The 57,671-nt window shown below is 54.3% G+C and carries 46 protein-coding genes, 8 tRNA genes and 3 rRNA genes; 41 read left to right on the top strand and 16 right to left on the bottom strand.

The genetic code is table 11. The features are described from left to right. Positions 1–415 precede the first annotated feature (415 nt). Positions 416–491 (bottom strand) — tRNA-Pro (locus BQ5353_RS06300). Between the two features lie 259 nt (positions 492–750). On the opposite strand from BQ5353_RS06300, the gene BQ5353_RS06295 reads away from it, so the two are divergent. Continuing rightward, positions 751–2,127, top strand: coding sequence for a glycine--tRNA ligase (locus tag BQ5353_RS06295; protein WP_054331909.1), 1,377 nt, complete (start codon positions 751–753; stop codon positions 2,125–2,127). A gap of 72 nt (positions 2,128–2,199) precedes the next feature. Here BQ5353_RS06295 and BQ5353_RS06290 read toward each other — a convergent pair whose 3' ends face one another. After that, positions 2,200–2,520 carry a hypothetical protein gene (locus BQ5353_RS06290; RefSeq protein WP_054331910.1) on the bottom strand — a complete coding sequence of 107 codons (321 nt, stop codon included), beginning with the start codon at positions 2,518–2,520 and terminating at the stop codon, positions 2,200–2,202. Between the two features lie 180 nt (positions 2,521–2,700). Here BQ5353_RS06290 and BQ5353_RS06285 point away from each other — a divergent pair, with 180 nt between their 5' ends. Then, positions 2,701–2,898 carry an Arc family DNA-binding protein gene (locus tag BQ5353_RS06285; protein ID WP_054331911.1) on the top strand — a complete coding sequence of 66 codons (198 nt, stop codon included), beginning with the start codon at positions 2,701–2,703 and terminating at the stop codon, positions 2,896–2,898. A gap of 599 nt (positions 2,899–3,497) precedes the next feature. Here the strand turns inward: BQ5353_RS06285 and BQ5353_RS06280 are convergent. The 9 genes from BQ5353_RS06280 to dnaA all read right to left on the bottom strand — a co-directional run bounded on the left by BQ5353_RS06280 (position 3,498) and on the right by dnaA (position 15,283). Further along, the gene (locus BQ5353_RS06280) at positions 3,498–5,213 is read right to left on the bottom strand and encodes a M14 family metallopeptidase (protein ID WP_071427503.1); all 1,716 of its coding nucleotides are present in this window, start codon (positions 5,211–5,213) and stop codon (positions 3,498–3,500) included. A gap of 185 nt (positions 5,214–5,398) precedes the next feature. Continuing rightward, positions 5,399–7,897 carry a DNA gyrase subunit A gene (gyrA, locus tag BQ5353_RS06275; protein WP_054331914.1) on the bottom strand — a complete coding sequence of 833 codons (2,499 nt, stop codon included), beginning with the start codon at positions 7,895–7,897 and terminating at the stop codon, positions 5,399–5,401. A gap of 61 nt (positions 7,898–7,958) precedes the next feature. Continuing rightward, on the bottom strand, positions 7,959–8,531 hold the full coding sequence (locus BQ5353_RS06270; RefSeq protein WP_054331915.1) for a YcxB family protein: 573 nt from the start codon (positions 8,529–8,531) through the stop codon (positions 7,959–7,961). A 15-nt stretch (positions 8,532–8,546) separates the two neighbouring features. Continuing rightward, positions 8,547–10,526: a DNA topoisomerase (ATP-hydrolyzing) subunit B gene (gene gyrB, locus BQ5353_RS06265; protein ID WP_071427502.1), complete on the bottom strand. Its 1,980-nt coding sequence runs from the start codon at positions 10,524–10,526 to the stop codon at positions 8,547–8,549. Further along, positions 10,519–10,788: an extracellular matrix regulator RemB gene (gene remB / locus BQ5353_RS06260; protein ID WP_071427501.1), complete on the bottom strand. Its 270-nt coding sequence runs from the start codon at positions 10,786–10,788 to the stop codon at positions 10,519–10,521. The genes gyrB and remB overlap by 8 nt, the downstream gene beginning before the upstream one ends. Beyond that, entirely contained in the window at positions 10,773–11,924 is a 1,152-nt protein-coding gene (gene recF, locus BQ5353_RS06255) for a DNA replication/repair protein RecF (RefSeq protein WP_071427500.1), read from the bottom strand. The genes remB and recF overlap by 16 nt, the downstream gene beginning before the upstream one ends. Then, the gene (locus BQ5353_RS06250; protein ID WP_054331918.1) at positions 11,914–12,156 is read right to left on the bottom strand and encodes an RNA-binding S4 domain-containing protein; all 243 of its coding nucleotides are present in this window, start codon (positions 12,154–12,156) and stop codon (positions 11,914–11,916) included. Before BQ5353_RS06250 ends, recF begins: the two co-directional genes overlap by 11 nt. A 22-nt stretch (positions 12,157–12,178) precedes the next feature. Further along, complete coding sequence (gene dnaN, locus BQ5353_RS06245) at positions 12,179–13,282, bottom strand: DNA polymerase III subunit beta (RefSeq protein ID WP_071427499.1); 1,104 nt, start codon at positions 13,280–13,282, stop codon at positions 12,179–12,181. 654 nt (positions 13,283–13,936) lie between these two features. Next, the gene (gene dnaA / locus BQ5353_RS06240; protein ID WP_054331921.1) at positions 13,937–15,283 is read right to left on the bottom strand and encodes a chromosomal replication initiator protein DnaA; all 1,347 of its coding nucleotides are present in this window, start codon (positions 15,281–15,283) and stop codon (positions 13,937–13,939) included. A 286-nt stretch (positions 15,284–15,569) separates the two neighbouring features. On the opposite strand from dnaA, the gene BQ5353_RS06235 reads away from it, so the two are divergent. The 14 genes from BQ5353_RS06235 to guaB all read left to right on the top strand — a co-directional run bounded on the left by BQ5353_RS06235 (position 15,570) and on the right by guaB (position 28,593). Then, the gene (locus BQ5353_RS06235; RefSeq protein WP_054331922.1) at positions 15,570–15,797 is read left to right on the top strand and encodes a hypothetical protein; all 228 of its coding nucleotides are present in this window, start codon (positions 15,570–15,572) and stop codon (positions 15,795–15,797) included. Continuing rightward, entirely contained in the window at positions 15,790–15,924 is a 135-nt protein-coding gene (rpmH, locus tag BQ5353_RS06230; protein WP_054331923.1) for a 50S ribosomal protein L34, read from the top strand. The genes BQ5353_RS06235 and rpmH overlap by 8 nt, the downstream gene beginning before the upstream one ends. A gap of 121 nt (positions 15,925–16,045) precedes the next feature. Next, positions 16,046–16,423: a ribonuclease P protein component gene (gene rnpA, locus BQ5353_RS06225; RefSeq protein WP_054331924.1), complete on the top strand. Its 378-nt coding sequence runs from the start codon at positions 16,046–16,048 to the stop codon at positions 16,421–16,423. A gap of 46 nt (positions 16,424–16,469) precedes the next feature. Then, positions 16,470–16,691 carry a membrane protein insertion efficiency factor YidD gene (gene yidD / locus BQ5353_RS12405; protein WP_074026315.1) on the top strand — a complete coding sequence of 74 codons (222 nt, stop codon included), beginning with the start codon at positions 16,470–16,472 and terminating at the stop codon, positions 16,689–16,691. Between the two features lie 62 nt (positions 16,692–16,753). After that, positions 16,754–17,821 carry a YidC/Oxa1 family membrane protein insertase gene (gene yidC, locus BQ5353_RS06220; protein ID WP_054331925.1) on the top strand — a complete coding sequence of 356 codons (1,068 nt, stop codon included), beginning with the start codon at positions 16,754–16,756 and terminating at the stop codon, positions 17,819–17,821. Positions 17,822–17,850: 29 nt separating this feature from the next. Further along, the gene (gene jag, locus BQ5353_RS06215) at positions 17,851–18,726 is read left to right on the top strand and encodes an RNA-binding cell elongation regulator Jag/EloR (protein ID WP_071427498.1); all 876 of its coding nucleotides are present in this window, start codon (positions 17,851–17,853) and stop codon (positions 18,724–18,726) included. Positions 18,727–18,801: 75 nt separating this feature from the next. Beyond that, positions 18,802–20,163 carry a tRNA uridine-5-carboxymethylaminomethyl(34) synthesis GTPase MnmE gene (mnmE, locus tag BQ5353_RS06210; protein ID WP_054331926.1) on the top strand — a complete coding sequence of 454 codons (1,362 nt, stop codon included), beginning with the start codon at positions 18,802–18,804 and terminating at the stop codon, positions 20,161–20,163. Between the two features lie 412 nt (positions 20,164–20,575). Then, positions 20,576–22,477, top strand: coding sequence for a tRNA uridine-5-carboxymethylaminomethyl(34) synthesis enzyme MnmG (gene mnmG / locus BQ5353_RS06205; RefSeq protein ID WP_071427497.1), 1,902 nt, complete (start codon positions 20,576–20,578; stop codon positions 22,475–22,477). Continuing rightward, positions 22,461–23,174, top strand: a complete 714-nt coding sequence (gene rsmG / locus BQ5353_RS06200; protein WP_071427496.1) for a 16S rRNA (guanine(527)-N(7))-methyltransferase RsmG — start codon at positions 22,461–22,463, stop codon at positions 23,172–23,174. Before mnmG ends, rsmG begins: the two co-directional genes overlap by 17 nt. 155 nt (positions 23,175–23,329) lie before the next feature. After that, entirely contained in the window at positions 23,330–24,163 is an 834-nt protein-coding gene (locus tag BQ5353_RS06195) for a ParB/RepB/Spo0J family partition protein (protein ID WP_071427495.1), read from the top strand. 259 nt (positions 24,164–24,422) lie between these two features. Next, positions 24,423–25,187, top strand: coding sequence for a ParA family protein (locus tag BQ5353_RS06190; protein WP_054331928.1), 765 nt, complete (start codon positions 24,423–24,425; stop codon positions 25,185–25,187). Between the two features lie 13 nt (positions 25,188–25,200). Further along, positions 25,201–26,097, top strand: coding sequence for a ParB/RepB/Spo0J family partition protein (locus BQ5353_RS06185; RefSeq protein ID WP_054331929.1), 897 nt, complete (start codon positions 25,201–25,203; stop codon positions 26,095–26,097). Between the two features lie 68 nt (positions 26,098–26,165). Continuing rightward, on the top strand, positions 26,166–26,939 hold the full coding sequence (locus BQ5353_RS06180) for an acyl-[acyl-carrier-protein] thioesterase (RefSeq protein ID WP_071427494.1): 774 nt from the start codon (positions 26,166–26,168) through the stop codon (positions 26,937–26,939). 178 nt (positions 26,940–27,117) lie between these two features. Next, positions 27,118–28,593: an IMP dehydrogenase gene (gene guaB / locus BQ5353_RS06175; protein WP_143117174.1), complete on the top strand. Its 1,476-nt coding sequence runs from the start codon at positions 27,118–27,120 to the stop codon at positions 28,591–28,593. Between the two features lie 164 nt (positions 28,594–28,757). On the opposite strand, the gene BQ5353_RS06170 is transcribed toward guaB, so the two are convergent. After that, entirely contained in the window at positions 28,758–29,690 is a 933-nt protein-coding gene (locus tag BQ5353_RS06170) for a M28 family peptidase (protein ID WP_071427493.1), read from the bottom strand. Positions 29,691–30,003: 313 nt separating this feature from the next. Here BQ5353_RS06170 and BQ5353_RS06160 point away from each other — a divergent pair. The 7 genes from BQ5353_RS06160 to BQ5353_RS06130 all read left to right on the top strand — a co-directional run bounded on the left by BQ5353_RS06160 (position 30,004) and on the right by BQ5353_RS06130 (position 34,636). Then, positions 30,004–30,080 (top strand) — tRNA-Met (locus BQ5353_RS06160). Positions 30,081–30,120: 40 nt separating this feature from the next. Next, positions 30,121–30,195, top strand: a tRNA-Glu gene (locus BQ5353_RS06155). A gap of 453 nt (positions 30,196–30,648) precedes the next feature. Next, complete coding sequence (locus tag BQ5353_RS06150) at positions 30,649–32,064, top strand: potassium/proton antiporter (protein ID WP_054331932.1); 1,416 nt, start codon at positions 30,649–30,651, stop codon at positions 32,062–32,064. A 392-nt stretch (positions 32,065–32,456) separates the two neighbouring features. Further along, positions 32,457–32,768 (top strand): PadR family transcriptional regulator, encoded by a 312-nt coding sequence (locus tag BQ5353_RS06145; protein WP_054331933.1) that lies wholly within the window; start codon positions 32,457–32,459, stop codon positions 32,766–32,768. A 4-nt stretch (positions 32,769–32,772) separates the two neighbouring features. Continuing rightward, positions 32,773–33,414, top strand: coding sequence for a DUF1700 domain-containing protein (locus tag BQ5353_RS06140; protein WP_143117173.1), 642 nt, complete (start codon positions 32,773–32,775; stop codon positions 33,412–33,414). Between the two features lie 3 nt (positions 33,415–33,417). Then, positions 33,418–33,630: a hypothetical protein gene (locus BQ5353_RS06135; protein ID WP_054331935.1), complete on the top strand. Its 213-nt coding sequence runs from the start codon at positions 33,418–33,420 to the stop codon at positions 33,628–33,630. A 19-nt stretch (positions 33,631–33,649) separates the two neighbouring features. Next, entirely contained in the window at positions 33,650–34,636 is a 987-nt protein-coding gene (locus tag BQ5353_RS06130) for a hypothetical protein (protein WP_054331936.1), read from the top strand. A gap of 50 nt (positions 34,637–34,686) precedes the next feature. Here BQ5353_RS06130 and BQ5353_RS06125 read toward each other — a convergent pair whose 3' ends face one another. Continuing rightward, positions 34,687–36,126 carry a PH domain-containing protein gene (locus BQ5353_RS06125; RefSeq protein WP_071427490.1) on the bottom strand — a complete coding sequence of 480 codons (1,440 nt, stop codon included), beginning with the start codon at positions 36,124–36,126 and terminating at the stop codon, positions 34,687–34,689. Positions 36,127–36,163: 37 nt separating this feature from the next. After that, positions 36,164–36,607 carry a PH domain-containing protein gene (locus BQ5353_RS06120; RefSeq protein ID WP_054331938.1) on the bottom strand — a complete coding sequence of 148 codons (444 nt, stop codon included), beginning with the start codon at positions 36,605–36,607 and terminating at the stop codon, positions 36,164–36,166. Positions 36,608–37,165: 558 nt separating this feature from the next. Between BQ5353_RS06120 and BQ5353_RS06115 the strand changes: the two genes are divergently transcribed. Further along, complete coding sequence (locus BQ5353_RS06115; RefSeq protein WP_054331939.1) at positions 37,166–38,329, top strand: iron-containing alcohol dehydrogenase; 1,164 nt, start codon at positions 37,166–37,168, stop codon at positions 38,327–38,329. Between the two features lie 69 nt (positions 38,330–38,398). On the opposite strand, the gene BQ5353_RS06110 is transcribed toward BQ5353_RS06115, so the two are convergent. After that, positions 38,399–40,555, bottom strand: coding sequence for a Tex family protein (locus BQ5353_RS06110; protein WP_071427489.1), 2,157 nt, complete (start codon positions 40,553–40,555; stop codon positions 38,399–38,401). Positions 40,556–40,931: 376 nt separating this feature from the next. Here BQ5353_RS06110 and BQ5353_RS06105 point away from each other — a divergent pair, with 376 nt between their 5' ends. The 5 genes from BQ5353_RS06105 to BQ5353_RS06085 all read left to right on the top strand — a co-directional run bounded on the left by BQ5353_RS06105 (position 40,932) and on the right by BQ5353_RS06085 (position 47,526). Beyond that, the gene (locus BQ5353_RS06105) at positions 40,932–41,786 is read left to right on the top strand and encodes a Cof-type HAD-IIB family hydrolase (protein ID WP_054331940.1); all 855 of its coding nucleotides are present in this window, start codon (positions 40,932–40,934) and stop codon (positions 41,784–41,786) included. Between the two features lie 188 nt (positions 41,787–41,974). Then, positions 41,975–43,162 carry an MFS transporter gene (locus BQ5353_RS06100; RefSeq protein WP_162273114.1) on the top strand — a complete coding sequence of 396 codons (1,188 nt, stop codon included), beginning with the start codon at positions 41,975–41,977 and terminating at the stop codon, positions 43,160–43,162. A gap of 300 nt (positions 43,163–43,462) precedes the next feature. Next, positions 43,463–44,710, top strand: a complete 1,248-nt coding sequence (locus tag BQ5353_RS06095) for an MFS transporter (RefSeq protein ID WP_054331943.1) — start codon at positions 43,463–43,465, stop codon at positions 44,708–44,710. Between the two features lie 163 nt (positions 44,711–44,873). Beyond that, positions 44,874–46,118, top strand: a complete 1,245-nt coding sequence (locus BQ5353_RS06090; protein ID WP_071427487.1) for an MFS transporter — start codon at positions 44,874–44,876, stop codon at positions 46,116–46,118. Between the two features lie 148 nt (positions 46,119–46,266). Then, positions 46,267–47,526: an MFS transporter gene (locus BQ5353_RS06085; protein ID WP_054331946.1), complete on the top strand. Its 1,260-nt coding sequence runs from the start codon at positions 46,267–46,269 to the stop codon at positions 47,524–47,526. 65 nt (positions 47,527–47,591) lie between these two features. Here the strand turns inward: BQ5353_RS06085 and sleB are convergent, their stop codons facing one another. Next, a complete protein-coding gene (gene sleB, locus BQ5353_RS06080) occupies positions 47,592–48,290 on the bottom strand; it encodes a spore cortex-lytic enzyme (protein WP_054331947.1) in 699 nt (232 codons plus the stop codon). A 284-nt stretch (positions 48,291–48,574) separates the two neighbouring features. Between sleB and BQ5353_RS12715 the strand changes: the two genes are divergently transcribed. The 12 genes from BQ5353_RS12715 (at position 48,575) to BQ5353_RS06025 (ending at position 57,606) form a co-directional block, all read left to right on the top strand. Continuing rightward, on the top strand, positions 48,575–48,838 hold the full coding sequence (locus tag BQ5353_RS12715; RefSeq protein WP_204211288.1) for a hypothetical protein: 264 nt from the start codon (positions 48,575–48,577) through the stop codon (positions 48,836–48,838). 116 nt (positions 48,839–48,954) lie between these two features. Continuing rightward, positions 48,955–50,467 (top strand): 16S ribosomal RNA (locus BQ5353_RS06075). A 135-nt stretch (positions 50,468–50,602) separates the two neighbouring features. After that, positions 50,603–50,678, top strand: a tRNA-Ala gene (locus BQ5353_RS06070). Between the two features lie 55 nt (positions 50,679–50,733). Further along, positions 50,734–50,810, top strand: a tRNA-Ile gene (locus BQ5353_RS06065). A 156-nt stretch (positions 50,811–50,966) separates the two neighbouring features. Beyond that, positions 50,967–53,801, top strand: a 23S ribosomal RNA gene (locus BQ5353_RS06060). Between the two features lie 67 nt (positions 53,802–53,868). Beyond that, positions 53,869–53,944: transfer RNA gene (locus BQ5353_RS06055), tRNA-Lys, on the top strand. A gap of 3 nt (positions 53,945–53,947) precedes the next feature. Continuing rightward, positions 53,948–54,022 (top strand) — tRNA-Glu (locus BQ5353_RS06050). A 40-nt stretch (positions 54,023–54,062) separates the two neighbouring features. Next, a 5S ribosomal RNA gene (gene rrf, locus BQ5353_RS06045) occupies positions 54,063–54,179 on the top strand. The 16S, 23S and 5S rRNA genes sit together here with 5 tRNA genes alongside, the layout of an rRNA operon. A 123-nt stretch (positions 54,180–54,302) precedes the next feature. Beyond that, positions 54,303–54,379: transfer RNA gene (locus tag BQ5353_RS06040), tRNA-Arg, on the top strand. A 287-nt stretch (positions 54,380–54,666) separates the two neighbouring features. Then, positions 54,667–55,089, top strand: a complete 423-nt coding sequence (locus BQ5353_RS06035; protein ID WP_054332572.1) for a GNAT family N-acetyltransferase — start codon at positions 54,667–54,669, stop codon at positions 55,087–55,089. 26 nt (positions 55,090–55,115) lie between these two features. Next, a complete protein-coding gene (locus BQ5353_RS06030) occupies positions 55,116–55,691 on the top strand; it encodes a TetR-like C-terminal domain-containing protein (protein WP_071427486.1) in 576 nt (191 codons plus the stop codon). A 145-nt stretch (positions 55,692–55,836) separates the two neighbouring features. Beyond that, positions 55,837–57,606: an oleate hydratase gene (locus BQ5353_RS06025; protein WP_071427485.1), complete on the top strand. Its 1,770-nt coding sequence runs from the start codon at positions 55,837–55,839 to the stop codon at positions 57,604–57,606. Positions 57,607–57,671 lie beyond the last annotated feature (65 nt).

Genomic DNA, 57,671 nt, shown 5'->3' with positions numbered 1-57,671 from the left:
TGATCGGATTTTCCTTTCCATACCCCAGTTATGGGATAATCTCTTAGATATTCTATTTCCGAATACCAGAAGAATTGCAACCCAGCTGTGAGAAACCCACCGAGTTGAAAAAAGAGCGAAGGTTTAAGCCTTCGCTCTTTGGGGTTTGCAGTACAAAAAGATACCCGCCATAAACGCGGGCGCAAAGCCCAAATAAACCAAAAACCCCGAACGCGACTTGCGCGTCGAGGTTCCCGACTGTAAAGGACGGTTAAAATCGATATTTCTGTCAGAAACGAAAAACAGCCGCCCTATGGGCGGCACCAAATCGGAGCTCAACGAAGTGGGTCCGGTTTGGAACTATCCCGGACGCGGGCAGTTGTTCTGGTTATAGGAAAAGACCTGGAGCGCGAAACGGCTCCAGGCCCTTGCCTGGTGGTCGGAGTGACAGGATTCGAACCTGCGGCATCGACGTCCCAAACGTCGCGCGCTACCAACTGCGCCACACCCCGCTATTATTTCACTTTCTGAATAGGAAAGCCACCCGGCGAAACCGTCCCCCTCTTGCTGTGAGGGGCGCCTCCCAACGTACAGTTTATTATATCTCATCCCGGTTTTGTTGTCAACCAAATTGTGCCTGAAAATCCCCTTGAAAAGCCCGTTTTATCCCCGTTTCCCTTGACTTCTTTCCCCTGCTAGACTAAAATAGAACAATAGCGTGTGTCCTGATGAAAATGAATCAAACGGCACCCGAGGGAGGATGGAACGTTTATGAATAACAGCGAAAAAACCATGGACAAAATTGTCGGCCTGTGTAAAAACCGGGGCTTTGTCTACGCCGGTTCGGAGATTTACGGCGGCTTGGCCAACACCTGGGATTATGGCCCCTTGGGGGTTGAATTCAAAAACAATGTGAAAAAAGCCTGGTGGAAACGGTTTGTCCAGGAATGCCCCTACAACGTGGGGCTGGATAGCGCCATTTTGATGAACCCGGAAATCTGGGTGGCTTCCGGCCATGTGGGCGGCTTCACCGACCCTTTGATGGACTGCAAAGACTGCAAAACCCGCCACCGCGCTGACAAGCTGATCGAAGACGCCACTGGGGAGGTCGCCGACGGCTGGACCAACGAGCAGATGCTGGATTTCATCCGGGAGAAGGGGATCAAATGCCCCAACTGCGGCTCCTCCAACTTCACCGACATCCGCAAATTCAACCTGATGTTCAAAACCTTCCAAGGGGTGACCGAGGACGCCAAGAGCGAGATCTTCCTGCGGCCGGAAACCGCACAGGGCATCTTTGTCAACTTTGCCAATGTCCAGCGCACCACCCGCAAAAAGGTCCCCTTTGGCGTGGCGCAGATCGGCAAAAGCTTCCGCAACGAGATCACCCCCGGCAACTTCACCTTCCGCACCCGGGAATTTGAGCAGATGGAAGTGGAATTCTTCTGCAAGCCCGGCACCGATCTGGATTGGTTCCAGTACTGGAAGGAATACACCCACAAATTTGTCCAGGACCTGGGCATGAAGGAGGAAAACCTCCGGCTGCGGGACCACAAACCCGAGGAGCTCTCCCACTACTCCAAAGCCACCACTGACTTTGAATACCTCTTCCCCTTTGGCTGGGGCGAGCTTTGGGGCGTCGCCGACCGCACCGATTTCGACCTCTCCCGCCATTCGGAGCACTCCGGCAAGACCTTGGATTATTTTGACCCCGAGACAAACGAGCGGTATATCCCTTACTGCGTAGAGCCCTCTATGGGCGCTGACCGCATCGCCCTGGCCTTCCTGTGTGACGCCTACGATGAGGAGACTGTCGGGGAAGGGGATGTGCGCACTGTGCTGCGGCTCCATCCCGCCCTGGCGCCCTTCAAAGCCTGTGTGCTGCCCCTCTCCAAGAAGCTGAACGACAAGGCCGGAGAGGTCTACACAGCCCTCTCCAAGGCGTTTATGGTGGATTACGACGACGCAGGCTCCATCGGCAAGCGGTACCGCCGCCAGGATGAGATCGGCACCCCCTTCTGCATCACCTACGACTTCGATTCGGTGGAAGATGGCTGTGTCACTGTCCGCGACCGGGATACCATGGCCCAGGAGCGGATTAAAATTGAGGACTTGATCCCCTACATTCAGGCGAAAATGAACTTCTAAATACAAACTGTACTATTTTTTAGCAGCATCCCCCATACAAAACAGCCCTGTCCCAAGGACAGGGCTGTTTTTTCATGTTCGATTTTGCAGCTGCTTTTTAAAGGGATAGAAGACGCCCTCTAAGCCATCCCGCTCCACCTCCTTTTTCAGCAGCTGGATGAAATACCGATCCCTGGTTTCCTCGATGGCCCTGGCTTCCCGCACATTCATAAAATAGGCGAAAAAAAGTTCCACCAAGCCATTTTCATAAGCTTTGTTTAAAATGTGGATGGTGTCGGCATCGCTGAGTTCGCAAGTATCGATGGAACAGCTCACCGAAACCCAATCTTCATAGTGGGTGTCCATCCAGTCCAAAAAATCCAGCGCTTTTTGTTTGGTGCTGTCCTTTTGCATATCCTTGCCCTCCTATTTATGCTCAAGCCATCAGAGATGCACGGCTCTACACTTTTCTTTAGTGTTGTCACTTTGTTGTCTATATTATAATTTAGTTGCCACCTTGTTGTCAATAGCTTTTCAAAATTTATTATTGATGCTAATATGATGTCACATAGACAACTAAGGAAGGGAATTGCTATGCCATCAAAGTTACCACACTATGCTCTGCGTATTCCATCCGAAACCATGGATAAGTTAAAATACATAGCCGACCGCTCTGGCCGTTCCGCCAACAAAGAAATTGAGCAGTTGATTCTCCGTCACATTGAATCTTGGGAAGCAGAACACGGCCCTATTCTGTTTGGTGACGGTTTTGTTCCTCGTTCCAGAAAATAAGAAAATATACGGCATACAATTTTGAAGAGGAATAATGCGCGATATGAAATAACAGGCCGCCGATGGCATCGGCGGCCTGCTATTTTTAACAAACCTTTATGTATTTCTGGGGTTCCTTGCACCCCAGGCCCTATATCCTTCAGGGGAACCTCCCCTTAAAACCTTGATTTCTGGGGCTTCCAGCCCCCGCACCCCCGGTGAGGGGCGCTTTTATGCGAAAAGCCCCCTCAACCCCAAAGCGCATTTAAGGGGGGCCGAACTACTCGCGGCACAGTCGAAGTCCGGCCCCCCTTAAAAAGCCCCCTCTGCCGGGGGTGGCTACCGAGAAAAATAGACTCTTTACAGCCCCGCGAGGGCATCCGCGTCAGCGGAAAGATTTCCTGCTTGAGGCGTGGAGAGCCTCTAAGGGAAATCTTCCGAGCGTACCCATTGTGGCGCACAGATAGGGGGACCGGGGTCTCCCCGGCGAACTTTTCCCCCATTTTCTTTCGCCAGAAAATGGGGCCGGGTGCAGGGCGGAGCGCCTGCAAAGCCACTGCAAGATGGAATCTTGATAAAGCCCTCCTGGCCGGGGGTTCAAAGGGCCGGCACGAGGGCCCTTACAACAAGGTGATGGACGCTGTTTTGCTTCCGCATTTTTTGCCGGACACAGTGAGGGAGACCTCTGTTCCGGCTGGAGCTTTAACCACCCAGGTGAGTTCCTTGACAAACTCCTCCTGGTGGAATGCCTTGGCGTTGCCGTATTTGTAGGAGCTGCTGTCCAGTTCCAGGGCTTTCACCCCGCTGAATCCTTCCAGATGACCGATTTTCCCTTCGGCCTCGCCGGAGAGGAGAACCCCGGCGGTCTCCAGTTTAGCGGTCAACGGATCGTCCACCCCGAGGGTTTTGGCCTCGTTGCAGACAAAGGTGGGCAGGTATCCGGCGTTGCGCACCAGGGCAGTGACCTTGTAGATCCCCTGGGCCTGCTGTTCTGCGGCCATCTTGTCAATCTGCACCCGGGGAAGGGCAGCGGCCATCCGCAAGCAGAAGTTGGTGTTTTTCTCCACCTCCTGCTCCAGGAAGCCGATGGGGCAGTTCTGCCAGGTAAATTTAAAATCCGGGCCGCCGATCTCCACCTTGCCCAGCTGGGGGTGGTCGTAGGGGGTCCAACCCAAGATGGGGACCGCCTTGTTTTGCTTGGCGTTCTCATCGATCCACTGGTAGCAGAGGGAAAGGGCCTCCGCTTTCTCGGCGTCGGTCTTGGGGGTGGTGCGGGGGTAGACATTGGGCACCCCGGCGCGGATGGCCAGATCCCACAGCTCTGCGGTATAGGTGGGGATGCCCTGGGTGCTGTACATCCAGTCGTCAAAGGCGCCGGAGGAGTAGTTTACCGTGTCGGTGAGGAAGGCGTCAAAGATGTTGAAGCAGCCGTAGCCGGTCTCCTCGGTGGCCATGGCGCCAATCTCCTTGAACATCCGCATATCCCGGGAGTCGGCCTGTTTCTCCGGTTTGGTCCCCGGAGGATAGATGTAGCAGCCGCCAGAGGTGTGGTAGGTCACGCCGCCGCAGATGTTGGGGTGGGAGAGGACAAAATCCACCACTGCTTTGTTTTCCGGGTTGCTCAAAGGGTATTTGCCTGCGCCGGGCTGGCGGTTCTCCGGGAACCAGCCCAATGGGTAGTTCCGGTTGAAATCCAAGTTCCATTTTCCCTCTGCCGGCTGGACATGGACGCCGTCGTACCCTTCGATGATCCCTTCGGGGTAGAGGTGGTAATAGGTTCCGCCGAAGTCGGAGGGAGAGCGCTTCACCAGGATGCGGGGATCTTTGTCCATGGCTTTCCAGACACCGGTGGGGTCGGGGACCCGCATCATGCGGATGACGCCGTCGCCGTCCAAATCCTCGGGGTGGAGGCCGGGCATCCACTCCTCAAAGGGATAGGGGCGGTTGACCGAGCGGAGCTGTTCCGGGGTGGTCAACACCTTCTCCGCGCCGTCGGGGCTGATGCGGGGGATGACATAGACAGTGAAATTGTCCAGCAGATTTGTGATATTGTCTTTTTTGCCGTAGCCCTGCACCAAGGTGACGATCAGATGGATCGCCGCCATGGAACCGGTCACCTCGCCGGCGTGGTGGCTGCCGTCCACATAGTAAGCCGGTTTTTCCAGGGCGCCGCCGGTGGCGTAGTTGGTGATCTCGGTGGCCCAGACTTCATGCCCATCGACTGTGGTGCAGATGGAGTGCATTTTTATAAGTCCAGGATATTCCGCTGCCAACTCCTGTAACACCGTGGTCATTTCGCTGTAAATATAGTAATGATCAAAGGAATATTGTTTCATATTCTCCCTCCTTTATGGGAATTATTATACATCTTTTTGAATGAATATGCAATGACTGTTTGCAAATCTTCCCGTCTCATGCTGTACAAAAATAGAAGGGGAGAGCTGCCCCCAACCCCGCAGTTTTCACAAATGCAGCAGTCAAAAACAGCGCCATCCTCTTGGACGGCGCTGTTTTGCTTTGGTTATTCCTCTGTAGAAGGTTCTTGGGCAGCGGGGGATTCCCCTTCGGCCTCCTGGGGTTCAGCCTCCTCGGCGGAGTCCACCTCTTTGGGGGCACGGGCCAAGGCGACAACCTTGTTGTCCTCCTGGATGCGCATCACCCGCACGCCGCCGCCATACCGGGACTGCTGGGCGATCTCCGCCACATTGGTCCGGATGATGACGCCGTCTTCGCTGATGACAAAGATGTCATCCTCATCGTTGACCATGAGCACCCCGGCCACAGGGCCGTTTTTGTCGGTGTAGTAATTGCGGATTCCCTTGCCTCCACGGCTTTGGATGCGGTATTCATCGGGGAAGGTCTTTCTTCCCTGGCCGTTTTCGCTGACAGTGAGCAGGTATTCCCCTTCGTTGACCACTGCCATGCCTACCACTTCATCCCCTTCTTCCAAGGTGATGGCCTTCACACCGCGGGCAGTGCGGCCCAAGGCGCGGGCATCCTGCTCCTCAAAGCGGATGGCCATGCCGTTCTTGGTGGCCACGATCAGCTGGCTCTGGCCGTCGGTCTGGCGGACCCAGGCCAGTTCATCCCCTTCGTCCAGGTTGATGGCGATGAGGCCGCCTTTGCGGACGTTGCGGTAACTGCTTGTCTCGGTCCGCTTGATGACGCCTTGCTTGGTGACCATCACCAGGAAGCTGTCCTCCTCAAATTCGGACATGCGGATCATGGAGGTGATCTTCTCATCCTTCTCCAAGGGGAGGAGGTTGATCATATTGATGCCTTTGGAGGCGCGGGAGCTTTCTGCAATTTCATACCCCTTGAGGCGGTAGACCCGTCCCCGGTTGCTGAAGAACATGATGTAGTCGTGGGTGGAGCAGATGAACAGCTCCTCCACAAAGTCCTCCTCCCGGCGGGCCATGCCGGAGATGCCCCGGCCGCCGCGGCGCTGGGTCTTGTAGGTGTCCACTGGCTGGCGCTTGATGTAGCCGAAGTGGGTCAGGGTGACCACGCAGTCTTCCACTGGGATCAGGTCCTCAATATCCACCTCGCCGCTTACCATCTGGATCTCGGTGCGGCGGGGGTCGGCGTATTTCTGCCGGATCACCTGGATCTCCTCTTTGACAATGGCAAGCAGCTTGCCTTCGTCGGCCAAAATGGCCTGCAGTTCCGCGATCTTGGCATAAAGGCCGTCCAATTCGGTCTCAATCTTGATCCGCTCCATACCGGACAGCTGCCCAAGGCGCATGGAGACGATGGCGGTGGCCTGGACATCGGTGATGCCGAACCGCTCCATCAAATTGACCTTGGCATCGGGCTGATCCTTGGAGTGGCGGATGATTTCGATGACCTCATCGGTGTGGTCGCAGACCAGCTTCATGCCCTCCAGGATGTGGGAACGCTCCTCTGCTTTGCGCAGGTCAAACTGGGTGCGGCGGGCGATGACCTGCTCCTGGAATTGGATATAGTGGGAGAGGATCTCCTTGAGGCCCATGACCTTGGGCTGGCCGTCCACCAACGCCAGCATGATGACACCAACCGTATCCTGGAGCTGGGTGTAGCTGAACAATTGGTTCAGCACCACCTGGGCGTTGGCGTCCTTCTTCAGCTCAATGACGATCCGCATGCCGTCCCGGTCGGATTCATCCCGCAGGTCGCTGATCTGATCCACCCGTTTATCCTTGACCAGGTCGGCGATGTTTTCGATGAGGCGGGCTTTGTTGACCATGTAAGGGATCTCGTGAACCACAATCCGCTCCCGGCCGTTTTTGTGCTCCTCAATCTCGGTTTTTGCCCGCAGGGTGATCTTGCCCCGACCGGTGGCATAAGCCGCCCGGATGCCGCTGCGGCCCATGATGACGCCGCCGGTGGGGAAATCCGGGCCTTTGATGTGCTCCATCAGCTCTTCCAGGGTGGCGTCCGGGTTGTCGATGAGGCAGCAGACCCCGTCAATGACCTCCCCCAGGTTGTGTGGGGGGATGTTGGTGGCCATGCCCACAGCGATGCCGGTGGAGCCGTTGACCAGAAGGTTGGGGTAGCGGGAAGGGAGGACCACCGGCTCCTTCAGGCGGTCATCGTAGTTGGAGGTAAAATCGACAGTGTCTTTGTCAATATCGGTGAGCATGGAGGTGGAGATCCGGCTCATCCGGGATTCGGTATACCGGTAGGCAGCTGCCGGGTCGCCGTCCACCGAACCGAAGTTTCCATGGCCGTCCACCAGGGGGTAGCGCATGGAAAAATCCTGGGCCAGGCGGACCATAGCGTCATAGACCGATGCATCGCCGTGGGGATGGTACCGGCCCAGCACCGAACCGACGGTGTCGGCGCATTTGCGGTAGGCCTTATCCGGCCCCAGGCCATTTTCATACAGCGTGTAGAGGATGCGGCGGTGGACCGGCTTCAAGCCATCCCGGACATCGGGCAGCGCACGGCTGACGATGACCGACATGGAATAATCGAGAAAACTTTTTTTCATCTCGTTCTCGATGTCCACATTGATTACAGTTGATGCGTCACTAAACATTGTTTCTTTTCACCCTTTATTTCCAATTGGCCTTGCTTGCCGTTGCGGTAGGAGGCCCGGTTTATTGGCTGACAATCCGTTGTTTGCCATATTTCTGCTCAATCAGTTTGAGACATTCATCCAGCTCGTAGATCTGGTCGCCCAGGCCGGATTTTGGGATCAAAATGGTCCGCTTCTCTTCCAAAATCAGCATGAAGAGAATAGGGGTCTCCCGGATCTCCGAGACCTCGTTCCAGTAAAAGCGGTTTTCCACCCCTTGGCTGGTCTCCACCAGCGAATCGGGGTAAAAATCCTGCCGGATGGGGTTTTTGAGATAGTCGCTTTTTTCATAGTTCTTCCGGGCAGCGTTTTTCAAGGACCAGGGAAAAATGACGGTGTAAAACAGCATGCTGTACAGGCCAAAGGCCACTAGCGCCGCCGAGAGGAGGATCAGCATCAAGCGGTACTGGCCCTCCCCAGTGGCGGTGGCATACAGAAGGATCAGAGCCACCACCGTTTCAATGGCGCCCACCAAAGTGGTTTTGTTCTTCTTCGCCTGGAAATTCTCCTTGGCAAAATACTGGTTGAAGTGGAGGTACTCCTCCGGCTGTATGGTATATTCCAGGGTTAAAATAGGCTTTTTTTGTTCGTCCATTCTGTCACCGCCCCGCTAAATATCCAGGTTCTGCACATATTTGGCATTGGTTTCGATAAACTCCCGCCGGGGGGCGACCTTTTCACCCATAAGGATGGTGAAAATCTCGTCCGCCTTCATGGCGTCGGCCATCTCCACCCGAAGCATGGTGCGGTTCTCCGGGTTCATGGTGGTCTCCCACAGCTGTTCCGGGTCCATCTCACCAAGGCCCTTGTACCGCTGCACGTCGGACTTGGTGGTGCCATCGGGGTAAAGCTCCGCGATGTATTGATCCCGCTGTTTTTCATCGTAGGCATAGCGCACCTGCTTGCCCCGGGAAACTTTGAACAGGGGGGGCTGGGCAATGTACACATGGCCCTCTTCAATGAGGGGACGCATGAACCGGAAGAAGAAGGTGAGCAACAAAGTGCGGATGTGGGAACCGTCCACATCGGCATCGGCCATGATGATTACCTTGCCATACCGCAGCTTGGAGATGTCAAATTCATCCCCGATGCCGCATCCCAAAGCGGTGACCACCGGCATCAGCTTGTCGTTTCCGTACACCCGGTCCAGACGGGCTTTCTCCACGTTGAGCATCTTGCCCCACAGGGGAAGGATGGCCTGGAACCGGCGGTCCCGGCCGGATTTGGCCGAACCGCCTGCCGAGTCGCCCTCTACGATGTAAATTTCCGTCTGTTCAATGTCCCGCTCAGAGCAATCCGCCAGCTTGCCGGGCAGAGAGGCGGTCTCCAGGGCGGATTTGCGGCGGGTCAGCTCCCGGGCGCGGCGGGCGGCTTCCCGGGCTTTGGCCGCATTGAGGGATTTATCCAAAATAGCCCGCGCCACAGCTGGGTTTTCTTCAAAATAAGTGGTCAGCTTTTCATAGACCATGTTGTCCACCAAGGGGCGGATCTCGCTGTTGCCCAGCTTGGTTTTGGTCTGTCCTTCAAATTGGGCGTCGGTCAATTTGACCGAGATAATGGCGGTCAATCCCTCCCGGACATCGTCGCCGGTCAGGTTTTTGTCCGCCTCTTTGAGGATGCCAAACTTGCGGGCGTAGTCGTTCATCACCCGGGTGAGGGCGTTTTTAAAGCCCACCTCATGGGTACCGCCCTCGGTGGTGTTGATGTTGTTGGCAAAAGACAGGATCAGCTCGTTGTAGCTGTCGTTGTACTGCATAGCCACTTCCGCCAGGCTGTCGCCGCTCTGGCCGCTGATGTAGATGACCCCGTCATGGAGGACCTCCAGCCCTTTGCGCTGGTGGATATGCTCCACAAAGCTGCGGATGCCGCCTTCGTAGTGCATCTTCTGCACTACCGGCTCCCCGCTGCGGCTGTCCTCCAGGATGATGTTGAGGCCGGCGTTGAGGAACGCCTGCTCCCGCAGCCGGGTCTCCAAGGTCTCACGGTCAAAGACGGTGTCGTCAAAGATCTGAGCGTCCGGCTTGAAGGTGACCTCAGTGCCGGTTTTGTCGGTCTCCCCGACGACCTTCAGGTCGCAGATGATCTTGCCCCGCTCAAAGCGCTGGTAGTGGATGTGGGACCCGTCGAACACCCGGACTTCCAGCCACTCCGACAGGGCGTTGACCACCGAAGCGCCCACGCCGTGGAGGCCGCCGGCGACCTTGTATCCGCCACCGCCGAACTTGCCGCCTGCGTGGAGGATGGTGAATACCACCGTCACCGCAGGGATGCCCTGCTGGTGCTGGATGCCCACCGGGATGCCGCGGCCGTTGTCGGTGACCCGGATGACCTCCCCCGGGAGGATTTCCACCTTGATGTCGGTGCAGTAGCCAGCAAGCGCCTCGTCTATAGAGTTGTCTACAATTTCATAGACCAGATGATGCAGGCCCCGGGTGCTGGTGGAGCCGATGTACATGCCGGGCCGTTTGCGGACAGCCTCCAGCCCTTCCAGCACCTGGATTTGGTTTTCATCATATGTTTCGGTTTGTGGTGTGTTCTGCACGGTAAACTCTCCTTGCGTTAAAGTCTGTGTGCCCCTATGGCTACACATTGGCAATATCCGCGATAAAGCCGGTGCGTTTTTTTAAAGTAGACGACGATATCTGGGAAATGTAAACCTTTGTCCTGCCGTTTTCGGTGCAGACAACAAAGGATTTTGGAAGTTCAGTGGACACGTTGACCACCATCCCGTTTTTTTGGGCGGAGGCCAGGTACCCTTTTGTGGATTTGGCGATGGAGGCGTTTTCCAGGTCAAATATGGCGATGATGTCACTGGTGCGCACTACCGTATCCTGTCCTAAATGGAGATACATGGATTTTCCTCCTTCTGGGGGCGGCCGTATTCTTCCACCTTATAGATGGCGCCCCCCTGTATATGAAAGCTTTTCCCATCTTCCAGGTGGCGGAAGTAGTTGGGGTCGCAGCAGGTGATGAAGATCTGCCGGTCGCCCATGTGGTTGAGCAGGTATTCCCTCCGGCTCTCGTCCAGCTCGCTCATCACATCGTCCAGGAGGACCACAGGCTCCTCCCCAGTGAGCTGGCGGATCATCCCGCACTCGGACAGCTTGAGGGCCAATACGGCGCTTCGCTGCTGCCCCTGGGAGCCGTAGGTGCGGACGTTCATCCCATTGATGGAGATTTCCAGGTCGTCCCGGTGGGCCCCCACTGTGGTGCTGCCCGCCTTCAGGTCCTCCCGGCGGGCTTTGCGCACCGCCTCGGCGATAGCCTCTTCCAGCCCGGGGGCAGAGAGGTCGGCAAGATCTGGGCAGGCTTTGGACAGGTACCGCAGGCTGAATTCCTCTTTTTCCCGGGAAATACCCTTATACACCTCCCCGGCCAGCTGTTTGAGCTTCTCCAGATAGGTGTACCGCGTCCGGGTGATGGTGGCCGACAGCCGTACCAGGTGCTGGTCCCAGATGTCCAGGGTATCCAGCAGGTAGGAGCTGAAAGCCACGTCTTTGAGAAGGCTGTTTCGCTGGGCCAATACCCGGCTGTAGTCATTGAGCACCCGGATGTATTTGGGCTTCAACTGACAGATGGTGGTGTCCAAAAACCGCCGCCTCTCCTGGGGGCCGTCCTGGATGAGGGACAGATGGCTGGGGGAAAAAACCACAGCGGTAAACTGGCCGGCCAGTTTGGTGCTGCTGTCCAGCAGAATCTCATTGAGGTGAACCGCCTTTTTGGGGGCCAGGGAAATCTGGGCGGTCTGGGTGCGGCCTTCGCCGAAAAACTCCAGCTGGAGCAGGGTTTTCACCTCCCCCAAGCCCACCATCTCCCGGTCCTTCGCCCCCCGGAAGCTTTTGGCCCCGGTGAACAGATAGATGGCCTCCATCAAATTGGTCTTGCCCTGGGCATTGTCGCCGTAGATTACATTGACGCCGGGGCAGGGGGAGAGTTCCATCTCCCCGATGTTGCGAAATCCAGTGAGGGTGAGGCGATCAATCCGCACGCCCGACAACCTCCAGCCGGTAATTCTCCACCTCTACGATGTCTCCGGGGCGGATCTTTTTGCCCCGCATGGTGCAGACTTCCCCATTGACCGAGACTAGGCCGGCCTGGACCACCTCTTTGGCCTGGCCCCCCGTCTCCAGCATGCCGGCAAATTTTAAAAAGGAATCCAGTTTGATGAACTCGGTGGAGATCTCAATGGTTTCCCGAATAATTTCCTTGTGTTCGCTCATGGCGCCCTCCTTGTATGGTCGATTATTCCGCCTTCAGCCGCACCGGTAACACCAGGAAGAGGAACTGATCCCCTTCGGGGGGAACTACCTTCATGGGGGAGAGGGGGCCGCTGATCTCCAGCTTGACCTCATCACAGCCGGAGGCCTTGAGGGCGTCTAGGATGTATTTGTTGTTAAAGCCCATCTCCACTTCCCCGCCGTCGATGGAGCAGGGGATTTCATCATAGGCTTTGCCGATGGTAGTGGAGCAGGAAACTTTGATCAGATCCTGGGTAAATTTGACCCGCAAGGGGCTCTTGAGCCGGTCGGAGATGAGCAGGCTGGTGCGCTCAATGGAGTCCATAAAGCTGCGGGTGGAGATTTTTACAGTAGTGGTGCTGTTTTGAGGGATGGCGGCGTGGTAATCCAAAAATTCCCCCTCCAACAAGCGGGAGATGACGCTATATCCGTTGATGTTGAACACAATGTGTTTGCGGGAGATAAACAGCTCGGTGGGGGTGTCCTCATCCCCCAGAAGCTTGGAGACCTCAGACAAAGTCTTGCCGGGGACGATGAACTTCATCGGCTGGCCGATTTTCACCTTTTCCCGGCGCAGGGCCAGGCGGTATCCATCCACCGAAACAAGGGTGATCCCCTCTTCGTCCACGTCGAACATAGAACCGGTGTGAACTGGTTTAGAATCGGTGGTTGCCACCGCAAACAAGGTTTGGTCGATCATCGACTTCAAGGTGGTCTGGGGCAGCTGGATGGCGGACCCTTCGGTCACCGAAGGAAGCTCCGGGTAGTCGGTGGCAGGCATGCCCAAAATGGTGTATTCGGTGACCCCGCTTTTCAGCTGGGTCAGCAGTTTGGCATCGCTTTCAATGGCCACCTGGTCACCAGGCATCCGGCGGATCATATCCAGCAGCAGCTTGGCGGAGAGGACGATCTCTCCTTCCTCCAAGACCTGGGCTTCCAGATGGGTGGAAATGCCCAGTTCTAGGTCGTAGCCAGTCAGCTGGACCGGGCCGCCCTTGGCCACCATCAAAATGCCCTCCAAGGCCGGGAGGGTTGTTTTGCCCGATACTGCGCGGGATACATTGGAGACAGCCTGTACTAGGAGGGCCTTATCACAGAGAATGTTCATGGATTCATTCACCTCAATTGCAATTTGTTTTGCCGGTTTTGCCCGGCTGGTTTTTCACAACGGTTCTTTCCCTCCCATAACAAGATCAGGATAGAACTCTATTTTTAGTCGTAGTAGTAGGGGCGGTTGGGATGTGGACAACCGCGCAAACCTGCTTTATCAAAGGAAAAAAGAGGCGTTCTCTTTCCAGTGGCTGCGGTGGTGAATTTGTGGAGAGGTGGAAACAGCCATCGCTTTTTCACTGGGTTGTGGAAAACTCTGTTTAAAGTGTGGAAAACAAGTAGAGAATTCCGTGGAGAACCACAACCTTCCCAAAAGGTGAAAATAGGGCCGTGGAAACGGGGAAAAGTGGAAAGTGAGAAATGCATAATCATACGCAAAAAAGAAAGGTTCGCGGCGCCGAAAATTCAATAGGGTTAAACAGGTTTTGCAACTTGCGATGGAAATCTTGCAAGAGACAGTAAAACCAATACAGACTGTATAATTTCGGGGGTGAAAAGGCTGCTTTGGCGGGAATAGAGTCCTCGTCTAAACCGAATCTGCACGCCTGTAGTGAAAGGAGGGATTGCTTTCCCCCAGTGAAACAGATTGATCTCTATTTCCGGTAAGGGGGGTCTTTCTGCCTTCTCTTTCTTTGGGAAAAGAAAGAGAAGGTTAGGAGTCGCGGATGTTCTTGATGATGTCCTCCACTGTCTCCTTGTAGCGGGAATCCTGTTTCATGTTCTTTTCTACCTGCTGGATGGCGTAGACGATGGTGGAATGGTCCCGGCCGCCGAACTCCTCCCCGATAGAGGACATGGACATCTGGGTGATGTCCCGGACGATGTAAATGGAGATCTGCCGGGCCTGGGAGATCTGGGCCGACCGCTTGGTGGAGCGGATGTCTGCCGAGGATACCCCATAAGTGCGGCCCACCTCCGAGATGATCCGCTCCACGGTGACCGGCACCGGCTGGTTGTCATTTAAAATATCCCGGATGGCGTTTTGGGCAATGAGGATGGACGGCGGGGTGCCAGCCAGCAGTTTAAAGGCCTTGAGCTTTTTCACTGCGCCTTCCAGCTGGCGGATGTTGTTTTTCAGCCGGTTGGCAATGTACTCGGCCACCTCGTCGGGGATTTGGATGTCCATCAGTTCGGCCTTGCGGCGGATGATGGCGATGCGGGTTTCAAAATCCGGGGGCTGAATGTCGGCCAGCAGGCCCCATTCAAACCGGGTGCGCAGCCGGTCCTCTAGGGTTTTAATCTCCTTGGGAGGGCGGTCACTGGTCAGGACAATCTGTTTGCCTGCCTGGTGGAGGGCCTCAAAGGTGTGGAAGAACTCCTCCTGGGTGCTCTCCTTGCCGCCGATAAACTGGATGTCGTCCACCAACAAGACATCAGCCAGGCGGTATTTGTCATGGAATTCCCGGGTGGTCTCGGTGGTGATGGCGTAGATCAGCTCGTTGGTGAACTCCTCGCCCTTGGCGTAGATGATGTTGGTTTCCGGCTTGTTCTTTTTGATCTCTGCGCAGATGGCCAGCAGCAGATGGGTTTTGCCCAGCCCGGACCCGCCGTAGATGAACAGGGGGTTGTAGGCATTGGCAGGGTTTGCAGCCACCGCCAGGGATGCCGCGTGGGCAAATTTGTTGGAGGGGCCCACGATAAAGGTGGAGAAGGTGTATTCATAATCGCCGCCTTGGCTGCTCTTCTCCAGCTCTTCTTGGGAATATCCGGACAGCATGCCGGACTCGGGCGGCTCCTGTTTGGGGGCGGAGTCGCAGAGGATTTTGATGTTTACACTAAAGCCTAGGATATGCTCGAAGGCACGGGACAGGAGGGGGAGGTATTTCTCCTCGATGATCTCCTTTTTAAATTGGGAACTGACCCGCAGGTAGGCGGTGGAGTTCTCAAACTTGACCGGCTCGATATCCTTAATCCAAAGGGAATGGGCTACTTCGGTAACGCCATCGGGTCCTTTGCAGTAATCGCTGACCAGCGAAAACACTTCTTTAAAGGATTCCATGGTTTGATCGTCCTTCCGATTAAATTTCCGGGTCGGTGGAAAAGGGGTTGATCAACTGGGAAAGGTGTGTTGAAAAAACTTTTTCCACCGATCTTCAACAGAGTTATTGTAGCATAAGTGGAATGTTTATTTCAAGCTTTTCAACAGCCCTGTGTGAATATATTATATAATAGTATAAACAGCAAAAAATCCCGGTTGGGGAAGATGGAATGGAAAAGGGAAACCAAAGGATGGAAACAGGTGGAAATCCCTGGGTTTATCCAGGAGGGGGAAGCTGGAGGGCGGCGTGGCAAACAAAGGCGCCGGCAACCCAGCAAAAACAGAAGCAAGGGGAATTTTTCCGGCAAAAACGGCCGCCCTCAGGGGGAAGATGGAAAAAATCGCCTCCAAAACAGGGAAAAATGGCTTTGGAACCGGGAAAAAACCATTTTTTCTATTGACAATTTTGCCCCGTGTAGGCTATACTGTTATCTTGCAAGGTTTCGCCCCGAAAGGAGGGTATTTTGATGCTTAGAACCTATCAGCCTAAGAAGATCCACAGAAAGAAAGAGCATGGTTTCCGCAAGAGAATGAGCACGAAAAACGGAAGAAAAGTGCTTGCTCGCAGAAGAGCGAAAGGCAGAGCCCGTTTAACTCACTAATTGCCGGCCACAACCTTTTTGTGGTCTTTCTTTTTATGACCCGGCGCCCGCCGAAACCGGCGGGCTGTCTGCCGGATCATAAAAAGGAAAATCTGCAAAACCGGCATGAAAGGCACTTTCCATGCTTCATACAGTCACACTCAATCAAAACCGAGACTTTAAAAAGGTCTACCGCGCTGGGAAAAGCGCTGTGCACCCCCTTCTGGTCACCTATGCTGTCAAGAACCGAAAAGGCCGGGCCAGGGTGGGCATCACCGCCACCAAGAAAATTGGAAAAGCTTGTAAACGAAACCGTGCAAGGAGAATTATCCGGGAGGCATACCGCCAGATGGAGCCCACTGTGGTCAAAGGCTGGGATATCGTTTTTGTCGCCCGGGGACGCACCACCCAAGTGAAGATGCAGGAGGTGCAGCGCGTGATGGACAAACAGCTGCAGAAGCTGGGCTTGCTGCAGAAGCCAGAGCCATCCAAACCCCAGCAGACCGCTCCGGCGGAATAAAACGCTCCAAGCGGCAGTCGGCCGTCCTTTTGGGGCAATATGCAATATGAAAAAACTGTTTTTGGCAGTCATCCGTTTTTATCAAAAGGCGATTTCGCCCTATAGGCCTGCTTGCTGCAGGTTTTATCCAACCTGTTCCACATACGCGTACCAGGCCATATCCAAATATGGAGCGTATCGGGGCGGGCTACTTGCCGTTAAACGGATTCTGAGATGCCACCCCTTTTGCAAAGGCGGATATGACCCCGTGCCCGACCACTTGGAGTAAAGGGCGATATTTGGCAGACTCCATCCGCCTAGTACACCATCCGATCTGGAGGACCTATTGTTATGATGAGAACCATTTACGCCATCCTTGGTTACCCCTTGGGGTGGATCATGTTTCTGTGCTACCACCTGGTAAACAACTACGGCCTGGCGCTGATCCTGTTTACCATCCTCACCAAATTGGTGTTGGTGCCGTTTGCTGTGAAACAGCAGAAGTCCATGGTCAAAATGGCCGCTTTCCGGCCAAAAATGGAAGAGATCCAGAAAAAATATGCAAATAACAAGGAAAAGCTCAATGAGGAGCTTCTGAAGCTTTATGAGAAGGAAAATTACAACCCTATGAGCGGTTGCCTTCCTGTCCTCATCCAGTTTCCCATCCTCTTTGGCTTGATTGATGTCATTTATTACCCCTTGAAGCACATCCTGCGGCTGCCGGCCGACACCATCAATGCGGCGACCGAAATCGCCAAGCAGGTGCTGGGGGAAGGCGGCATGAATATGCACAGCGTGGAGATGAGCATCATCAATGCGGTGCATCAGAATGCGGGGGCTTTCTCTTCCCTGGGCGCCGATGTGGTGGATAAAATTTCGAATTTTGATTTCACCTTCTTCGGCATGGATCTGGGAGTTGTCCCCACAATGGCGGTCAATATTTACCTGTTGATTCCCATCCTGTCCGGCCTTTCCGCCCTGGGCATGAGCCTGATCAGCATGAAGCTCAGCAGCGCCACCACCGGCGAAGACGGCGCGGCGGCCAGCATGAACAAAAGCATGCTGCTGATGATGCCTTTGATGAGTGTATTTATCGCCTTCCAGGTGCCCGCCGGCGTCGGCGTGTACTGGCTGCTTTCCAACGTGTTCTCTGCGGCTCAGTCCTACATCCTCAACAAGATCTATGACCCGGTGGAGATGGTCAAAAAAGCGAAGGAAGAGGCCGCTGCCCGCAAGGAGCAGGAGCGCAAAGAGAAGATTGAAGCAAAGAAACGGATGAAGCAGGGGGATGCCGCGGCGGCGGAAAAAGCCCTGACTCAAAAGGAAATCAACCGGATGAAATTGGCTGCCGCCCGCAAGCGGGATGCGGAAAAATACGGTGAGGAATATGTGGAAGTCACCGACGACGACCTGAAATAACAGGACGCAACCTGAGGAGGTGCCCTTTTATGAAAGAATGTACCATGACAGCGAAAACCGTGGAAGAGGCTATTGAACTCGCCTGCGACCGGATTGGCCTGCCCCGGGAAGAAGTGGAAATTGAGATCATCGACCTGCCCAAAAAAGGCTTTTTCGGCATCGGCGCCCAGCCTGCCAAGGTTCGTGTCTACCAAGAATCCAGCGACAAGGCGGAGATCGCAGTTGCCTATATCAAAGACATTCTCACCGAGATCGGCTTGCCCCATGTGGAGGTAACCGCCAAGGTGGAGGAGAACAACAATGCGGTCATCACCCTCAGCGGCGAGGGGTTGGGCGTCATCATCGGCCGTCGCGGCGAGACTTTGGATGCCCTCCAGTATCTGACCGGCCTGGTGGCCAACCGGGCGGACGGCGATTATATGCGTGTGACCATCGACAGCGGCAACTACCGGGAAAAACGGGAAAAAACCTTGGAAACCTTGGCGAAGAAATTGGCCAACAATGCGGTCAAAACCGGCCGGAGCTCCACTTTGGAGCCTATGAACCCCTATGAGCGCCGGATAATCCACGCCGCTGTATCCCAGGTGGAAGGGGCGCTGTCCACTTCGGTGGGGGAAGAACCCAACCGCCGGGTAGTGATCAGCTCTGCCAATCCGAAGAAGCCCCGTACCGATGGACGAGGCAAAGGCAAAGGCGGCTCCCGCCGGGGCGGCAGGCCCTCTGGGGAAAGCCGCGGTGAGGGGAAGAGCAGCCGGGAGCGCAGACCCTACCGGGAGCGGGAGGAGTTGAAAGAGCCGGAGGCACCGAGAGCACCCATCTCCGAGGAGGAGCGGATTCTCCGTTCTGCCCCGCCTTCTGAGGCCGCCGACCTGCCCCTGTTCGGCAAAATCGAAATCGACGATTAGAGAAGATACAATGGCACTCTCAAAGGCCCGCAGAGGCCCGCGGGGGTGCCATTCTTATTGAAAGGATGGTATGTGATGAGCACCATTGCGGCGATCTCCACACCCTTGGCAGTGGGAGGGATCGGCATTGTTCGGGTCTCTGGCCCAGAGGCTCTGGCCATTGCCGCCCGGGTATTCCGCCCAGCTGGAGAACGGGATATTTCCTCCATGAAAGGGTTTACCAGCGCCTATGGCCGTGTTTTCGACCAGGATGGCCAGGTGGATGAAGCCATTCTGTCGGTCTACCGGGCCCCAAAGAGCTACACCGGCGAAGATGTGGCAGAACTTTCCTGCCACGGCGGGGTGTATGTGCTCCAGCGGGTGCTGCGGGCGGTCTTGGACCAAGGGGCGGTTTTAGCCGGCCCAGGGGAATTCACCAAGCGGGCTTTTTTAAACGGGAAGGTGAATCTGACCCAGGCGGAGGCGGTGATGGATCTGATCTCCTCCCAAAATAAGAATGCCACCAGAGCGGCCCTGTCGGCCCGGGATGGGGCTTTATCTCAAAGGGTACAGGGGATTGAGAAGATTCTTCTCGGCCTGGCTGGACACCTTGCAGCCTGGGTGGACTACCCAGAGGAGGACATCGAGGAAGTGGAGACGGGTTCCCTCCTTCATTCTCTGAGCGGCTGTCGGGATCAGTTGGAGCAGCTCCTCTCCACATATGACTTAGGGCGTATCCTGCGGGAAGGAGTGGATACCGCTATCATCGGCCGGCCCAACGTGGGCAAGTCCACCTTGATGAATTTGCTGGCCGGGGCCCAGCGCAGCATTGTCACCGACATTCCCGGCACCACTCGGGATGTGGTGGAGGATGTGATCCGGCTGGAGGATGTGGTGCTCAACCTGGCGGACACAGCGGGCATCCGGGCTACCGATGACCCGGTGGAATCGGTGGGGGTGGATTTGGCACGCCGCCGTATGGAGGACAGCGGGCTGGTGTTGGCGGTGTTTGACAGCTCCGATTCCTTGACCAGGGAGGACAGGGAGCTGTTGGAGGCGTTGCAAGGCCGTCCGGCAGTGGCGGTTCTCAACAAAACCGACCTTCCCCGCAAGATTCAGAGGGAGGAAATCGCCCAGTGGATTCCCCAGGTGGTGGAGGTCTCTGCGGCCAATGGGGAAGGGATGGATGCCCTTTCTGCCGCCATCCGGGAGGTGCTGTCCCTTCACCAGATCGATGGTTCCGCCCCCATCTTGGCCAATGAGCGCCAGAGAGGGTGCATCCTGCGGGCCAAATCCGCTTTGGATGACGCCATCGAAGCGGTTGGCTCCGCCCTCACCTTGGATGCTGCCACCGTGTGCATCGATGAAGGGCTGAACGCCCTTTTAGAGTTGACTGGTGAGCGGGCCACCGATGCAGTGGTGGGCCAGGTGTTCGCCCAGTTCTGTGTGGGAAAATAGCCACAGCGAAGCTGTGCCATTCGAAGAATTGCTTGCAGGGCGAAGCCCTTTGCGGCAGCAGCCGCTTTGCAATTCTTATGGTTTGTGCAGACTTTATGGTAAAATAGAAGGAAAACCGGGGCCGGGCTGTCCCCCTTCTCGTGGGGCAGCCGGTCCCTATTTTTTATCTGTCAGAGGGGAGGGCAGAAGAGGTTTTTCCCGGTGGAAAGGAAGAAATCCGCTGTGGAAAAAAGATGAGCCAAGAAGGAAAACTGGGGAGTCAAGGTTTTCCACGGAATTTTCCTCTGGTGGAAAAGCACTGAGTTTGTTATAATAGTGCAGAAGCAAACCAGCGTTTTCCCCCAGGGGAAAACGCTGTGGAAAATAGATTGGTTATAGTCTTTCCCCACACCGGGGAGAGGGGGAGTTATCCATGGAATATCAAGCACAACCCTTTGACATTGCAGTGATCGGCGCGGGACATGCTGGGGTGGAGGCCGCTTTGGCCGCCGCCCGGCTGGGGGCATCCACCGTGCTGTTTACCATGAGTTTGGACGCCATCGCCAACATGCCTTGCAATCCCTCCATCGGCGGGACGGCCAAGGGGCATTTGGTCCGGGAGATTGACGCCTTGGGAGGGGAGATGGGCAAGGCCGCAGACGCCACCTTTATTCAGAGCAGGATGCTAAACCGGGGGAAGGGGCCAGCGGTCCACAGCCTGCGGGTCCAGGCGGACCGGGCTCAGTACCATATCTATATGAAGCGGGCGGTGGAGCGGCAGCAAAACCTCCATGTGAAACAGGCAGAGGTGGTGGAGATCCGCACCGATGAGGAGGGCCAGGTAGAGTCGGTGGTCACCCGGTTGGGGGCTGTCCATCCAGTAAAAGTTGCGATCATATGTTCTGGGACTTTCCTCAACGGGAAGATTTTTGTGGGGGATCAGGTTTTTTCCAGCGGCCCAGATGGGATGCACGCCGCCAAACGGCTCAGCGATTCCCTAGTGCAGATCGGCCTTCCCCTGCGTCGGTTTAAAACCGGGACCCCTGCCCGGGTGGAGCGAAGTTCCATTGACTTTTCTCAACTGGAGGAGCAGGAGGGGGATGACCCCATCACCCCGTTTTCCTTTTCGACCGAAGGGGAGCTGAAAAATCAGGCAATTTGCCACATCGCCTATACCAATGAGGAGACCCACCGGGTCATCCAGGAGAACATTGGCCGGTCTGCCATGTACGGCGGCCAGATTGAGGGGATCGGCCCTCGGTATTGCCCCAGTATTGAGGATAAAATTATGCGGTTTGCCGACAAGCCCCGCCATCAGGTGTTTGTGGAGCCGATGGGGATGGATACCGACGAAATCTATCTCCAGGGGCTCTCCACCAGCCTGCCGGAGGATGTCCAGTTGGCCTTTTACCGCACCATCAAGGGATTTGAGAATGTGCAGATCATGCGAAATGCCTATGCCATTGAATACGATTGTGTGGACCCTCTGGCCTTAAAGCCTTCCTTAGAGTTTAAAACAGTGCCTGGTTTGTATGGCGCGGGACAGTTCAATGGCACCTCCGGGTATGAGGAGGCGGCAGCCCAAGGGTTGATCGCTGGGATTAATGCAGTGCGGTCATTGCAGGGAAAAGACCCGCTGATTTTGGATCGGGCATCCTCTTATATCGGCACTTTGATTGATGACCTGGTGACCAAGGGATGTTCCGACCCCTACCGGATGATGACCTCCCGGTCGGAGTACCGGCTGATCTTGCGGCAGGACAATGCGGATGTCCGGCTCACCCCTATTGGCCATGAATTGGGGCTGATCGATGAGGAGAGGTGGCAGAAGTTTTTGGAGAAGCAAGCCCAGGTGGAAGGGGAGATCAAGCGTCTTCAAGGGTTGACCATCGCCCCTTCGGATGCATTGAACGCCATGTTGGTTTCACGTGAAACAGTCCCGCTCACCACAGGGATGAAGGCGGCGGAGCTGATCCGGCGGCCACAAATTGGGTATGAGGATCTGGCTCCCTTTGATCCCAAGCGGCTGGAGCTTCCCCGGGCGGTGGCGGAAGAGGTAGAAGTCTCTATCAAATACGAAGGGTATATCAAAAAACAATTGGCCCAAGTGGAAGAAATGCGCCGTTTGGAGGGAACCCCTCTGCCAGAGGACATGGTTTATTCCACCATTCAAGGTCTTCGGTTGGAAGCGCGGGAAAAGCTGGATTTGGTGCGGCCCATCAATTTGGGGCAGGCTTCCCGCATCTCTGGGGTGAGCCCAGCGGATATTTCGGTATTGATCATCTATTTAGAGCAGAAAAAACAGGAGGGAAAAGGCCATGACAATCTCGAATGAACAGTTGAAGACCTATGGGGAGGAGTATGGGTTTTCCCTGACGGACAGGATGGTAGAGCAGTTTGGCACCTATGCCGACACCTTGCTGGAGTGGAACCAGAAAATGAACTTGACTGCCATCACCCAGCCGGATGATATTGTCATCAAACATTTCCTCGACAGCTTGATGCTGCTCAAAAGTGTGCCTCTCCAGGAAGGTTCGTCTATGATCGATGTGGGCACTGGGGCAGGTTTCCCTTCGGTGCCGGTGAAGATTGCCCGGCCAGATGTAGACCTCACCCTTTTGGACAGCCTCAACAAGCGGGTGACTTTTTTACAGGCATTGTCTCAAGCTTTGGGACAGGAGAATACCGCCATCCATTTCCGAGCGGAGGAAGCGGGCCGCAAACCTGAGTATCGGGAGCGGTTTGATATTGCCACCGCCCGGGCAGTTGCAGATTTGGCTGTCCTGGCAGAGTACTGTCTCCCCTTTGTCAAGGTGGGAGGCTTGTTCATCGCCTTAAAAGGATACGACTGTGAAGAGGAAGTGGCCGGGGCGCAAAAAGCCATCCAGCTGCTGGGGGGCAAGCTGGAAAAGGTGGATCGTTATGTGCTGCCGAAGGAGAATAAGCGAAGTGTCGTTGTGATTCAAAAAATATCGCAAACTCCGGCAAAATATCCAAGGCCCTCTGCAAAAATAGCAAAATCCCCCTTGTAAGCAGGGGAAAGGCGTAAGAAAAGGTAAAATTCTGCGATGGAAAATTCTGGAATACCAAATTCCCTTATGCTACAATACTCGTAGAACGATTATTGGGGTACAACAAAGGCCAAAGACAGAATGTGGACAGGCTTTTCTTCCATGGGGGGATTTTTATGCGCCAATTGTTTTCCAAATACGAAGCGATCGGCAAGGTGCTGCTGCTGCCGCTGCATGTAATTGACCCCAACCCCATGCAGCCCCGCAAAACCTTTGATGAGGAATATATTGAGGAGCTTTCCCGCAGCATTGATGAAAACGGTTTGCTCCAGCCAATCACCGTCCGAAAAAAGAAGGATGGCCGATTTGAACTGGTGGCAGGGGAATGCCGCTTGCGTGCTACAAAAATGCTGGAATGGCAGGATATCCCCGCCATTGTCAGTGAGATGGATGATCAAAAATCCGCAGTGTTAGCGGTGATTGAAAATTTGCAGCGGAAGAACCTCTCTTATTTTGAAGAGGCGCAAGCATATGCCACTTTGATGGAGCGGTGGAACCTCACCCAGCAGCAGTTGGCGGAACAGCTGGGGAAATCCCAGTCGGCTGTAGCCAATAAGCTGCGGCTGCTCCGCTTCCCGCCGGATATTCGGGATGTATTTCTCAAAGGCAATTTGACTGAGCGCCATGCACGGGCCTTGCTAAAGCTGTTGGATCAGCCGTGCTTTATCAATGCGGTAAAATATGTCATTGGAAACCGCCTCAATGTCTCCCAAACCGAAGAATATGTGGAGAAACGGCTGGAGCCAACCCCAGCCAAAAGCCGGCTATGGGTGGTGAAGGATCTGCGGATCTTTATCAACACAGTGGAAAAGGCGGTCAGCACCATGAAGGAGGCGGGGATCCCTGCGGTGACAGATCGCACAGAGGATCAAAACTTTATCGAGTATCGGGTGAAGATCCCAAAAGAGGCAGCTTACAAATCGCCTGTATTGCCGGGATACAAAAAATAATCCCCCCTGAAAGCTTGCAGATTTTGCCTACAAGATGCCATTCCTCTTTTGAGGTTAAGGTATATGTGTTTCCCTTACTGATTCGTCAGAGGAGCCGCGGCGTTGCCGTGGCTCCTTTGATTTTCCTCCCTGTTGTTTCACATGAAACAACAGGGAGGGGAATTTTCCTTCCCAATTCCATGGAGATGTGCTATAATCAAAAACAGTGAGCCTGTTGCAGGCGGTGATTTGACCAATTTATGGAGCTAGGAGGATAGAGATGGGGAAAGTAATAGCAATTGCCAATCAGAAAGGCGGCGTTGGGAAAACTACCTCTGCCGTGAATTTGACCGCGTCGCTGGGGCGCAAAGGGAAAAAGATGCTGCTCATTGATATTGATCCCCAAGGCAATGCCTCCAGCGGATTGGGGGTCAACAAGCGGGATATCCAGCTGTCCACCTATGACATCTTAATCGCCGACGCCAAGGCAGAGGACGTTCTCCAACGGACCAGTTTTGAGAATATTGATCTATTGCCGGCCAGCATGGACTTAGCCGCAGCAGAAATTGAACTGGTGGAGGCAGAAAACCGGGTGATGAAGCTGAAACAAGCTCTGGCTCCCATCAAAGAACAATACGATTATATCCTCATCGACTGTCCACCTTCTCTGGGGTTGATCACTTTAAACGCCCTAAACTGCTGCGATACCCTGCTGATCCCGATCCAGTGCGAGTACTATGCCTTAGAGGGCCTTTCTCAGCTGATGGGGACGGTGCGGCAGGTGAAGCGTTTGTATAACCCTCAGATTGAGATTGAGGGGGTACTCCTCACCATGTTTGACGGCCGTTTGAACCTGACGTTGCAGGTGGTGGAGGAAGTGAAGAAGTTTTTCCCCAAAAAGGTGTACCGCACCGTAATTCCACGGAATGTCCGCCTGTCCGAGGCGCCCAGCTTTGGCCAGCCAGTGCTCTATTATGACCGTACATCCCGTGGATCGAAAGCGTACGAAGATTTGGCTGATGAATTTTTAGAGAACAACCAATGAGGAGGGAACTGCCATGGCACGCGCAAAAGGTGGATTGGGCAAGGGCCTGGAAGCTTTGTTTGTGGACAACAACACCAGCGATATACCCACTACATCGTTAAAACTCACCGAGATTGAGCCAAACAAAGAACAGCCGAGAAAGGACTTCGACGATGCCGCCTTGGCAGAACTGGCTGACTCCATCCGGGAACATGGGGTGCTCCAGCCTCTCTTGGTGCGGCCAATGGTTAACGGACGGTACCAGATTGTCGCGGGGGAACGCCGCTGGCGGGCATCCCGTATGGTGGGGTTGGCAGAGGTTCCAGTGGTGATCCGGGAGATGACCGACACCGAGGCAATGGAACTGGCACTGATTGAAAATTTGCAGCGCAAGGATCTGAATATCATCGAAGAAGCCTTAGGATATAAAACTTTGATGGAAACCTATGGCTTTACCCAAGAAAAGGTGGCCCAGCGGGTGGGGAAATCCCGGCCGGTGATTGCCAATGCCCTGCGGCTCCTCAGCCTTCCGCCCAAGGTGGAAAAAATGGTGCGGGATGGGCAGATCTCTGCGGGACACGCCCGGGCGCTGCTTTCTTTAGATGACCCAAAAGTTATGGAGGAAACCGCAGGCCGGATTCTTTCCCAGGGGTTATCGGTGCGGGAAGTGGAGAGGCTTTCTGCCCCGAAAAAACAGCGGAAACCCAAAGGACAGACACTCAGCTCGGAACTGGAGCCCACCCAAGGGGATAAGCAGGCCTGGGGGGATCATTATTACCAGGAAATGGAGCTTGCCCTTGCCGCTGAGTTGGGCCGTAAGGTGAAAATTCAGGTCAGCAAAGACAAAGGAACATTGGAAATTGAGTTTTATTCCAAATCGGAATTGGGGGACTTGGCGGCGCGCCTGGCCCATCCCAGCCGTTCTTGGTAACACAAACGGGAGTTGTTTCACATGAAACAACTCCCGTCGTCAATTTTGGCTTAGGGAGGTAAAAAAGTTTGCTGCAATTACATCCAAATGCATCCGCCCACTATGAGAAACAGATTGTAATTCCCGATTATCAGTGCGATATTCATGGGGAGATGAAACTCTCCGGGGTGCTCAAACAGATCCAGAGGATTAGCAACCAGCATTTTGAAGAGATGGGGTTTTCTTATCGGGATTTGTGGGAAGCGCAGATTGTCATCCTGCTGGCACGGATGGCCTTGCGTTGTCACCGCAGCCCCCGGAATGAGGAACGGGTAAAGATGAAAACCAACCCCCAGATGAGCAAGGGGGCCCAGCTCCTGCGCCGGATTGAATTTTGGTCCCAGGAGGGGGAATTGCTGGTAGAAGCCCAATCCTCTTGGCTGATGGTCAATCCGATTACTCGGAAAATCCTTCGGCCTTCGGCCTTTCCCTTTGAAATCCCCACCGATTCCAGCAATTACGATTCCTCCTTGGATGAGATGAAGACTAAGCGACCAAAGGATTTGGCAGCTGCTGCCCAAGGGGTAAAGGTTGTTCAGTACAGCGATTTGGATTGCAACCGCCACCTCAACAATACCGTGTATGCAGATATGGTCTGCGACCTGCTGCCCTATGAAGAGATGGAGGAAAAGCGCTGGAGGGAGTTTGCCATTTATTACCGCAAAGAGGCAGTAATTGGCGATACCATATCTTTGGAGCTGTTCCGACAGGGGGAGGGCCGGTATTTCATCCAGGGGCAGAAGGGAGAAACCAGCTGTTTTGAAGCCTCTATTCTCTTGGGGGAACCCAAGGAAATTGTTTAGCAAATTTGCGGCAGTTTGAAGTGTTAAATCAGTAAAATAAAACTATTTTTTCAGCTATCTGCCCAAAAAAAGAAGAAAAAAGCCGCAATTTCAACGGATTTATCTCTTGTATCTGTCGGGGAATGGTGATAGAATAGATAAAATATCAAAAAGGCCGAAAACACAAGGAGGAAACGGAATGCTGAACACCAATTTCCAAGAGAAATTCCCCAAAGAAGGGCTCACCTTTGACGATGTACTGCTGATCCCCGCTAAGTCGGATATCCTGCCGGGCCAGGTAAAGGTTTCCACCCGTCTGGCCCGGGACATCATGCTCAATATCCCGGTGATGACTGCCGCTATGGACACCGTAACCACCTCCCAGATGGCGATTGCCATTGCCCGGGAAGGGGGTATCGGCGTCATCCATAAAAATATGAGCATCGAGGAGCAGGCCGATGAGGTGGATATGGTCAAGCGGTCGGAGAATGGGGTAATTGTCAACCCGTTTCATCTCTCCCCGGAGCATTTTGTCTTTGATGCCGATGAGCTGATGGGCAAATACAAAATCTCCGGCGTTCCGATCTGTGAAAAAGGCAAGCTGGTGGGTATCATCACCAACCGGGACCTGCGTTTCCTCTCCGATTACAACTGCAAGATCAAAGAGGTGATGACCCGGGAAAACCTGGTCACCGCCCCGGTGGGGACCACATTGGCCCAGGCACAGGAGATCCTGCGCAAGCACAAGATTGAAAAGCTTCCCTTGGTGGATGAGGACGGCATGCTCAAAGGCCTTATCACCATCAAGGATATTGAGAAAGCGGTGCAGTACCCCAACTCCGCCCGGGATAAAAACGGCCGCTTGCTCTGTGGCGCTGCCATCGGCGTCACCGCCAATGTCTTGGAGCGGGCCGCTGCACTGGTAGAAGCCCAGGTGGACGTATTGGTGCTGGATTCCGCCCACGGCCACAGCGAAGGCATTTTGAACTGTGTGCGCAAGGTGAAAGAGGCGTTCCCAGACATTGCTCTCATCGCCGGCAATGTGGCAACCTATGAGGCCACCGAAGATTTGATCAAAGCCGGTGCGGATGCGGTGAAAGTGGGCATCGGCCCTGGCTCCATCTGCACCACCCGGGTAGTAGCGGGCATCGGTGTTCCCCAGATCACCGCGGTGTATGACGCTTGTTGCTGTGCAGCCAAATACAATATCCCCGTCATTGCCGACGGCGGCATCAAATATTCCGGCGACATTGTCAAAGCCCTGGCAGCGGGCGCCAATGTGGTAATGCTGGGCTCCCTGCTGGCGGGCTGCGAAGAAGCCCCCGGTGAGCAGGAGATCTACCAGGGCAGAAGCTTCAAAGTCTATCGCGGCATGGGTTCTTTGGGAGCTATGGCTAACGGCAGCAAAGACCGTTATTTCCAGGAGGACAATAAAAAACTGGTTCCCGAAGGGGTAGAGGGCCGGGTGCCCTACAAAGGGCCGGTGGCGGACACCATCTTCCAGTTGCTGGGCGGCATCCGGGCCGGCATGGGATACTGCGGCTGCCACACCATCCCCGACCTTCATGAGAAGGCCCAGTTTGTCCGGATCACCGGCGCAGGGCTGCGGGAGAGCCATCCTCACGATATTTATATCACCAAAGAGGCGCCCAACTACTCTATGGGGCCTCAGTAATGGACAAATAGAAAGAGCCCTCGGAACAGGGAATCCATCCTTGTTCCGGGGGCTTTTTGTGAAGATGATTCGAAGATGAAGGGGGAAAAAGCAGGAATTCCGCAAAAAAATCCCCCAGGGCTTTCCTTAGCCCTAGGGAATTGGATTTATAAAAATGGATGGAGCTAATCCTCATCCTCCTCCTTGGGGTGCTTGTCATACCGGCAGTCCTGGGAGAGATAGGCCACCAGAGCGGAAGCCAAGGCGTCAATGTTGCTTTCGTCCAGCACCGTGTCCTTTTCGTTGTACAGATCCTTGAGGATGGGGCCGCCATCCATGGTAAAGGCAGAGACATTAAAGGCAACAGGGAAGCTGTTGCTGTCCGAGATATAGACAAAGTTCCGATTGACCCGGGCCGAAAACTCCTTGCCGCAGTCCTTGGGGGCAAAGGTGGCCGCTTTTTTTGCAAAGGGGATAGAGTGTTTACTGGCCAGGAAAATGATGGCGTCTCCCACGCCGACGCAATCCAGGTTGATAACCAACTTGTTGTAGAAGAACTCCACCTCATGCTGTTTTACAAAGGCATTGGAACCAGCGTGGGCTAGCTCTTTGTTGTCAAAGAGGACAAAAGCCACTTCCTCTTTCCGGTCCCGGGGCAGTCGGCTGGCCACCTCATACAGGGCCATTAGCCCAGAAGTGTTGTTGTTGGCGTTGTTCTTTTTGGCAGGGCCGAACACCAGAAGCCACAGCAAAAGGTCAAACAGCACAAAGCCGATGAAGAAATTGGTGTATTTGGCCAGGTACATACAGACTGCAAAGACAGCGATCATGGTGCTGAACTGGGTCAAAAAGGTTTGGAAGGGGCTGTCCAAGGTGACAAAGAAGGGGATAAACCGGCGGCTGGGGGTGTCGTAATGGGCGGTGACAATGGTTTTGGCGTTGCTCAAATCCCCGATGATGATGTTGTTGGAGGGGGTAAGCCCCTTTTTTGTTTCCACTCGGGTGTAGTAGCCCAGATCGCTAAAAATTTTGACAGCATATTCCGCAAAAGCTTTTTTCTGTTTGCGGGTATGGCGGAGCTGCCAATTGGTTAAAATGGTTTTAGAAACGGATGTCATTTGGTTTCTTTCCTCTCTTTTTTGCTTTTTACAACAAATGGGGGCAGGCCCTCCCCAAAGAAGGCCCTGCCGCTGCTACTATTATACTTCCTTTGCCCTTCGGGGTAAAGGAAAAATCCCCGTTTGGGAAATTTTTGACCATGAAAAACGGGGAAAGAGGGGAGATTGCCGCCAATTTCCACCCTGTGGCAAGAAACAGCCGGTTTGTGTAAAAATCAGCGGATTTTCTTCAAAAACTGGTTGACAGACCCAGCCTGATCGGGTATAATAGTTTTTGCTTGATTGCTTTATGGTGATCAACAAAGAAGGATATGGCGGCATAGCTCAGTTGGCTAGAGCATTCGGTTCATACCCGAAGTGTCGTAGGTTCAAATCCTATTGCCGCTACCAGCGCAATGGATGCTCTTTATGGAGGGTTCATTGCGATTCCGGCCCGTTGGTCAAGAGGTTAAGACACCGCCCTTTCACGGCAGTAACGCGGGTTCGATTCCCGCACGGGTCACCAAAAAACCTGTTTAAGCAAATTGCTTAAACAGGTTTTTTTCATAGGGGCGCCGTGTCCTCTTGGCACCCCGAAGGGGAAAGCGGCAAATACCATCCGGGCCGCAACGGCACAGGGCCAACGGTAATAAACGCGCCCGACCACAGGAGCGCCGGATGCGCGTAAAAAATTGCACGAAGAGCTATTTTTTTATTCCATAGAAACCCACAGGGATTTTCAGTCCCTGTGGGTTTTCTGTTGCGTTCCAAAGGACATCTCTCTTTTCCCTATTATAGAAAAAAGATCCCCCTTGCCATTCTAATTTAGATGCACCCCGGCCTCCTTAAAGGGAGAGGAGGCTTAGAGAAAAAGGCCATTTTTCATCAATATTAAGATTGTATTAATATTTATAGGGGATTTTATGACACATCCATATAGTATAATTATATAGTAATTTAACGAAAAGGAGTGTATTCCATGGTTCCAATGGTGTTTGCCATCGCGGTGGTACTGCTGTTGTGTGTCACATCCAGCAAGCTGCTTTACCGTTATGGAGTACCAACCCTTTTGATCTTTTTGCTGCTCGGCATGTTGTTTGGGTCAGACGGCCCGGTAGGCATCTATTTTGACAACTACGTTCTCGCACAGCAAGTATGTTCTTTTGGGTTGATTTTTATTATGTTTTACGGCGGTTTTGGCACAAGCTGGAAAACGGCTGTCCCCATCGCTGTGCCAGCGGTGCTGCTCTCCACCCTAGGGGTGGCGGTTACAGCGGGGCTCACCGGGTTGTTCTGCCATTTTGTGTTGCATACTTCCCTGCTGGAGGGGTTGCTCATCGGCTCAGTGATTGCCTCCACCGATGCCGCTTCGGTGTTTGCCATCCTCCGTTCCCAGGATTTGAACCTCTCCGGCGGCCTGGCCCCTCTTCTGGAGATTGAGAGCGGGAGCAACGACCCCATGGCCTATATGCTGACCATGGTGGTGCTTTCCCTGATGTCGGGGGATGAGATCGCCGTGCTACCCTTCTTAGTGAAACAGATTGGGTTTGGCCTGCTCATTGGATTTTTGGTGGCCGAAGCTTCTGTGTATGTGTTGCGGCGGATCAACTTGGATGTCAGCGGCCTGTATTCTATCTTGGTCATCGCCATAGCATTGTTCTCCTATTCCGCCAGCGAATTTTTGGGCGGCAATGGGTATTTGAGCGTCTATCTGGTGGGCATCGCCCTGGGCAATGCCAAACTGCCCCACAAAAAGATGTTGGTCCACTTTTTTGACGGCATCTCCTGGTTGATGCAGATTCTCCTGTTCTTTGTGCTGGGCCTATTGGCTTTCCCTTCTCAGTTTTTACAGGTCCTTCCCTTGGGGGTTGGGGTGGCGGTGTTCCTATTTTTGATTGCCCGGCCTGCTGCGGTATTTGGCATTCTCCATTTTTTCCCCTTTACCTTCCGGCAGAAGCTGTTGGTCTCCTGGGTAGGGCTGCGAGGGGCGGCTTCTATCGTGTTCGCCATCTTTGCGGTCACCAACAAAGCATACTTAAACACCGATATCTTCCACATCGTATTTTTGGTGGCCTTGTTGTCGGTTAGCTTTCAGGGAACCCTGTTGCCCTGGGTGGCGAAACGGCTGGATTTGGTGGACAACGAGACCTCGGTGCGCAAGACCTTTACCGATTACCAGGAGGATTTAAGCGCCCAGCTTATCGAACTCCCCATGGAGGAAGAGAACCCTTGGGTGCACCAAACTTTGAGCCAGGCGGGCATCCCCAAAGACATTTTGGTGGTGATGATCAAACGGCAGGGGAAAGCCATTGTCCCCAAAGGGGATACGGAAATCCTCCCTGGGGATATCCTAGTCCTCAGCGGGATGGAGTTTGACCAGCTGCCTCTCTCTTAACAGGAATTGTAAATTGGAAAATAAGGCCAGGCCGCTGGGGATACCCCCGGCGGCCTGGCCTTATTATGCGAAGGGGGGCGCACACTTCAAGAGAGGGGCTTCTGTAAATCGGATCGGCGGCCCCATGTCGGGGGACGGAGGCTTTCTCTCATAGAATAGGTGCACCCTCAGATGGCGGTAATGCTGGAGAACCGGGGAGGAAGGCCACTATATCCGGGTCTATGGGAGAACCGCCGCTTTTAAGGGGAAACAGGGGAGGATCCACTTGAAAAAAGCATAGAACTATCAAAAAATTAATATTTTATGAAGCACAGTATTTTTCAAAATTTAGTATTGTGCATTACAAGGTAGTGTGCTATAATGAGGTCAACGAATCCAAGGGAGGTGTTACTTTGAACACTCAGCTTCGAAAGGGCGTCATTGAAATGTGTATTTTGGCACTGATCGAGCGCAAAGATATGTATGGGTATGAAATTGTACAATCCATCGCCCGGCACACCGACATCAACGAAGGGACGGTCTACCCCATCCTGCGGCGATTGACGGTGGACGGCCATTTTAGCACCTACCTGGTGGAAAGCAGCGGCGGACCGGCGCGCAAATATTACCGGTTGACCGCCATGGGCGTCAACCACTTGGCCGAGCTGAAACGGGAATGGTTTGAGATGACCGACATTGTCAACAAAATTTTGAGAGGTGAGTAGTGTGATGACCAAGCTGGAATATTTAAAGCAGTTGGAAGATGCATTGAAAAACCGGATGAGCCGAAAGGATATTGACGACATTATCCGGGATTATGCCGAATATTTTGCCGAAGGCCAGCGCCAAGGAAAAAGCGAATTTGAAACCGCCCGCGGCCTGGGCACCCCCCAAGAGGTAGCGGAACAGATCGTCTCCGAGGGGATGGGCAACACCCAGAGCGCCATCAACGCCAAGGTGAAGAACACTTGGAAGAAGGTCCGCACCAGTAGCATTTGGAACAAAGTATTCCTGGTGATTTTGATTTTGGCCCTGTCCCCCTTTATCCTGGCCGGAGGCGGATTGATCCTGGCCGCCCTGGGAATCGTGGTGGGCGCGCTTGCCGGTGTTGTGGCCGCATTGTTCGGTGCGCTGCTGGCTTCCTTCGCGGTGGCGGTCTGCGGGGTGATGGGCATCGGGCTGATGTCCCCTTCCATCGTGGCTCTATCCCTGATTGTTGCAGTGGGGATGCTGGCCGGCTCGGTACTGGGCATCTGTTTGGCGTGTATGTCCATCCGCAGCCTGTGGCGTTTGCTGAAAAACCTCCTTCGACCCCGGCCCCGGTATAAGCCGATCAACCCCCATATTGAGGAAGAATCAGAGGAGGAATAAACGATGTTGAAGCTTTTATTTTCCGCACTGTCCCTCATTTTGGCGGGGGTTATCCTGCTGGTGGTGGGGCTTGTGCCCGCGGTTCTTTCCGGCATGGCATGGCTGGTGGGGCTCGCGTTGTTCACAGCGGTGTTTGGCGCACTGGGGTTCCTCTTTTGGATGGTGCGCACCGCATTGCGGCTGATGGGCGGCATCCTGTGCCCCCGCCGTTATTAAAAGCAGGGAGGGAAGAACAATGCTGAAAAAGATCTCCGTCGCTTCGGCGATTTTACTGTTGGTTTGCATCCTGGTCTCTATCGCTCTTTTGCCTTTTGCCATCGACGACTTTGGCAAGATGGTGTCCCAATATGAAACCGCCCACAGTGGATACACATTGTTTTATGAGAAGGATACCGAGGGGATCTCCTCCTTGTATCTCAGCGATTACTATGAGGACCTGGAGATTGTGGAGTCCCCCGACGGCGTCATCCGCGCCTATGCCCGGGAGAGCATCCCCTACAGCGTTTCCTATGCAGAAATGCTGGAACCCGATGGCCAGCTGACTTTGGAACGGCGGTACAACGGCCTGAGCGGCAACAACTTCAGCCGGGAGTATATGGTGGACCGGGTGCTCGCTTCCATGAGCAACAGCAGCTACAGTTTCCGGCTGGAGGTGCCCAAGGACCTGCCGGTAAAGGTGACCAACTATTACCGCCTCACCAATCCCCAGGAGCTGGACGTCTCCCTCTATCAACCGGAACCGGAGGAGCTTCCCCAACCGGAGGAAAGCCGCCCAGAGCGTCTGACCAATCAGCAGGCGCGGGAGTATTACAACAAGGCCGCCTCTGTTGATAGAGAGCTGGAAACCCTGGTGAACCAATATAAGCTGGGCCAGATCAGCGAGAATGAGTATTTGGAGGAGCGGACCCTTCTGCTGGACAGTTACGCCGATGTGCTCAGCGGCCTGTTCATGGGCACCCTGAGCCTGGAGGGGGAGGACTATGCTTCCATCCTGGAGAAGACCCAATACGACCTGGAGGAGGATTACATTGAGGCCACCCAGGAGCGTCTGGAACGGGATTTCCGCAATGGGAATTTAACCAAGGAGCAGTATTATGAGCAGGACCTGGAGCTGGAGCGCCAGAAAACGGAGGTGGAAGGTTTCCAGGAGCAATACCTTGAGGCCGAAGACCTTCTCGACCTGTTGGAAAATATGTACGGATACGATTATTCCATCGATTAACCGGACAAAAAAACAGGGCCGCAGGCAATTTGCCTGCGGCCCTGCTGCATTTACATCTTCCGGGTGGGGTCTTCCAACTGAAAAAGGGGGAGGAGTTCTCTGCGGTCCAGGTTTTTGACCCGATGCCATTTGCGCCCCTCCCCATAGGTGGCGATGATCAGATCACACCGGTCGTCCCGCCATTGGAAGGGGTTTTGCTCTACGGTGACCGAGGCGATCTTTTCCCGGGGAATAACAACTGTGTGTAAATAATATCCGCTTGAATAACGAAGAGTATAGACATTCCCCTCTTTGGAAACCCCGGTAGAACAAAAATCCAGAACCCGCACCGTTAGAAACCAATAGGCGGGAACACTGGCCATAAACCCAAGGAAGCCTAAGATCTCCCGCCAGGTGGGGAAGAGCCAGCACAGCAGCACCGTCCCCGCTGGAAAGAGGAAGCAGGGCCAAAAAGGGGCGATCAAAAACCGGAACAGTGCCCCCAGGTTAGGCTTCAGCTGCCGAGGGCTGGGGGCCAGCTCCGGAAGGAGCAAACGCAGCCCTTGACGCAGGGTGCGGCTGGTGCAGGCGGGCATCAGGATGGAGACATCCCCCTTGTGCTTGCCGTACCCGATGGCGTGGATAAATACGGTATGCAGGTGCAGGACGGAGGTAAACACTGTCTGGCGGATGTCCAGGTAACTGACCCCGGATAGGGAGAGGGCATATTCCCGCCGGGTGAACAGCCCCCCTTGGATGGCCAGGGAGCTTTCCCGCCGCCCGATGACAAAACGGTAGTATTTGATCAAGTTCCCAAGAAAGGCAAGGGCCCACCCCGCCAGGATCAAATAGGCGAGAAAGGCGGCCGCCGGAGGGATGCCAAAGGCCATCAGCCGGGAAACCTGGGCAAAGGCGCCGTAGACCCGGTCGGCAAATTCCTCCCCCAGCAGCTGGCCCGTTTGGGAGATCAGGGTGGAAAGGAGGAGAATCCCCGCAAAGGAGTTGGAGGTGGCCAGGGAGAGGGCTACAATGGCCACTCCCCGGGGCTCATACTGTTTGACGCTCTGTGGCCCCTCCCCTTTGGCCAGGGCGAGAATCCGGTCTGCCTCCCGCTGGGGCAGGAGGAGGGAGAAGTCCGCCCGTTTGTAACTTCCAGCTGGGGTGTCCGCCCGGAGGAATACCGCCCGGAATGGACGCAGATAAAAAGGCTGCACCGCGGAGAGGCAGGTGATCTTCCCCGCGGGGAGCAGCACCTCCCGCCGGCGGAAGATGCCGGTGGTCAGAAAGATGCCCTCCTTGTCCGCCCGGTATTGGGTGCAGAGCCACAAAAGCCCGCCTAAACCGAAGAGCAGCCCCAAAATGCACAGGTCGAACCAAGCGCCCTCCAGCCAAGCGGCCACCCCGCCACCCCAAGCGGAGATAAAGCCGCGGGCCAGAGGCAGCAAAAGCAGGTAGAGGTAGCGGGAAAGGGAGACCACTGCATAGAGTGGGTGTGGGCGGCGCAATTCCATGGATGGACTCTCCTTTCAACCGGATATGGGGCAGCGGTCAGTCTTGGGGCGATGTGGGGACACAGAGCAGCTTCTCCAGCCGGGCGGCATCCTCCCGGGTGAGGCCGGTGAGGAAAAGGCTCCCGCCGGCGGCGGCCAGCGCCACAGTGCACAGGCCAAACAGCCGGTGCAGGGGGGAGGCAAAAGCCGCAGTGAATTGGATGTTGGACAGGGGAATGGCTTTGACCCGGCGGTACAGCACCCCTCCGCGCAGGAGGACTTGTCCATTTCCCACCGAATATTTCAACCGATTGTATTTTATGGGGCAGTATATTACAAAAAAGCCGAGGAAAACAACCACCCACAACCCGGTGGTCAGCCGGAACAGCAGGGGGTGTTGCCCAAACAGCAAGGCGACGGCAAATGCGGCAGCTAATGCGAAAGCGGCGGCCACCATCCGCCAGATGGTCAAAATCCGGCGATGGGGGTAAAAATCAACCAAAAATGATTCCTCCTAGGGAAGGAGCTCCCAAATTTTACTTATAGTATATACCAAATCTATGAAAAGGAACAAGTATTTTGTTTGGAAGCGAGAATTTGTCTCCATTTGGGAAAGGGAATGCCCCGATGCACCAAGTTGACATAAGGATTCCCACTCGAAGGAGGTTTCCGGGAAATCATCATCAGGTGCCGCAGATGTGGTTCCCCATTGGGGGGCATCCCGAGGGGGATAGAACCGGTCTTCCTAGGCAACAGCACTAAAATTTTTCTGACACGACAAGAAATCTATGGTATAATAGTCACAGCAAAGCTGTACCATCCGAAGAATTGCTTGCAGGGCGAAGCCCTTTGCGGCAAGCCGCACCGCAATTCTAACCGTATGTGCAGATTTTGTGGCATCTTAAAAGAAAAGCCCCTCGCCGGGAAGGGTGGAGGGGCGGGGCCGCAGATAAGGATAAAGAGCCCACCTGCCGGGCGCTTTGGGCCTCCATCGCGGCGGAGATTGGATATGGACCAAGGGAAGGAATTCCCGCCCCAAGACGAAAGGAAGATGACAGATATGCAGAATTTCCTCTATGACATCGGCACGAAAATTTACTTTGGCGAAGGCCAGATCGTTCATCTGCCCGAGGCCATCAAACCCTATGCCAGCAAGGTGCTGCTGGTCTACGGCGGCGGGAGCATCAAAAAGAGCGGCCTTTATGACACCATCACCCAATTGTTCCGGGAAAATGGCATCGAGTGGAAGGAACTCTCCGGCGTGGAGCCCAACCCCCGGGTGTCTTCGGTTAACGCAGGGGCCAAGCTCTGCAAGGAGTTCGGTCTGGAAGCGGTAGTCGCTGTGGGCGGCGGCAGCACCATCGACTGCTCCAAGGTCATTGCGGAAGCCACCTTCTATGATGGGGATGCCTGGGACCTGGTTACCAAGAAGGCCCCCGTCACTAAAGTCCTGCCGGTGTTCTCGGTGCTGACCCTGTCGGCCACCGGCTCGGAGATGGACTGCGGCGCGGTCATCTCCAACCTGGATACTAACGACAAGATGAGTGTGGCCCATCCCGATGCCCGGCCCAAGGCCTCCATCCTGGATCCCACCTATACCTACACCGTCTCCCAGTACCAGACAGCAGCAGGCACGGCGGATATTATGTCCCACATCTTTGAAATTTATTTCAGCACCGTCAAAACCGCCGGCCTCCTGGACCGGATGGCCGAAGCTATGCTGAAAACCTGCATCCAGTATGGCCCCATCGCCTACAACGACCCCACCAACTATGAGGCCCGGGCCAACCTGATGTGGACCTCCAGCCTGGCCATCAACGGCCTGCTCTCCTACGGCAAAGGCACTCCCTGGAGCGTACACAGCATGGAGCACCAGCTCAGCGCCTTTTTCGACATTACCCACGGTGTGGGACTTGCCATCCTGACCCCCGCTTGGATGCGGTATGTGCTGGATGATTCCACTGTGGATAAATTCGCCGAGTACGCCTTCAATGTCTGGAACATCCCCATGAGCGAGGACAAATACGCCATGGCCAACGCGGCTATCGACAAGACCCAGGCCTTCTTCACCCAGGAACTCCACATCCCCGCCACCCTCCACGAGGTGGGCATCACCGAGGACAAGCTGGAAATCATGGCGGAGAAATCCGCTGTTACCTTGGGCAGCACTTATAAGCCTCTCACCAAAGAGGATGTTATGAACATCTACAGAGCCTGCTTTTAAGGCTATAGAATAAAACTCCGCCCACTCCCTATGGGGAGTGGGCGGAGTTTTATTTACTGGGAAAAGGTTTTACAGGCTACTGGGACTATCTACATCCCGCATGGTCAGGGAGATCCGCTTGCGGGCAAGGTCCACCTCCAAAACCTTGACTTTGACAATATCCCCGACCTTCACCACTTGGGAGGGGTGCTTGATAAACCGGTCGGTGATGCGGGAAATGTGGACTAAGCCGTCCTGGTGGACGCCGATATCCACAAAGGCGCCGAAGTCGATGACGTTGCGCACCGTCCCCTGCAGCACCATGCCGGGCTTTAGATCCTTGATGTCCAGAAGGTCGGAGCGCAGGAGGGGCGGGGGCAGGGTATCCCGGGGGTCCCGGCCGGGCTTCAGCAGCTCCTCTATAATATCCGAAAGGGTGGGCACGCCGATGCCCAGCTGCTGGGCCAAGGTCTCCAGCCCGATGGCGTTCACCCGCTGGCGCAGGCCGGAGAAATCCTCCTCCCCTTTTTGGTAGCCGCACTGGGCCAGCAGCTTTTGGGCGGCATCATAGCTCTCCGGGTGGACGGCGGTGCGGTCCAGAAGGTTGTCACTCTCCGGCACCCGCAGGAAGCCGGCGCACTGCTCATAGGCTTTTTTGCCCAGTTTGGGGACTTTGAGAAGCTCTTTGCGGGAGGTGAAGGCGCCGTTTTCTTCCCGATAGGCGACGATGTTTTTGGCCAAGGCCCCGCCGATCCCCGCCACATAGGATAGAAGGGAGTGGGAAGCGGTGTTGGCGTCCACCCCTACTGCGTTGACACAGTCCTCCACCACACCGGTGAGAGCGTTGTCCAGCTGCTTTTTGGGCATGTCGTGCTGGTACTGGCCCACCCCGATGGCCTTGGGGTCGATCTTGACCAGCTCGGCCAAGGGGTCTTGGAGCCGCCGGGCAATGGAGACGGCGCTGCGCAGAGAGACATCGTATTGGGGGAACTCTTCCGCGGCTAGCTGGCTGGCGGAGTAAACCGAGGCCCCGGCCTCACTGACCACCAGGTAGGATACAGGGAAAGGCAGCTCCTTGATCAGTTCGGCCACAAAGATCTCCGACTCCTTGGAGGCGGTGCCATTGCCGATGGCGATGACCGATACCCCATGGCGCTGGATCATCTGCTTCAGCTTTTGCTTGGCCTCCTCCTTTTTGTTTTGGGGCGGGGTGGGGTAGACCACAGCGGTCTCCAGCACCCGGCCGGTGGCATCCACCACTGCGATTTTGCAGCCGGTGCGGTAGGCGGGGTCCAGGCCCAAGGCAACCTTTCCCTTGACCGGCGGCTGCATCAGCAGGTGGCGCAGGTTGAGGGCAAAGACGTCGATGGCCTGGTTGGCGGCGGTCTCGGTCAGCTGGCTGCGGATCTCCCGCTCCAGGGAGGGGAGGATGAGCCGGGAGAGGGAGTCGGCTGCCGCGGCTTTCAATTCCTCCCCACAGGGGGAAGGCTGCCGTTTTAAGATATGGCGTAGGGTGAGGGCCAGCAGGTAATTTTCATCCGCTGAGAGGGTGACCTTGAGGAATTCTTCCCGCTCCCCCCGGTCCAGGGCCAAAACCTGGTAGCCGGCCAGCTTTTTCACCGGGGAGGTGAAGTCGTAGTATATGCTGTAGGTGGAGTCCTCCTCGGTTTTGCCCTTGGATTGTAGCAGGGCGTTTTTCCATAAGTACTCCCGCAGATCTGCCCGCACCGCCGCAGAGTCGGAGAGATCCTCTGCAACAATGTCCCGGGCGCCGGCCAAGGCATCCTCCGGGGTGGGAAGCTCTTTTTCCGGGTCGGCAAAGGGCGCCGCCAGGGCAAGGGGGTCATCCTGGGGGTTCTGGCGCAGCAGAAGCTGGGCCAGGGGCTCCAGTCCCCGTTCCCGGGCCATGGCCCCCCGGGTGCGCCGCTTGGGTTTGTAGGGGCGGTAAATGTCTTCCACCTGGGCTAAGGTGGAGGCGGTTTCCAGGGCTTTCTCCAGTTCTGGGGTCAGGGCCCCAGCCGTTTCGATGGCGGAACGGACTTCCTCCTTGCGTTTTTCCAGGGAGCGCAGGTAGGCAAGGCGATCGAACAGATCCCGCAGCTGGGTGTCGTCCAGGGAACCGGTAGCTTCCTTGCGGTAGCGGGCGATAAAAGGGATGGTGTTGCCCTCGTCGATCAATTTGACTGCGGCGGCAACTTGACTCTCCCGAAGGGAAAGCTCCTGGGCGAGTTGTTTGATCAAATCCATATAAAAACATCCTTTTTGGTGATATGACTCCTATTATACCATAGAGTCCGCACAAACGGTAAGAATTGCGGTGCGGCTGTTGCCGCAAAGGACCTCGCCCTGCAAGCAATTCTTCGAATGGCACAGGCTTTGCTTGTGGCTATTATAGCATAAAATTCCCGCAAACTGGAACCATTGTGTCGACAGGGATTCTCCCGCAGCTGCAGGATGTGGGTATGGAGACTGAGGACTGGGTAAAATTGGAGAATGCCGTTGCCACCGTGTGGCAGGAGGGCTCACAGCCCGACAGGGATTCTCCCGCAGCCACAGAATGTGGGTGTTGACAGCCCTGCTTCACAGCAGGCATAATAGAAGAACAACGAATTTGGAGGAAATTATGGAACGATTGTATATATCTGATCTAGATGGCACCCTTCTCACCCCAGAAAAAACCATCTCCCCCCGAACCCGGGAGGCGGTCAACCGGGCTATCGCGGCGGGGGAAGGGTTCTCGGTAGCCACTGCCCGTTCCGCATCTACGGTGGTGGAGATTTTGCAGGGGATTCAGCTGAACCTGCCGGTGGTTCTGATGAACGGGGTGTTTTTGTACGACATTGCGGCCGACCGCTACCTGGACGTGCAGACCATCCCGCTGGAGGCGGCCCAGCGGATGCTGGACAGCATCGAGGGGCGGGGGCAGAAGGCATTTGTCTACGGTTTTGATGGGAAGATGGTGGTGGTTCACCACAAGGGGATCGACCCAGGCGCCCAGGAAGTCTTTTTCCATGAGCGGGAGGACAAGCCCTTTAAGAGGTTTGTCTATACCGAAGATTTTGGTGCAGCGGTACATCAGTACCCGGTGGTCAGTTTTGTGATGATTGACAGCTACGGTCAACTGCAGCCAATTTATGAAGAAGTTGCAGCTATGCCAGAACTCCACGCCTCATTTTATGAGGACATCTATTGCCCAGGCGCCTATTATTTGGAGATCACCAGCAGTGGGGCCAGCAAAGCGGGTGGAGTGCGCCGGTTGATGGAGCTCACTGGGGCACGGCATATCACCGCCTTTGGGGACAACCTCAATGACCTTTCTATGCTGGCCCTAGCCGATGAGCCAGTGGCAGTGGCCAACGCAGCCCCTCAAGTCAAAGAGATGGCCAAGCGGATCATCGGCTCCAACCAAGAGGATGGGGTGGCCCAGTTCTTGGAGGAGCGGTGCGGATTGGAACTAGCCGCCGCGAAGGCCCAGTAGGGGGGAATTGCAAAAAGATTGTTTCTAAATGGTTTTTGTGGTAAAATACTTTTTGCATCATATGTATAAAAATTTACAAACAATTGCAACAAGAAAAGTCACAGTACAACAAGAAAGGTCGGATGGAAATGGATCGAGGAGCGGACGGAAAAGTTTTCTATGGTTGGTGGATTGTAGCTGCATGCTTTATGACTATGTTTTGCACCTTCGGCATTGTTTACAACTGCAACGGGATGTTTATCGTGCCGGTCACCGAGGACATGGGCTTTACCCGCCAGCAGATGGGAATGAACTCCACCATCATCTCTTCGATGATGATGATTGTCTCGCTGTTTGCCGGTAAAATTTTTAAACGCTTCAATGTAAAAATGGTTATGCGGGTGGGCGCGATCTGTTTGATTGCGGGATACGCCAGCTATTCATTGGCACAATCCCTCTACATGTTTTATGCCAGTTCTGTGCTGGTGGGCCTGGGTCTGGCTTGTACTTCCACACTGCCCATCTCCATCATCATCAACAGTTGGTTTAACCTGAAGCGGGGTACCGCCATGGGCATCGCTTCCACCGGCAGCGGTATTGGCGGCATGGTCCTCAACCAGGTGGCAGGCAAATTGATCCCCGCTGTGGGCTGGAGACAGTCCTATTTGATGTTGGCGGGGCTGATGTGCATTGTGATTCTGCCCTGTGTATTCTTCATCATTAAAAAAGACCCGGCGGAGATCGGCCTGGAACCCTTTGGCGGTGTTGGCCGGATTGTCACCAATGCCCAGGAGGACGGGCTCACCTTGTCGGAGGCCGCCAAGACCAAGAAGTTTTGGATTTTTATCGGGATTTTGGTTGTCAACGCCATTGCAACCGGTGGCGTTGTACAGAACCTCGTTCCTTATATCAGTGAGCTGGGGTACTCTTACAGCTTTGGCGCCATCATGGCATCGCTGAACATGGCTTCTCTGGCGGCGGGCAAGTTCCTGTTGGGCAACCTGTATGACCGCAAAGGGGCCCGTTTCAGCACCGTTTGTTCCTGTACCTGCTCGGCCCTCGCTATGGGTTCGATGATCCTTGCCAGCTTGTTTATGCCCTCTTTTGGCTTGATGCTTCTCTGTTCCGGCCTTGGATGTGCCTTTGGTTCTACGGGTATCCCCATCCTGGTGCGGATGGTCTTTGGCAACAAGGACTACAGCAGCATTTACGGTATCAGCAACTTTGCAAGCAACCTGGGCGGTGCCCTCAGCCCGCTGATCATCGGCCGATTGTTTGATGTCACAGGTACTTATAAAACAGGATTTTCGCTGTTCTGCGGGCTTTCGGTCTGCGCAGCCTGCGCTTTCTTCGCCCTTCTGAGCGAACGGAAATCCTCTAAAACCCAGGCGGCTTAAGGAACTTCTGGATTAACCGCAGCCCAGCCGGGCTCCCCGATATCGAGGGCCCGGCTGGGTTTTTGCCATCCTATGCGTAAAATTCACAAAAAAATGGGTGATAAATATACAAAATTCCCAAACTAGAGCAGAAGGAAAAATTCTTATCGCGCAGAAATGAAGAATCTGTAAAATCCATTTGTTAAAATTGTTGAAATATGCGGGGCAGTGTGGTAAACTTTGATGAGTGAGGCCAAGACAGTTCTGCCTTGACCATTGGCCAGAATGGCCTATTGTAAGGAAAGAAGGATGGCATAAAGTATGAGCAAAAACAACAGCGACAGCAAAATATTCTATGGCTGGTGGATTGTTGCAGCTGCCTTTGTGGTTATGGCGTTTGCCCATGGCATCGTCTTCAACTGCAACGGCCAGTTTATCAAGCCGGTTTGTGAAGACATGGGGTATTCCCGGCAACAGTTCTCGATCAACCAGACGATTTTATCCTGTGCCACGATGGTGATGGCTTTGATCTCCGGCAAAATCTACAACAAGTTCAATGTCCAGAAAACCATGTGCGTTTTCTCTATCGCGTTGGTGGCCGGGTACACCGGGTACTCCCTGTGCACCAGTCTGCCCATGTTCTATGTGCTCTCTGCCGTGGTTGGATTCAGTATCGGCGGCATGACCATGATCCCTCTATCGCTGATCGTCAGCAACTGGTTTCATGAGAAACGCGGCCTTGCCATCGGCATTGCCTTTATGGGCAGCGGCGTGGGCGGCATGGTGCTGCAGCCTATCACTGCCAGTATTGTGCAGGCCATGGGCTGGCGCACCGCTTATCAATGCCTGGGTGTGCTGATGTTCTGCACCATTGTTCCTTGCTCCTTCTTTGTGCTGAAGCGTTCCCCTGCCGATGTAGGCCTCAAACCCCTGGGCGACGGCGTGGAGATTAAAACAGGCGGCGTTGGGGAGGGCAAAATGCTCAGTGAGATCATTACCACCCCCCGGTTCTGGGTCTTTGCGATCTGCGCCATGGGTACTGCAATGGCTACTTCCGGCTTGATGCAGAATATCAACCCCCATCTGACCGACAGCGGGTATTCGGTGGCGGTAGCGGCAACCATTACCTCCTGCTGCATGGGCGCTTTGGCCGTGGGCAAAATGCTTCTGGGTCAGATCTTCGACAAAATGGGCACTCGGTCCGCTATTGTCATCGCCTGCGGCTGCATCATGTTGGGTCTCTTTGGGCTGGTGGCAGTTAAATTTGCCCCTGCAATCCTGCTGGTTGTTGTTGGTTCCGGTTTGGGCTGTGCCTTTGGCACCGTCGCATACCCCATCCTGACTACCAGCATGTTTGGAAGTAAGGACTACAGCAATATTTACGGCATTATTTCGGTGATGACCAGCCTAGGACAGGCAATCAGCCCCTTTATGGTGAATACAGTTTATGATATGAAGGGAAGTTATTCCCCTGCGTATATTATTTGCATTGCTATCGCCGCTGTTTCCTGTGTGGTGTTTCTATCGGTTACCCCAAAGCAGGAGAAAAACAGCAACGCTACTGCATAACGGCAGAAGGTATCAACAAAATTTGGCGCACACCGGGGTGTGCGCCTCTTTTGGCATCAAAGACTTCCTTCCAAGTGGGGACATTTTAGCCCGGCGCCGACGCAGGTGGCCTCCCAGAGAGACGGCACGGCTGAAAAAATAAAGAGAAATGAGGATTGGAACCATGTCTTCCAAATACCAGGGCAAGGTTTTTTACGGGTGGTGGATTGTCGCCGCGGGATTCCTGATCATGGGGGCGGCATACGGTATCGTGACCAACTGTGTGGGGCTGTTTGTCAAGCCGGTCACCGAGAACATGGGCTTTACCCGTCAGGCATTTTCGATGAATCAGACACTGGTCTCCTTCGCCATGATGGCGATTCCCCTGTTGTCCGGCAAAATTTTCGGCCGCTTTAACGTCAAGACGGTGATGCGCCTATGCACTGTGACGCTGGTGCTTGCCTATGGCGCTTATTCTCTGTGCACCAGCCTGCCCATGTTCTATGGGTGTTCAGTGGTGGTGGGCCTGTCCTTAGGCGGGGTGACATCGGTGCCCCTGTCCCTTTTGATCAGCAACTGGTTCCACGAGCGCCGGGGCCTTGCCATCGGCGTGGCGTTTATGGGCAGCGGGGTAGGTGGCATGGTATTTAATCCCATCGTCAGCAGCCTTTTGCAGAATATGGGTTGGCGGGTTACCTACCAGGTGATGGCGCTGGCTGTGGGGTTGCTGGTAGCGCCGATGACCTTCTTTGTGATCCGGCAGGACCCGGAGGAGATGGGCTTAACCCCCCTTGGCAACGGACGAGTCCTCTCCGAGGGGCCGGTGGGGGATGGCATGTTGTTCCGGGACGCCAAAAAGACGGCGCGGTTTTACCTGCTTTGCCTGTGCACAATGGTGGCGTCTATGGCCGGTTCAGTACTGATGCAGAACAACGCCCCCTATTTGACCGATATCGGCTATTCGCTGGCGGTGGCAGCTGCCTTTACCGCAGTGTGCCAGGGCTCCTTGGCAGCGGGGAAGATGCTGTTGGGACAGCTCTATGATAAGGTGGGAACCCGGCGGGCGACATTTATCTCCAACGGGGCCACCGTTCTTGGACTTTGCACCATGCTGATGGCCTCCTTCTCTCCGGCACTGCTGCCCATTGTGCTGTGCCAGGGTTTAGGCTGTGCCTTCGGCACGGTTGCACACCCCATTATCACCCAGGCGATTTTCGGACTCAAGGATTACAGCACGATCTATGGTATTATCTCCGCCATGGGAAGCCTGGGCGGGGCAATGGCTCCGGTATTTGCTGCTTCGGTCTATGACGCCACAGGAAGCTATAAGGGCGCCTTTTTGGCCATGGCAGTGGTGCTGGCGGCAATCAACGTGGTTTATGGGAGAATCTGCCCTAAGGAGAAAAAGGAGCCTCAGGAAATCCAGTAAGGCCATTGTATCCGCTGCTGGATTGATGTAAAATGAGAGAGCCAACCCCGGGGGAGGGGATCCCCCCAATATACAAAAAGGAATGAGAAGGGGAGACCCCGGAAGATGGTGTGGGGAAGCCCCTTGCCAAATCGGAGGAACAGAAAGAATGGATCAGGAAAACAGGCAGGGGCTGGATCAGCCCGGACTATTTTACGGATGGTTTATGGTGGCGGCCGGATTTTTCATCATGTGTTTTGCCATGGGGACCATCCTCAATTGCTACAGCCTTTTCGTCAAGCCAATCTGTGAGGATTTGGGATATGCCCGTCAACAGATTGCCCTCAATGCGTCGCTCCACTCCTGTGGCCAGATGACGGTGGCCCTCTTCTCCGGGAAAATTTTTAAGCGGTTCAAGCCCCGCACTGTCATGATCGCCAGTGCAGTGGTGATGACGGCGGCCACAGTTTCTTATTCGTTTGCCACCAACCTGCCCATGTTTTATCTCTCCGCCATCCTGGTGGGGCTTTCCATGGGCGGTATAACCACTGTCCCTTTGTCGCTGATCATCAGCAACTGGTTCCATCAGAAGCGGGGCACTGCCATCGGTATCTGCTTTACTGGCAGCGGTGTGGGCGGTATGATCTTCAGCCCCATTGTAGGCAAGGTCATTGTCCAGAGCGGATGGCGGGCGGCCTTCCTTGTGCTGGCCGGTGTCATGGCAGTGACACTCCTCCCCTTGGCTTTGTTTATTAAGAACAGCCCCAAGGACAAGGGCCTCCGCCCCTTAGGCGAGGGCCGGGAGATCACCAACATCCAGGAGATCGGCGACGGTGTCACCCTTTCCGAGGCCAAAGGCACTGCCAAGTTTTGGCTGATTCTGGGGGTCAGCGTTGTGATGAGCGCCAGCTCAGGCCCTCTGATGAACACCTTGTCCCCCTATCTTACCGACTTGGGGTATGATTATTCTTTTGCCGCCATGATGGCCTCCCTATCCATGGGCGCTTTGGCGGTTGGCAAAACCGCCCTCGGCCAAATTTACGACCGGGTGGGCAACCGCAAAGCCACTGCGCTTGCTGGCGTGGCTGCGGTTTTGGGCTTGGCGAGCATGGTCTTCGCCCAGAATAAAATAGCCTTGGCGCCCTATCTTGTGGGCACTGGCTTCGCTTGTGCCTTTGGTTCGGTGGCCTACCCCATCCTGACTCGCGCCCTCTTCGGGGAGAAGGATTACACCTCTATTTACGGGGTGGTATCCTTTGCCAACAGCTTGGGCGTGGCCATCAGTCCCATCATCGCCACTTGGTTCTACGACAACATGGGCAGCTACCGGTATGCTTACTATGTGATGATCGTCGCGGCGGTTGTCGCAACCACGATTTTTGTCCGCCTCCTCCCCAATGAAAAGAAAGCCCAAGAGGTTCAGGCATAATACCTATTATATATATAAGAAGGAAACCGCCCGGCAGCTGGTTGCCGGGCGGTTTTTGTGTGGAGTCAGCTGCAAAAGAGGTGGTTGCCGATGCGTTTGATCACAGGACGGGTGCGGATCCACTTATTGCTGGTCTTATCCGGGTTAAAATAGTAGATGGCGCCGCCGGAGGGGTCGGAGCCGTTGAGGGCTTCCTTGGCGGCTCGCTTGGAGGACTCGTAGACTTCCTCGTTGATCTGGCCATCGGTGATGGCGGTGAAGGCCCCGGGCTGGTAGACGACACCGGCGATGGTGTCGGGGAAGGAGGGATGCTCTACCCGGTTGAGCACTACGGCGCCCACTGCAACCTGGCCAATATAGGGCTCACCCCGGGCTTCCGCGGAGATGATGCGGGCCAGCAGCTGATAGTCGCTGTCTGAGACGTTGCCTCCGGCGGAGACGGTCTCAGAGATGCCCAAGGCTTTTAAGGTGGCAGGACCGGCTATGCCATCCACTGTCAGACCCTTCTGTTTCTGGAAAGCGCGTACCGCTTTCTCGGTGCCGGAGCCATAGATCCCGTCTACGGAGCCGTTGTAAAGGCCCAGTTCGGAGAGACGCTGCTGGATCTTGCGGACCTCCTCCCCTCGGGAGCCATTGCGGGAGAGAGTGGGAAGTGTGGAAACAGCGCGGTCCACCTGGATGGTGTACCCCACCAGCCCGATCATGGAAAGGCACAGAGTGAGAAGCACCAATGTGCGAACTAAAACAAGTTTCTTTGAATTCATATGAAAAACCTCCATAACCTTGTTTACCACCAGTTTTTCCGAATTGCGCTAGATTATGCCAACCTGTCCGGTATTTTCTTACGGGACAATGGAACGGGTGAGTGGATACAATAGGAATAAGGAGGTTTAATCGCACAATGGATGAAGACTTTATCTGGATGATTTTCTGTTTAGTCACCGCTTTTGTAGTCAGCGGTTATCTACAGCGCCGGTTTGATGTGCGCAGGCAAAAGAAAGAGGGCCGATAATTGGTAGATGCCATTTCACAGGAACACTATATATAGGTGGGAAAAAAGAAATGCAAAAAAAAGCGAAAAAAGTTGAAAAAAGAGTTGACAGAGGGAAAAGGGTGTGGTATTATAACTAAGCTGTCTCGTGAGGGCAGCACTGAAAAAGCAAAACAGGGATTTGGGCCTGGCGGCCTGAAAAAAGTTTTGAAAAAAGTGTTGACAAGAGCGAAGCAGTGTGATATAATAAAGACCTGCTGTGGGAACAGCAAACGGACCTTGAAAATTGAACAACATTTAGCTTACAAGATAAGCCCTTGAAATGAATTTGAAGTTTCGAAAGAAACTTTGCGAAGCGAAGAAATTCGCTAGCGTGATAATTGAGCTAACAAAGCTTGGTTAAATGATTATAAGCCCGGAAGGGTTTTTAATACCATTTATCTAAGAGTTTGATCCTGGCTCAGGACGAACGCTGGCGGCGCGCCTAACACATGCAAGTCGAACGAGCCGAGGGGAGCTTGCTCCCCAGAGCTAGTGGCGGACGGGTGAGTAACACGTGAGCAACCTGCCTTTCAGAGGGGGATAACGTTTGGAAACGAACGCTAATACCGCATAACATACCGGGACCGCATGATTCTGGTATCAAAGGAGCAATCCGCTGAAAGATGGGCTCGCGTCCGATTAGCTAGTTGGCGGGGTAACGGCCCACCAAGGCGACGATCGGTAGCCGGACTGAGAGGTTGATCGGCCACATTGGGACTGAGACACGGCCCAGACTCCTACGGGAGGCAGCAGTGGGGGATATTGCACAATGGAGGAAACTCTGATGCAGCGACGCCGCGTGAGGGAAGACGGTCTTCGGATTGTAAACCTCTGTCTTTGGGGACGATAATGACGGTACCCAAGGAGGAAGCTCCGGCTAACTACGTGCCAGCAGCCGCGGTAATACGTAGGGAGCGAGCGTTGTCCGGAATTACTGGGTGTAAAGGGAGCGTAGGCGGGGTCTCAAGTCGAATGTTAAATCTACCGGCTCAACTGGTAGCTGCGTTCGAAACTGGGGCTCTTGAGTGAAGTAGAGGCAGGCGGAATTCCTAGTGTAGCGGTGAAATGCGTAGATATTAGGAGGAACACCAGTGGCGAAGGCGGCCTGCTGGGCTTTTACTGACGCTGAGGCTCGAAAGCGTGGGGAGCAAACAGGATTAGATACCCTGGTAGTCCACGCCGTAAACGATGATTACTAGGTGTGGGGGGACTGACCCCTTCCGTGCCGGAGTTAACACAATAAGTAATCCACCTGGGGAGTACGACCGCAAGGTTGAAACTCAAAGGAATTGACGGGGGCCCGCACAAGCAGTGGATTATGTGGTTTAATTCGAAGCAACGCGAAGAACCTTACCAGGTCTTGACATCGAGTGACGGCTCTAGAGATAGAGCTTTCCTTCGGGACACAAAGACAGGTGGTGCATGGTTGTCGTCAGCTCGTGTCGTGAGATGTTGGGTTAAGTCCCGCAACGAGCGCAACCCTTATTATTAGTTGCTACATTCAGTTGAGCACTCTAATGAGACTGCCGTTGACAAAACGGAGGAAGGTGGGGATGACGTCAAATCATCATGCCCCTTATGACCTGGGCTACACACGTAATACAATGGCGATCAACAGAGGGAAGCAAGACCGCGAGGTGGAGCAAACCCCTAAAAGTCGTCTCAGTTCGGATTGCAGGCTGCAACTCGCCTGCATGAAGTCGGAATTGCTAGTAATCGCGGATCAGCATGCCGCGGTGAATACGTTCCCGGGCCTTGTACACACCGCCCGTCACACCATGGGAGTCGGTAACACCCGAAGTCAGTAGCCTAACCGCAAAGAGGGCGCTGCCGAAGGTGGGATTGATGACTGGGGTGAAGTCGTAACAAGGTAGCCGTATCGGAAGGTGCGGCTGGATCACCTCCTTTCTAAGGAGTTTAGATTCGGTTGAATCTACTCTGGTCAGCAAGGATTATCAAAGTTAAATGTTGTTCGATTTTGAGGGCTCGTTTTGAGTTCTCAAAGGGTGAGAAGCGGAAGATTTCCGAGGCTCCTGCCAATATGGGGGTGTAGCTCAGCTGGGAGAGCACCTGCCTTGCACGCAGGGGGTCAGGAGTTCGATCCTCCTCATCTCCACCAAAGCCTTGAAAAAAGGCTGCGGGAGACGAGGGAATAACCGAGTCTGACCAAACATGGGCTAATAGCTCAGCTGGTTAGAGCACACGACTGATAATCGTGAGGTCGGTGGTTCGAGTCCACTTTAGCCCACCAGCTTTTCCTTGAGAAAAGCAATCTGTACATTGAAAATTGAACAATGAAACATCTGTAAATCAGGTAAAAGTGAAGTATTCAAATATTTTTCTTATTTGGGTAACAAAACTACAATTGCCAGAGGAAACAACAGAACCAAAAGATTCGAAGCATAAAGGTCAAGCTAATAAGGGCGCAGGGCGAATGCCTTGGCACTGAGAGCCGATGAAAGACGTGACAAGCTGCGATAAGCTGCGGGGAGCTGCAAGTAAGCTTTGATCCGCAGATCTCTGAATGGAGCAATCCACATGGGGTAATTCCCATGTATCATACACTGAATCCATAGGTGTATGAGGGGAACCGCCTGAACTGAAACATCTAAGTAGGGCGAGGAAAAGACATCAACCGAGATTCCGCTAGTAGTGGCGAGCGAACGCGGAAGAGGCCAAACCAAGGGTAGAAATACCCTTGGGGTTACGGACTGCAATATGTATGGCAAATCTTAACAGAAGTGCATGGGACGGCACACCGAAGAGCGTGAAAGTCGCGTATGTGAAAAGAAGAGCCAGCAAGCAGGATCCAGAGTACCGCGGGACACGTGAAACCCCGTGGGAAGTCGGGGGGACCACCCTCCAAGCCTAAATACTCCTCAGTGACCGATAGCGTATAGTACTGTGAAGGAAAGGTGAAAAGCACCCCGGGAGGGGAGTGAAAAAGAACCTGAAACCCTGTGCCTACAAGCACTTAGAGCACGTCAATGTGTGATAAGGTACTTTTTGTAGAACGGTCCGGCGAGCGAATGTATGTAGCAAGGTTAAGGACTTCAGGTCCGGAGCCGAAGGGAAACCAAGTCTGAATAGGGCGTAGAGTTTCATGCATTGGGCCCGAAACCGGGTGACCTATCCATGTCCAGGTTGAAGTGGAAGTAAAATTCCATGGAGGACCGAACCGACCTCCGTTGAAAAGGCGGCGGATGAGGTGTGGATAGCGGAGAAATTCCAATCGAACTCGGATATAGCTGGTTCTCCCCGAAATAGCTTTAGGGCTAGCGTTGCAGATCATTACTGGAGGTAAAGCACTGAATGGGCTAGGGGCCGAGAGGTTACTGAACCCTATCAAACTCTGAATGCCAGATAATGCCGACTGCAGCAGTCAGACTGCGTGAGATAAGTTTCGCAGTCAAAAGGGAAAAAGCCCAGACCCACAGCTAAGGTCCCCAAGATGGTTTAAGTGGAGAAGGATGTAGGATTGTGAAAACAACCAGGATGTTGGCTTAGAAGCAGCCACACATTTAAAGAGTGCGTAATAGCTCACTGGTCGAATGATCCTGCGCCGAAAATGTAACGGGGCTAAAATCATCACCGAAGCTTGGGATGCATCGCAAGATGCGTGGTAGGGGAGCGTTGTATGAGGGGTGAAGCGTTAGCGGAAGCGGGCGTGGACTTCATACAAGTGAGAATGCCGGAATGAGTAGCGAGAATTATGTGAGAATCATAATGGCCGAATGCCTAAGGTTTTTGGAGGAAGGTTCGTCCGCTCCAAGTTAGCCGGGAGCTAAGGTGAGGCCGAAAGGCGTAGCCGATGCACATACGGTAGAAATTCCGTAGCCGCCAAAAGATTTAAGCAAAGGGACACATTGAAAGGGCATGACCCGGGCGTTGGTAGCCCCGGGCGTAAGGGACCGAAATTTAGTAGGGAAGCATGCTTGGACGGTGGCGAGAAAAGCTTTGTGTATATCTTAGGCGCCCGTACCGCAAACCGACACAGGTAGGTAGGAAGAGAATTCTAAGGCCAACGGGAGAAGGGTTGTTAAGGAACTCGGCAAGTTGACCCCGTAACTTCGGAATAAGGGGTGCTCACGAGAGTGAGCCGCAGAGAATAGGTCCAGGCGACTGTTTAGCAAAAACACAGGTCTATGCTAAATCGAAAGATGACGTATATGGGCTGACGCCTGCCCGGTGCTGGAAGGTTAAGAGGAGATGTGAGAGCATTGAATCGAAGCCCCAGTAAACGGCGGCCGTAACTATAACGGTCCTAAGGTAGCGAAATTCCTTGTCAGGTAAGTTCTGACCCGCACGAATGGCGTAACGATCTGGACACTGTCTCAACAGCCCTCCCGGCGAAATTGTAGTACCGGTGAAGATGCCGGTTACCCGCGGCTAGACGGAAAGACCCCATGGAGCTTTACTGTAGCCTAATATTGGATTTCGGTATTTCATGTACAGCATAGGTGGGAGGCTTGGAAGCCAGGACGCCAGTTCTGGTGGAGCCACCGTTGGGATACCACTCTTGAAGTACTGAAATTCTAACCTGCAGCCATGAATCTGGCTGGGGGACATTGTTAGGTGGGCAGTTTGACTGGGGCGGTCGCCTCCAAAAAGGTAACGGAGGCGCTCAAAGGTTGGCTCAGCATGGACGGAAACCATGCCCTAGAGTGTAAACGCATAAGCCAGCCTAACTGCGAGAGCGACGGTTCGAGCAGTAACGAAAGTTGGAGTTAGTGATCCGGTGGTATGTGAGTGGAAATGCCATCGCTCAACGGATAAAAGCTACCCTGGGGATAACAGGCTGATCTCCCCCAAGAGTCCACATCGTCGGGGAGGTTTGGCACCTCGATGTCGGCTCATCGCATCCTGGGGCTGTATTCGGTCCCAAGGGTTTGGCTGTTCGCCAATTAAAGCGGTACGCGAGCTGGGTTCAGAACGTCGTGAGACAGTTCGGTCCCTATCTGCCGTGGGCGCAGGATATTTGAATGGAGCTGTCCCTAGTACGAGAGGACCGGGATGGACGCACCTCTGGTGCACCAGTTGTCACGCCAGTGGCACAGCTGGGCAGCTATGTGCGGACCGGATAAACGCTGAAAGCATCTAAGCGTGAAGCCGACCATAAGATAAGATATCCCACTGTTTTAACAGGTAAGACCCCTTGAAGACTACAAGGTTGATAGGCTGGATGTGTAAGCGCAGCGATGCGTTTAGCTAGCCAGTACTAATCGGTCGAGGGCTTGACCAAAATCTTTTGGATTCTTAGTTTCATTGTTCAATTTTGAGTGTGCAGAGTATTGTGCTCACCCAACCCTGCACCATTAGCTCAGTTGGTAGAGCAGCTGACTCTTAATCAGCGGGTCCCGGGTTCGAGTCCCTGATGGTGCACCATGCGGCCCGTTGGTCAAGCGGTTAAGACTCTGGCCTCTCACGCCAGCAACGCGGGTTCGAGTCCCGCACGGGTCACCAAAAAGAATGATTGCTTCCTAGCGGAGTTTTCAGATATATAGTCGGTGTCTATGACGATGAGGTCCCACCTGTTCCCATTCCGAACACAGAAGTTAAGCTCATCCGTGTCGAAAGTACTTGGCGGGAGACTGCCCGGGAGGATAGATCGACGCCGGCATCCTTTACAACAGACCTCTATATTGAGGTCTGTTGTTCTTTATCTCAAACAGAAAAAATATGTTTTTCTTAGAAATAACATTGACAAACTCTTTTTTCTGTGATATTATATTTAAGCTGACATGCGCCAATAGCTCAGCTGGATAGAGTGACTGGCTACGAACCAGTAGGTCGGGGGTTCGAGTCCCTCTTGGCGCACCACGTCGGAGCAAGGTTTACTTTGCTCCGACGTTTTTTATATCTGTGACAGAAATGATGCGGTCTGCCCTTCTCCCGTAAGCCGCCGCAGGCAGATTGTGCATTCACTTTTGTGGGGGCGCTTTGCTTTGGAGGATGAAACCGGATTTAAAAACGGGCTTTGTTTTACAGGTAACCCTATCCGATTGACAGTTTTTTGCTGGTTGGATATAATAAAAGCAGGAAGCATGCGAATGGCCCAATGCCGTTCGCTTTTGTTGTATATAGGGAATAGGAGGAAATAGAAATCAATGACCACCTATACATTCTACGACCATATCCCTGCGCAGGCCAAATACATCCGGGAGGAGGTCTTTGTCAAGGAACAAGGCTTCCACAACGAGTTTGATGAAATCGACAGCCGGGCCATCCACCTGGTGATCTTTGTGGAAGGCCAAGCCGCCGGAACTGCCCGGATGTTTTTGGAACAGGAAGGGGACACCGCTTTTACAGTGGGCCGGGTAGCAGTGTTGCCCCAGTACCGGGGCCTTCACCTGGGAAACCAGATGTTGGCCCTTCTGGAGGAAAAAGCCCGGGAGCTGGGCATACAGCGGATCGCTCTTTCGGCCCAATGCCGTGTCCAACCCTTTTATGAGAAGAACGGCTACATTGCCATGGGGGAGGTCTATCTGGACGAATATTGCCCCCACATCCATATGGAAAAGGAGCTGTAACCGCCCCGGGGTAAAGGAGTGATGATATGGCACAGACAACCAAGCGGGCCTTGGCCGCTTCACTGAAAAAATTGCTGGCCCAAAAGCCGCTGGATAAAATCACAATCGTAGACATTGTCACCGATTGTGAAGTCAACCGCCAAACCTTTTACTACCACTTTCAGGACATATATGATTTGATGGACTGGATCTTTGTCAGCGAGGCCACACAGGTCATCCAAGGAAAAAAGACCTATAACACCTGGCAGCAAGGGTTTTTGCAGATTTTTGAGTACGTACTCGCCAACAAGGCGCTGATCACCAACGCTTATCACTCCCTGAGCCGGGAGCAGATGGAACGGTATCTTTATGACGTGACCTACCACCTACTCATCGACGTGGTGGAGGAGCAGGCAGCGGGCATCCCCGTGCGGCAGGAGGACAAGGCTTTCATCGCCGACTTTTATAAGTACGCCTTTGTAGGCCTCCTGCTGGATTGGATCCGCCAGGGGATGAAAGAGGATCCCAAAAGAATCGTGAACCGGCTGAGCATCCTCATCCATGGGGATATCGGCCGGGCGCTGGAAAAATACCGTACTGACCGGGCCTATCCCGACAGATGATCCCAGTTGTCAAAACTTTATACAATTTGCGGGAGGTGTTTGATTTTTCGACACCTCCCGGTTTTTGTGTATGGCGCCTCCAAGAAAAAGGGAGTATCTTAAAACCAACGAAACAAAACCACCTGATGGATTTGGAGGCAACGATATGTATTATTCCAATGGAAACTATGAAGCTTTTGCACGCCCGGAAAAGCCGGCCAATGTGGATCAAAAAAGCGCCTATCTGGTGGGCAGCGGGCTCGCCTCCTTGGCGGCGGCCTGCTTCCTGGTGCGGGATGGCCAGATGAAGGGGGAGCACATCCATATCCTGGAGGAGTTGAAGATCCCCGGCGGCGCCTGCGATGGCATCAACGATCCCCAGAAGGGGTTTGTCATCCGGGGCGGCCGGGAAATGGAAAACCACTTTGAATGCCTGTGGGACCTGTTCCGCTCTATCCCCTCCATTGAAACCGAAGGGGTCTCGGTATTGGATGAATATTACTGGCTCAACAAACACGACCCCAACTACTCGCTGATGCGGGCCACCGTCAACCGGGGGGAAGACGCCCACACCGACGGCAAATTCACCCTGTCGGAGAAGGCGTCCCTACAGATCATCAAGCTGTTTCTGACCAAGGACGAAGACCTCTATGACAAAACCTTGGACGATGTATTCGATGAGGAATTCTACTCCTCCAACTTTTGGCTCTACTGGCAGACCATGTTTGCCTTTGAGAAGTGGCACAGCGCCCTGGAGATGAAGCTGTATATCCAACGGTTTATCCACCACATCGGCGGCCTGCCCGACTTCTCCGCCCTCAAATTCACCAAATACAACCAGTACGAATCCCTCATCCTCCCCATGGTCCGCTATCTGGAGGCCCACAACGTCCAGTTTCAGTATGATACCCGGGTCACCAATGTGGTGTTTGACATCCAAGGGGAGAAAAAAGTGGCCAAACAGATCCGCTGCATCCACGGGGGCCGGGAAGAGGCTATCGATCTAATTGAGGACGATTTAGTTTTTGTCACCAACGGCAGCTGCACCGAGAATTCTGCACTGGGGGACGACGACCATGCCCCGGCCTTCCACACCGAAAACGCCGGCTGTTGGGATTTGTGGCGAAACATCGCCCAGCAGCACCCCTCCTTCGGACGGCCGGATAAATTCTGCACCAAAACCAACGAAACCAACTGGGAAAGCGCCACCATCACCACTCTGGATGAAAAAATCCCGCCTTACATTGAAAAAATCTGCAAGAGGGATCCCTTCTCCGGCAAGGTGGTCACCGGAGGCATCGTCACCGTCAAGGATTCTTCCTGGCTGATGAGCTACACCCTCAACCGCCAGCCCCATTTCAAAGAGCAGCCAAAAGGGCAGCTAGTGGTCTGGGTGTATGGCCTGTATACCGATATGCCCGGAGACTTTATCAAAAAGCCTATGCGGGAGTGTACCGGCAATGAGATCACCCAGGAGTGGCTCTACCACATGGGCGTACCGGTGGAGGAGATCCCCCGCCTAGCCCGGGAATCCGCCCACTGTGTCCCCTGTATGATGCCCTACATCACCGCTTTCTTCATGCCGCGGACAGCGGGCGACCGGCCCAAGGTGGTTCCGGAGGGCTGTGTCAACTTCGCCTTCATCGGCCAGTTTGCCGACACTGTGCGGGATACGGTGTTCACCACCGAATATTCGGTGCGCACTGCCATGGAGGCAGTATACACATTGTTAAATATAGATCGTGGAGTACCTGAAGTATTTAATTCCTGCTATGATATCCGGGTATTGCTGGATTCCACCTCCAAAATGATGGACGGCAGGAAGGTCACCGACCTCAAACTCCCCTTTGCCCTTAGCATAGTGGGCAAAAGGGTCCTCAAAAAGGCCCACGGCACCATTGTGGAGGAATTGCTTCAACGCTACCATTTGATTTAACAGATCGCCGTCCCCCTCAAAATTTCTATATAAGGAAGCGCCGGGCCCCATATGGGGCCCGGCGC

The sequence above is a fragment of the Merdimmobilis hominis genome (assembly GCF_900104615.1).
In the GTDB taxonomy this organism is placed as follows: domain Bacteria; phylum Bacillota; class Clostridia; order Oscillospirales; family Ruminococcaceae; genus Merdimmobilis; species Merdimmobilis hominis.
The sequence above is the reverse complement of the archived record's forward strand: the minus strand, read 5'-3'. Positions and strand labels throughout refer to the sequence as shown.

Bases quoted from the DNA above. Each gene is read 5' to 3' on its own strand.
- BQ5353_RS06295 (WP_054331909.1), top strand. From the start codon at position 751: ATGAATAACAGCGAAAAAACCATGGACAAAATTGTCGGCCTGTGTAAA.
- BQ5353_RS06290 (WP_054331910.1), bottom strand. From the start codon at position 2,520: ATGCAAAAGGACAGCACCAAACAAAAAGCGCTGGATTTTTTGGACTGG.
- BQ5353_RS06285 (WP_054331911.1), top strand. From the start codon at position 2,701: ATGCCATCAAAGTTACCACACTATGCTCTGCGTATTCCATCCGAAACC.
- BQ5353_RS06280 (WP_071427503.1), bottom strand. From the start codon at position 5,213: ATGAAACAATATTCCTTTGATCATTACTATATTTACAGCGAAATGACC.
- gyrA (WP_054331914.1), bottom strand. From the start codon at position 7,897: ATGTTTAGTGACGCATCAACTGTAATCAATGTGGACATCGAGAACGAG.
- BQ5353_RS06270 (WP_054331915.1), bottom strand. From the start codon at position 8,531: ATGGACGAACAAAAAAAGCCTATTTTAACCCTGGAATATACCATACAG.
- gyrB (WP_071427502.1), bottom strand. From the start codon at position 10,526: ATGTGTAGCCATAGGGGCACACAGACTTTAACGCAAGGAGAGTTTACC.
- remB (WP_071427501.1), bottom strand. From the start codon at position 10,788: ATGTATCTCCATTTAGGACAGGATACGGTAGTGCGCACCAGTGACATC.
- BQ5353_RS06250 (WP_054331918.1), bottom strand. From the start codon at position 12,156: ATGAGCGAACACAAGGAAATTATTCGGGAAACCATTGAGATCTCCACC.
- dnaN (WP_071427499.1), bottom strand. From the start codon at position 13,282: ATGAACATTCTCTGTGATAAGGCCCTCCTAGTACAGGCTGTCTCCAAT.
- dnaA (WP_054331921.1), bottom strand. From the start codon at position 15,283: ATGGAATCCTTTAAAGAAGTGTTTTCGCTGGTCAGCGATTACTGCAAA.
- rpmH (WP_054331923.1), top strand. From the start codon at position 15,790: ATGCTTAGAACCTATCAGCCTAAGAAGATCCACAGAAAGAAAGAGCAT.
- rnpA (WP_054331924.1), top strand. From the start codon at position 16,046: ATGCTTCATACAGTCACACTCAATCAAAACCGAGACTTTAAAAAGGTC.
- yidD (WP_074026315.1), top strand. From the start codon at position 16,470: ATGAAAAAACTGTTTTTGGCAGTCATCCGTTTTTATCAAAAGGCGATT.
- yidC (WP_054331925.1), top strand. From the start codon at position 16,754: ATGATGAGAACCATTTACGCCATCCTTGGTTACCCCTTGGGGTGGATC.
- jag (WP_071427498.1), top strand. From the start codon at position 17,851: ATGAAAGAATGTACCATGACAGCGAAAACCGTGGAAGAGGCTATTGAA.
- mnmE (WP_054331926.1), top strand. From the start codon at position 18,802: ATGAGCACCATTGCGGCGATCTCCACACCCTTGGCAGTGGGAGGGATC.
- mnmG (WP_071427497.1), top strand. From the start codon at position 20,576: ATGGAATATCAAGCACAACCCTTTGACATTGCAGTGATCGGCGCGGGA.
- rsmG (WP_071427496.1), top strand. From the start codon at position 22,461: ATGACAATCTCGAATGAACAGTTGAAGACCTATGGGGAGGAGTATGGG.
- BQ5353_RS06195 (WP_071427495.1), top strand. From the start codon at position 23,330: ATGCGCCAATTGTTTTCCAAATACGAAGCGATCGGCAAGGTGCTGCTG.
- BQ5353_RS06190 (WP_054331928.1), top strand. From the start codon at position 24,423: ATGGGGAAAGTAATAGCAATTGCCAATCAGAAAGGCGGCGTTGGGAAA.
- BQ5353_RS06185 (WP_054331929.1), top strand. From the start codon at position 25,201: ATGGCACGCGCAAAAGGTGGATTGGGCAAGGGCCTGGAAGCTTTGTTT.
- guaB (WP_143117174.1), top strand. From the start codon at position 27,118: ATGCTGAACACCAATTTCCAAGAGAAATTCCCCAAAGAAGGGCTCACC.
- BQ5353_RS06170 (WP_071427493.1), bottom strand. From the start codon at position 29,690: ATGACATCCGTTTCTAAAACCATTTTAACCAATTGGCAGCTCCGCCAT.
- BQ5353_RS06150 (WP_054331932.1), top strand. From the start codon at position 30,649: ATGGTTCCAATGGTGTTTGCCATCGCGGTGGTACTGCTGTTGTGTGTC.
- BQ5353_RS06140 (WP_143117173.1), top strand. From the start codon at position 32,773: ATGACCAAGCTGGAATATTTAAAGCAGTTGGAAGATGCATTGAAAAAC.
- BQ5353_RS06135 (WP_054331935.1), top strand. From the start codon at position 33,418: ATGTTGAAGCTTTTATTTTCCGCACTGTCCCTCATTTTGGCGGGGGTT.
- BQ5353_RS06130 (WP_054331936.1), top strand. From the start codon at position 33,650: ATGCTGAAAAAGATCTCCGTCGCTTCGGCGATTTTACTGTTGGTTTGC.
- BQ5353_RS06125 (WP_071427490.1), bottom strand. From the start codon at position 36,126: ATGGAATTGCGCCGCCCACACCCACTCTATGCAGTGGTCTCCCTTTCC.
- BQ5353_RS06115 (WP_054331939.1), top strand. From the start codon at position 37,166: ATGCAGAATTTCCTCTATGACATCGGCACGAAAATTTACTTTGGCGAA.
- BQ5353_RS06110 (WP_071427489.1), bottom strand. From the start codon at position 40,555: ATGGATTTGATCAAACAACTCGCCCAGGAGCTTTCCCTTCGGGAGAGT.
- BQ5353_RS06105 (WP_054331940.1), top strand. From the start codon at position 40,932: ATGGAACGATTGTATATATCTGATCTAGATGGCACCCTTCTCACCCCA.
- BQ5353_RS06100 (WP_162273114.1), top strand. From the start codon at position 41,975: ATGACTATGTTTTGCACCTTCGGCATTGTTTACAACTGCAACGGGATG.
- BQ5353_RS06095 (WP_054331943.1), top strand. From the start codon at position 43,463: ATGAGCAAAAACAACAGCGACAGCAAAATATTCTATGGCTGGTGGATT.
- BQ5353_RS06090 (WP_071427487.1), top strand. From the start codon at position 44,874: ATGTCTTCCAAATACCAGGGCAAGGTTTTTTACGGGTGGTGGATTGTC.
- BQ5353_RS06085 (WP_054331946.1), top strand. From the start codon at position 46,267: ATGGATCAGGAAAACAGGCAGGGGCTGGATCAGCCCGGACTATTTTAC.
- sleB (WP_054331947.1), bottom strand. From the start codon at position 48,290: ATGAATTCAAAGAAACTTGTTTTAGTTCGCACATTGGTGCTTCTCACT.
- BQ5353_RS06035 (WP_054332572.1), top strand. From the start codon at position 54,667: ATGACCACCTATACATTCTACGACCATATCCCTGCGCAGGCCAAATAC.
- BQ5353_RS06030 (WP_071427486.1), top strand. From the start codon at position 55,116: ATGGCACAGACAACCAAGCGGGCCTTGGCCGCTTCACTGAAAAAATTG.
- BQ5353_RS06025 (WP_071427485.1), top strand. From the start codon at position 55,837: ATGTATTATTCCAATGGAAACTATGAAGCTTTTGCACGCCCGGAAAAG.